Here is a 55837-nt window from a genome sequence, read left to right on the forward strand (position 1 = left end):
TATTTTTCTTTCGCCTTTATCTTGTCTATAGATGTGTCGTGAATCGTCGCGTACACACGCACTTCTTTGCATGTTTTGTTTTTTCAAGGCAGCAACGGCCAAAGGGTAAGGAGTCCGTCTCGTGGGCCCGGAGATGTGTAAAAGGGACAGCCCTGACAGTTTCCTGCGGCCGCCACCGCAGGAAGAGAAAGAAGAAGATCAAAAGCAAAGACAACAGCAACAGCAACAGCCGCGCGCTGTGGGTTGGGGTCGGATCCGTTTTCCGAAGGAAAACGGATCCGACCCCTTCTTGTTTTCCGATACACCTCATCCACGCATAGCGTGGAAAACCCACCGTCACACGGAAACTGTCGGGGGGGGGCGGCGTGTCCTGCCAGCCCACACCGCCCCGCCAAACCAGCAGAAATCCAGAGCCGCTTTTGAAGTTGTTGTTGCCGTTGCTTGAAGAAAGCAGTGCAGCCGCAGGCTGCAAAACAACCCTCAATCCTGATCGTGCGCGCGTGCGGCCTCCGCCTGGGTCTCCTCCTGCGCGGCCATCTCGCGTGCGATCCAGGCATCGATCATGTGCCGCTGGCGCTGCGCCTGCCGCCGCTCGCGGGTGTACTCCTGGTCCAGCACCCGGTACAGCGAGACCATCACCAGCACCATCAGCAGCGCAAACGGCAACGCCGCAATCGTGATCATGCCCTGCAGCGCATCCAATCCGCCGGCCAGCAGCAGCGCACCGGCAATCAGCGCCACGCCCACGCCCCAGGCCAGCTTGCGTTTGGGTGGCGGATCGCCGGCCTCATCGGTGGACATGCTGGCCAGCACCAGCACCGCCGAGTCGGCCGAGGTTACGAAGAAGATCATCAGCAGCACCAGTGCGATGCACGACAGCAGCAACGGCAGCGGCATGCTGTCGAACATCGTGAACAGCACCGTCTCATAGCCATTGCCCAGCGCCTGCAGCAGGTCGGCCTGGCCGAAGATCTGCATCCAGATCGCGGTGCCGCCGAATACCGAGAACCAGAAGAAGCCCAGCAGCGTCGGCGCCAATACCACGCCGATCACGAACTCGCGCACGCTGCGGCCACGCGAGATGCGCGCGATGAACGAACCCACGAACGGTGCCCAGGAGATCCACCAGGCCCAGTAGAAGATCGTCCAGTCGGCCACCCACGTGCTGGACGAGAACGGCGACATGCGCAGGCTCATGGTCACCAGCTGGTTGAGGTAGGAACCCAGCGTGGTGGTGAACGTGTTGAAGATCGCGCCGGTCGGGCCAAGCACGAGGACCAGCAGCAACAGCACGGCGGCCAACGCCAGATTGAAATTGGACAGCCATTTGACGCCGCGGTCGACGCCGCTGAGCGTGGAGGCCATGTACAGCACGAACGCCACCGCAATGATTACCAGCTGCAGCGGAGGGCCTGCGTGCAGGCCGAACACGCGCTCCATGCCAGCGGCAATCTGGATGGTGCCGAAGCCCAGCGTGGTGGCAACACCGATTGCCGTCGCAACGACTGCGGCAATATTGACCACGCGCCCGATCCAGCCACGATGGTGGCGGCCGATGATCGGCTGCAGCATGTCGCTGACCAAGCCACGGCCATTGCGGTTGAACTGGAACCAGGCCATGGCCAGACCGATCAGCGCATAGATGGCCCAGGGGTGCAGGCCCCAATGGAAGAACACGTAGCGCATGGCAGCACGCGCAGCGTCCATGCTTTCAGGTGCCAGCCCTTCCGGTGGTTTGCTGAAATGCGAAATGGGCTCGGCAGCGCCCCAGAACACCAGGCCGATACCCATGCCGGCGGCGAACAGCATCGACATCCAGCTGGCCCGCGAGAACTCCGGTTCGGCGTCTTCGCCACCGATGCGCAGGTTGCCGAAGCGGCCAAAGGCCAGATACATCAGGAACACGAGCGCCAGGAACACGACCAGCAGGTACAGCCAGCCGATGCCGCGGATGAGTTCGCCGAGGATGCTCTGCACCACGGTATTGAAGGGGCCGGGTGCAACACCGGCGAGCAGCACCAGCAGCAGAACCAGTGCAATGGAAACGCGAAACACCATGAAGGGGCTTCTCCGATCAAGGGATTGAGGGGAGCGAGCAGAGCTTGCTGCGAGGGGCCGGCGACATGCAGCACAGACCGGGCAGGGGCCGCGAAGGCGGCGAGAAAAAATCGGCCGCAGCGGCACGATGCGCGTGCACGTTACTGAATGCGATGTCACGGTTCTGTTAATACAGAAACAGCGGATCCACGTCGTGCGTGGCTGGAACAGCCAGGAGCTGCAGTGCGTTCTATGCTCTAATGCACACCAAGAAGCGGGGGTACCGCGGCCATGTGGCCACGGTTGAGACAGTCCCTTGGAACCTGATCCGGCTCATACCGGCGTAGGGAAGCTTTGCAGTGCAGCCATGCCCGGACTCCGCCCAAGGACCGTCCGGGCGCGGCAGCAGTGCGCCGCCGCTTCGTCCCTGACCTTCCTGGACGATGCCCGATGAACGCACAGCTCTCCGCCCTGCAGCAACAGGCCCAGCAACTCTCCGAATCCGTGACCCGGCCCATTCCCGGCTCGCGCAAGATCCACCTGCCCGGTTCACGCCCGGATCTGCAGGTACCGATGCGCGAGATCGCGCTGACCCGCACGCCGACCTTGTTCGGTGGTGAAGAGAATGCACCGGTGACCGTTTACGACACGTCGGGCCCGTACACCGATCCTGAGGTGCGCATCGATCTATCCGCCGGTTTGCCGGCACTGCGTCGCGGCTGGGTGGAAGAGCGCGGTGATACCGAGCAGCTCGAAGGACTGAGTTCTTCGTTCGGCCGCGATCGCGAGCATGACCCGAAGCTCGATGCGGTGCGCTTCCCCGCGCGCAGCCTGCCACGCCGTGCGCGTGCAGGTGCCAACGTCACCCAGATGCACTACGCGCGCCGCGGCATCATCACGCCGGAAATGGAATTCGTCGCCATCCGCGAAAACCAGCGGCTGGACGCGATCCGCGATGCCGGCCTGCTGCAGCAGCACCCGGGCGAGGCGTTCGGCGCGTCGATCCAGAACATCATCACCCCGGAGTTCGTGCGCGACGAAATCGCCCGTGGCCGTGCGGTGCTGCCCAACAACATCAACCACCCGGAAAGCGAGCCGATGATCATCGGCCGCAACTTCCTGACCAAGATCAACGCCAACATCGGCAACAGCGCCGTCTCTTCGGGCATTGCCGAGGAAGTGGAGAAGCTGGTGTGGGCGATCCGCTGGGGCGGTGACACGGTGATGGACCTGTCCACCGGCAAGCACATCCACGAAACCCGCGAGTGGATCATCCGCAACTCGCCGGTGGCGATCGGTACCGTGCCGATCTACCAGGCGCTGGAAAAGGTCGACGGCCGTGCCGAGGCGCTCACCTGGGAGATCTTCCGCGACACGCTGATCGAACAGGCCGAGCAGGGCGTGGACTACTTCACCATCCACGCCGGGGTGCTGCTGCGCTATGTGCCGCTCACTGCCAAGCGTGTTACCGGCATCGTCAGCCGTGGTGGCTCGATCATGGCCAAGTGGTGCCTGGCGCACCACAAGGAGAATTTCCTCTACACGCATTTCGAAGACATCTGCGAGATCATGAAGGCCTACGACGTGACCTTCTCGCTGGGTGACGGCCTGCGCCCGGGCTGCATCGCCGATGCCAACGATGCCGCGCAGTTCGGTGAGCTGGAGACGCTGGGCGAACTGACGAAGATCGCCTGGAAGCACGATGTGCAGACCATGATCGAAGGTCCCGGCCATGTGCCGATGCAGCTGATCAAGGAGAACATGGACAAGCAGCTGCGCGAGTGCGGTGAAGCGCCGTTCTATACGTTGGGCCCGCTGACCACCGACATCGCGCCGGGCTACGACCACATCACCAGCGCGATCGGTGCGGCAATGATCGGCTGGTTTGGTACCGCCATGCTCTGCTACGTGACGCCGAAGGAGCACCTCGGCCTGCCCAACCGCCAGGACGTGCGCGACGGCATCATGGCCTATCGCATCGCCGCGCATGCAGCCGACCTGGCCAAGGGCCATCCGGGCGCACAGGTGCGCGACAACGCGTTGAGCAAGGCGCGCTTCGAGTTTCGCTGGGAAGACCAGTTCCACCTCGGCCTGGATCCGGAGAAGGCCAAGGAATTCCATGACGAGACGCTGCCGAAGGATGCGCACAAGCTGGCACACTTCTGCTCGATGTGCGGCCCGCACTTCTGTTCGATGAAGATCACCCAGGACGTGCGCGACTACGCCGAGGCCGGCATGAAGGAGAAGTCGGAAGAGTTCCGCGCCGCGGGTGCCGAGGTCTACCACCAGGGGTGATGCGCAGGCGGTAGTGCCGGCCAGCGGCCGGCACTACCGCTCATCACGCCGCTCCCGGCTATCCTCCGCCCATCACCCTGGGGAAAGGACGCCATGCCCGTTGCCATCACTACCCGCTGGCTGGCCATTGCCCGCCGTCATCCTTCTGCCTGGCTGCTGGGTGCACAGTTGATCGCGGTGCTGCTGTATCCCGCACTTGATGACACCGCCGGTGGCCGAGCGGCGCTGGGCATGTTCGGCATTGCGGTACTCGGCCTGGCGCTGTGGGTGGTCCAGCGCAGCCCGCTGGGCACCTGGCTGGCGCTGCTGCTGGCCATTCCTTCGGTGGTGTTCTCGCTGGCCGGTGCACTGCTGGATCGCAGTGCGCTGCTGACCACCGCGCAGCTGCTGGAAAGCCTGCTGTACTTCTATACGGCCGGTGCGCTCATCGCCTACATGCTCCAGGATCACAAAGTCACCCGCGATGAACTGTTCGCGGCAGGTGCGACATTCACGTTGCTGGCCTGGGCCTTCGCGTTTGCTTTCGCCGTCTGCCAGCAATGGTATCCGGGCAGTTTCCAGGGCACCGGGGGTGGCGCGCAGCGCACCTGGATGGAACTGCTTTATCTGAGCTTCAGTTTGCTCTCGGGTGTTGGCTTGAGCGACGTTGTGCCACTGCATCCACAGGCGCGCGCCTTGGTCATGCTGGAGCAGTTTTCAGGCGTGATGTACGTGGCTTTGGTGGTTTCGCGACTGGTCGGGTTGACCATGCTGCGGCGCATGTGAAAATGAACGCCAGATAAAAATTTCGCGCCCCGCAGGGCGCGAATGGTGCAGCAAATTATGTGAATGCGTCGGCGAGAGAGAGCCTGGATGTCGACCACGCGATAGGCGAGGTAACCCGCATAGGCTAGTATTCGCCCGCTTCATTGTTTTTGCGGTATGCGCCGATGCTTTGTGCGGAGTCTGGCTTTTTGCTGTTCCCAGGACGGGAGGTATCGAAGGCAAACGCTGCCCCGGATCTGTCTCTACTGTGTAGCGGAAAATGAACAGCAGTGAAAACCAGCCCCCCGGATTCGATCGGATCCGGATAGGAGAGTGCACCGTCACTCTGTCCTCGCGAGAAGTCGAGGTCGTCGGTGCGCGTCGCCCGCGTCGGCTGACGCCGAAGGCGCTGGGCGTGCTGCGTGTACTGCTGCGCCAGCCGGGGCGTGTTGTCACCCGCGACGAACTGTTCGCGGAAGTCTGGCCGGACACGCTGCCGACCAATGATGTGCTGACCCAGGCCGTCACCCAGCTGCGCAAGGCGTTCAGCAACGACGACGACAACGGCCAGGCCTATATCGAGACCATCGCCAAGACCGGCTATCGCCTGCTGGTGCCGGTGCAGGTGCTGGACGATGTCGAGCCGGCGCCGTCCGCGGGAGCCGATGACGAAATCGTGGACATGCAACCGGCGATGGCCATCGCCGAGGTGATGCCGGCACGCGTGCAGGCGTCGCGTCGCCGCTGGCGCCACCTCCGGCGGCGCGTGCTGCTGGTGTTGGGCGTGCTGATGCTGGCCACGGTGGTGGTGCTGACTGCGCTGCTGCTGCGGCGTGCACCGGCGAGCAGTTCCGCGGTGGACGCGGCCGTGGAGAATGGCACGCGCGTGATCGGCAGCCCGCAGCGTCCCTATCGGTTGATCACCGCGACCAGCGGCTTTGAAACCTATCCCACGCTTTCACCCGATGGTTCGCTGGTGGCCTATGAGGGCGCCAACGAAGACGGGCAGGGGGGTGGGGCGATCAAGGTGCAGACCTCCGGCAACGCGCCGGCGCGACAGCTGCTCGCTCCGCCGGCCGGCTCGGTTGACCGCTTCCCGAGCTGGTCGCCGGATGGACGCGAGATCGCCTTCGCGCGGTTCAGCAGCAACGGCGGCTGCCAGGTGCTGATTGCCAGCGCGACCGGCGGTGCCCTGCGCCAGGCCACGCGGTGCGATGGCACCGAGCTGCTCAGTTTCGACTGGACGCCGGACGGCCGTGGCCTGGTGTTCGGCAGCATGGTGGGGCGCTATGCCCATCGCGGCATCCGCAAGCTTGATCTGGCCAGTGGCCAATGGGAGGCGCTGGACTACGGCGTCGCCGAGGATGACTTCGACTATGCGCCGCGCTACTCGCCTGATGGCCAGTGGCTGGTATTCGTGCGCAATCCGCAGCTGGGCGACCTGTGGCGCATGCCGGCCGCGGGTGGCACGCCCGAGCAGCTGACCAACGAGGCCGCTGAACTGCGTGGCTGGGCCTGGTTGCGTGATGGCCGGACGATCGTGTTTGGGCGCCGTGTCGACAGTGAAGTGCGCCTGTACTACCTGGACGTAGAGAGCCGCACGCTGCGCGATGCCGGGCTCGACGACGCGCAGTGGCCGGCCACCGCGCGCCGCGCGGGCATGCTGGCCTTCGTCCACCGCCGCGCGCAGTTCGGCATCTTCAAGGTGCCGATGGAAGGCGGCTCGCCGCCCCAGCGCCTGTTTGCGTCCAGTGGCCGGGATGGGCAGCCGATGGCGGCGCCGGATGGACGACAACTGGTATTCACGTCCGATCGTTCAGGCAGCTTCGCGCTGTGGTGGGCGGACATGGAGCGCCCCGATTCGCTGCGGCCTATCGAAGGATTGCGACCCGAGGCACGCCAGGCACCGGACTGGTCGGCCGACAGCCGGCGGTTGCTGGTGGTGGGGCGCGACGAGCACGGGCGCACGGTGGTCTATGAGATCGCCCCACGTGACGAACGCGTCCAGCCGTTGCCTGTTCCGTCGGAGCAGCCGCTGCAGGCCCTGTACGGGGCAAACCCGGACCAGCTGCTGGTGGTCGAGCGCGATGACCAGCAACAGACCCGATTGAGCCTGTTTGATCGAAGCGTGCAGCCCTGGCGCCGCCTGGCCAGCATCGACGGTGTTTCGCAGGCGCGGTTCGATCGCAGCAGCGGACGCGTGCTGTTCACCCGCCTGGCGGCCGGAGGCCTGTGGTCGGTGGATGCGGCGCTGGCGCCGGGCAGCGTGCAGCAGATCAGCGATGACCAGCCCAGCCGGTGGCGGTACCGGGCCTGGACCGTGGCCGGCAACAGCGCGATTGGCTACCTCGGTACGTCCACCCGTTGTGGCACGACACTGGTGCTGATCCAGGCCGGGCGCGAGGAACCGGAACGCTGCCTGGATGCGGAACGCCTCAGTGCCGGCAACGGGCTGAGTGCCGGCGCCGATGGGCGCACCCTGTTCGTGGCAATGGCGGTCAGCGACGGTGCCGACATCGGCGTGATGCGTTTGCCCGAGCGCTCGCCGACGCTGCTTCCGGCGTTCTCCAAGTTGTTGTTGTTCAACGGAAATGGGCCTTCGTAATTTCTTCGTGGCGACCTCGCCGCGAATTCGTGGCGATCTCGTCTGACTTTCCTGACGTCGTGCCGCCTGATTTGGCAAAACGGAGGCCTGTACTAGGCAAATCCGTGGTGCCCCCATGCGTCAACTCTCGCTGGCCGATCGCGGCCAAACCGTTTCTCTGGACCGGTCGCTCGACGATGCCGCGCCGACCTGCCTGGGCGTGGCCCGGCTCGGCGGCCTGCAGACCGCAGGCAGCAGCTTCACTGTGTGGATACAGGTGCGCGGCAGCTCCTGGGTGGAAGCCAAGGAAGGACGCTTCCGCTTGCGCCAGGGCGAGTGGATCGCCTTCGAGAAGGAGTCGCGGCCGCTGGTCCAGGCTGGTCGCAACGGCCTGTGCGTTGGCCTGAACCTGACGGTCGAAGCGCTGCGTGTGCTGGCCGAGATGGCCGACTGCGGTCTGTACGCCGGGCGTGGCCGCATGAACCGTGGCGATGCCCGCGTTGCGCTGCGCCTGTGGCGCGATGCGCTGGCCAGTGGCCAGCCGGCACAGGCACTGCGCCCGCTGCTGCTGCACCTGGCGGGCCTGCAGCGTGGGCTGGCCGATAACGTGCAGCGTTGCCCGGGGCGCTCGCGCAGCCGCAAGCGCCAGGTGTTCGGCCGCATGCAGCGCGCCCGCCTGTACCTGGAAGGCAACAGCCACCGCGTGGTGCGCATCGGTGAACTGGCCGAACTGACCAACTTCTCCAGCTGGTATCTCTCCAAGACCTTCCAGAGCCTCTACGAGGAAAGTCCGCAGTCCCTTTCGGCGCGCCTGCGCCTTGAGCGCGCTGCCGACCTGCTGCGTGACACCGACATGATGGTCGGCGAGGTCGCCGCGGCCAGTGGTTTCGACAACTGCTGCAGCTTCGCGCGTGCGTTCCGCGCCCGCTACGGCCAGTCAGCATCGCGCTTCAGGGAGAACGGCGGCTTGCTGCCGCCACAATCTGCAAAGTCTCCGGTTGGTTCGCGCAAATACAGCGCTGCAACGCAATCGTAACGTGCTGGGGTGTTTTAACACGCTGCTAACACGTACCTTGGAGAGATAGATGAACGTTCGTAATCCCGCAGTGCGGTTCGGCTTGCTGCCGGCCGGCATCGCGCTGGCGCTGGCGCCGGCCTTTGCTTCGGCTCAGGAAGCAAAGGGCACCACCGACCTGGACCGCATTTCGGTCACCGGCTCGCGCATCCGCGGCGCTGCAGTCGAAACCCAGCAGCCGGTCGTTACCCTCAGCCGTGAGAACCTGGAGAAGCAGGGCTACACCTCGGTTGCTGACGTCCTGCAGAACCTGACCTCGGCCGGTTCCCCGGCCATCTCACGCTCGGAATCGCTGGCTTCCGGCGAAAACGTCGGCGGCTACTACGTCGACATCCGCAACCTGGGCGCCCAGCGCACCCTGGTGCTGATGAATGGTAAGCGCCTGGGCGCTACCACGTCGGGTTACCAGGATCTGAGTCAGATCCCGATGTCGGCCATCGAGCGCATCGAAATCCTGAAGGATGGCGCCTCCGCCATCTACGGTTCGGACGCGATCGCCGCCGTGGTCAACGTGATCACCCGCAAGCGCTTTGACGGTGCTGAAGCCAGTGTCTATGTCGGTCAGTACGGCAAGGGCGACGGCGACACCACCACCTACTCGTTCACCCTCGGCAGCGAAGGTGAGCGTGGTGGCGTGACGCTGGCCGCCGAGTACTCCAAGCAGGATCCGGTGTGGGCCAAGGACCGCTGGTTCAGCCGTGACGGCAATGCCGGCCCGAACTACCCGGGTTCGGGTGCCAGCCCGATCAACCAGAAGGGTGGCTTCTGCGACCCGTGCGTGACCCCCGACCTGAAGAAGGGTGAGCCCGGCTACATCGGTCCGAACGACCAGCGCTGGTACACCCTGCGTGATGGTGGCGACCCGACCAAGCGTGGCGACTACCGTCTGGAAACCAGTGCTGACGCCGTCAATGCCAACGAGCAGATGATGGTGCAGACCGGCATCGAGCGTAAGTCGCTGTACGTCAACGGCAACTACGACTTCACCGACTCGATCGCGTTCAATGCGGACGTGATCTACAACGAGCGCACCACCAACCAGCAGATCGCCGGTTACCCGTACCAGTCGGCCTCGTTCGATACCCCGCTGTCGAAGGACAGCGCGTTCAACCCGACCGATCAGGACCTGACCTTCCGCCGCCGTCTGTGGGAAATGCCGCGTACCACCGAAAGCAAGCTGAAGACCCTGCGCTTCGCGCCGAGCGTCAGTGGCTTCTTCGAGTTCGCTGGCAGGACCTTCGACTGGGACGTCGGTGCGCTGTGGAACCGCAACGAATCGACCAAGACCGGTCACGGCGACATGAGCCTGATCGCCTCGCGCAAGGCGCTGGGTGCTTCGTTCGTTGGTGCGGACGGCGTGGCCCGTTGCGGCACCAGCATGGCTGACCCGCTGGCCACCAGCAACTGCCGTCCGTGGAACCCGCTGCTGCCGTACGGCGTTGCAGGCAATGGCTCGCTGTCCGACCCGGCTGCCCAGGCCTTCCTGTTCCCGTACTTCACCGATACCGGTCTGACCAAGACCACCAGCTTCACCGCCAACCTGTCTGGTTCGATCGTGACCCTGCCGGCCGGTGATCTGGGCTTCGCCGTGGGCGTGGAGCACCGCAAGGAAGAAGGCCGCTTCTCGCCGGACGCCTTCGCACAGTCGGGTGAGTCCACGGGTCTGGGCAAGCAGACCACCCAGGGTGACTACTCGCTGGATGAAGTCTATCTGGAGCTGAACGTGCCGGTCCTCGCCGACATGCCGTTCGCCAAGGAGCTGACCCTGAATGCTGCGACCCGTTACTCGGATTACAGCAACTTCGGCAACACCCTGAACTCCAAGTTCGGCTTCACCTGGCGTCCGCTGGACGAGCTGCTGGTCCGTGGCACCTGGGCTGAAGGCTTCCGTGCCCCGACCATCGACGATCTGTACGGTGGCCTGAGCAGCAGCTTCGAGTCCTACACCGATCCTTGCGGCGTCACCGCTCCGGGCTCGGTCAATGGCAACGGTGCCTGCTCCTCGCGTGGCGTGCCGGTGGGTTACACGCAGCTGGGCCAGGGCCTTGTTCCCTGCACTTCGACCCCGTGCGCTACCCCGGACCAGTTCATTTCCGGTTCCAACTCCGCGCTGAAGCCGGAAACCTCCAAGAGCACCACCGTGGGTGTGGTGTGGAGCCCGCGCTGGGTGCAGGGCCTGGATATCTCGCTGGACTGGTACAAGTACGAAATCAGCGACATGATCATCGCTGACAGCGTCGATCGTATCCTGCGCGACTGCTACGTGCTGGGTGATTCGGCCCGTTGCGCCGGTCACACGCGTGCTGGCGATGGCCACATCTCCGCGATGACCTACGGTCTGGCCAACCTGGGCCAGATGGAGACCCAGGGCTACGATCTGGGTATCAAGTACCGCCTGCCGGAACTGGCGATCGGTCAGTTCAACATCGATTGGCAGACCAGCTACCTGTCCAAGTACGACGAGCAGGGCCAGAATGCTGATGGCAACAGCATCACCATCGGCCGTGTCGGCGAAGCCGGCCTGTTCCGTCTGCGCTCGAACGTGGGTGTTACCTGGTCGAAGGGTGACTTCGGTGTGTCCTACATGGCGCGTTACTACTCGGGCATGAACGAAGCCTGCGTGGCCAACCGTCCCTGCGACGTCGCCGACCGTTATCAGAACGGCGAGAAGTCCCCGCTGCGCAAGACGGGCTCGAACACCTTCCACGACCTGCAGGTCAGCTGGAAGGCGCCGTGGGATGCCACGATCGCCCTGGGTGCCAACAACGTGTTCGACCACAAGGGTCCGATCATGTTCACCCAGCCGAACTCGAGCTTCGCCTACTACGGTGGCTTCGACGTGGGTCGCTTCCTGTACATGAAGTACACCCAGCGCTTCTGATAGTTCGAAGTGCGATAGCAGTACCGGGAGGGCGGACCACAAGGTCCGCCCTCTTTTTTTGTAGGGGAATTCCGAAATATCTTGGAAGGTGAGCGGAGTCACGTTCCTGTCGTGTCGCAATCAACACAGTTGCTGGGTCCACTTGCGGACACTTGCACATGGAGAGAGCGATGAAGAGCACGCTGTTGCACAAACTGTCTGCTGCTGCACTGATCTATGCAACATTGGTGGGTGCGGTATTTGCCCAGACCGGTGGCGTCTGTGGGGGCGGGCTGTACTGCGAGGAGCTGCGTCAGGAATGTCTGGCTGCAGGCAAGTCGAAGGTCCTGTGTGATCTGCAGTATCGCCACTGCGTGCAGGATGCCTGCGGCGCGCGCTGATGCAAAAAAAGGCGCGCCCTTGGGCGCGCCTTCGAGGTTCTTCCTGCGTTGACAGCTCAGATCTCGCTGGGTACCAGTCCCATCAGCGCATTGGCATGCTCGCGCCACTGCGGCAGCCTGTTGAGTACACCCGCGCGTTGCAGGTAGTCCTCGTCCACCGGATCGCCATTGACCAGTGCCAGTGCCACGTGCACCGCGCCGGTCACCCAGAAGCTGCGCGTATTGGCACGCTGCGGCTGCAGGTGGAAGGCAACCGCTTCGATGATCGGCATCGGCAGGCCCCACAGGCCAAGCAGGTAGGCCCCGGCTTCGGCATGGCCCGGGCGGGTGTCACCGGCCAGCGACGGTTCGCTGCGCTCGTTGCGTACGCCCGGCAGCAGCAGGCCGATGTCGGCCAGCAGGGCGGCGGTCGCGCCCAGTTCGGCACTGGATTCGGGCAGCAGGCGTGCCGCCAGGCGCGAGGCAAGCAGGGCGCGCTGCTGTAGTGAATTGCGCTCGGCCGTGGACAGCGTCGGTGCCGAGAACACCTCGCTGGCCAGTACCAGATCGCGCAACGTCGACAGGCCGAGGCGGGTCACGGCGGTGCGCAGGTCGGCGATGGTGCGGCCCTGGCTGAAGAACGCCGAGTTCGACAACTGCAGCACCTTGGCCGCGATCGCCGGATCAGCGGCCACCAGCTTGGCAACGTCGGCGCTGTCGGCGTCGTCGTCATGTTCCAGTGCCTGGGTCAGGCTCAGGTACAGGTGCGGCGGCGAGGGCAGCTTCTCGATACGGCCGATGGCATCGCGCAGGCGCGGGCTGTCCAGTACTTCGCGCAGCTCTTCCAGGCTGGTCAGCGCTTCCAGCAGCACTTCCGGCGCCAATGGCAGCGGCAGGAAGCGGTGGGCCACGCCGATCAGGCGTGCCGGCGGCGGTCGGTTGCCGTGCTGGGCGTCCACCAGCGCAATGCGGATGGTTTCCGGGCGCAAGGTCCGGATCTGGCCGAGCAGCGTGGTGGCATTGAGATCCGGCAGCTGCGGGCAGACGATCACCGCATCCACGCCCTGCGTGGCCACCGCAGTCATCGCGGTCTGGCCATCGGTGGCGGTCAGCGGCTGCCAGTCTTCCCCAAGATCGGCAATGAATTCGGTCAGCTCAGCCGGCAGGCTGGCTGCATCCCCAACAAGCAGAATACGCACGACACATTCCCCTGGCTGTCTCGACGATGGATGTCGACGACGTGTGAAGTGACGCAATTTACCTAATACGGCGACAAGAGTGATGTGCCGTCGTCATGAAACGTGACCCGCATCGCTCCGGCGGGGTGCCGCCGGAGCGATCCGGTTCAGGCTCAGGCCTTGCTGTCGAGATGGCGCTGGTGAGCCTCGATCAGGATCTGCTTGGCCTCGGCGGCGCCGCCCCAACCGTCGAGCTTGACCCACTTGCCCTTTTCCAGGTCCTTGTAGTGCTCGAAGAAGTGGCCGATGCGCTCCAGCCAGTGGCTGGACACCTGGGCGATGTCTTCGACGTGGGCGTAGCCACTGAAGATCTTCGACACCGGCACGGCCAGGATCTTCTCGTCGCTGCCCGCCTCATCGCTCATCTTCAGCACGCCGACCGGACGGCAGCGCACCACCGAGCCCGGCACCAGCGGCAGCGGCAGCACCACCAGCACGTCGGCCGGATCGCCGTCGCCGCACAGGGTGCTCGGCACGTAGCCGTAGTTGCAGGGGTAGCGCATCGGGGTGGACAGGATGCGGTCGACGAAGATCGCGCCGGTTTCCTTGTCCACTTCGTACTTCACCGGCTCCGAGTCCTTCGGGATCTCGATGATGACGTTGATTTCTTCCGGCGGGTTCTTGCCGGGCGAGACGAGTTCCAGACCCATGGTGTGCTCCAGGTGGGGGATATAGACGGATAGCCCCCCATTTTATGCCTTTGCCGGGCGCTGTGCAGAGGGAGGGGCTGACGGCTGCGTGGGGCAGGGACCCACGCGGCAGGCCGGGGTTGGCTGATGGGGCCGGCCAGTGCGGGGGCGCAGGCTGGACCGACCTTCCCAAGGAGTCCGCCGATGAAAGTGTCTGCCCTGCCGTTCGGCCTGTTCTGCATGCTGCTGGTTGCGCCGTTGGCCCAGGCCTCCCCTTACGTCGACCTGATCGACTACCCGCGGCAGGAAGCCAACTGGGACCGCTTCTTTGCCCTGGAGGGACGTCTGCAGTATGGGTTCGACGCGATCTGCGGCGATACCTTCTGCGAAGGCGAGTACAGCGATATCCGCGCCCTGCGCCTGCGCTGCTCGGTGGATGCGGTGCGTGGCACCGTCCACGAGTGCCTGTGGGCATTTGCCGCCAGTGACCTGGAGGTCTCCCGCAACGATGGCGCGATCACGGCACGGCAGCCGACCTGGTTGTGCCGCCTGCCGCTGGTGGCGGGTACCCCGGTGGAGGCCTTCCATGCGGCGCTCGCCGCCCGCAATCCACTGCATGACCCGCTGCCGGGGACCTCGCAGAGCGTCTATGACGGGCTGACCGGGTGCATCCATTGATGCGAACGTGACTGATTCTCATTAACGGAGTAGCATGCGCGGCGCCTTCCGTCTGTCGTCCCGGTTCCGCGCATGTCCTCCAATGCCGCCTCCCTCACCGAACTGCTGATCCGCGAGCGGCCTGCGCTGCTACGCCGGGTGCAGCGCATCCTGGGGGGCGACAACGGCGCAGAGGACGTGATCCAGGCGGTGTGGTTCAAGGCGCGTGGCGTCGATGACAGCCAGGCCATCGAAAATCCGCGGGCCTATCTGTACCGGCTGGCCGCCAACCTGGCCACCGACCACGGCCGCGAGTCGACCCGGCGCAACCGCCTGCTGGCCGACCACTACCTGTGGGGACCGGACGAAGTCATCTCGACCGAGGAACAGGCCATGGCACAGGACGAGCTGCAGCGTGTGCTGGATGCGGCCGGACACCTGCCGGAGCCGACCCGCACCATCTTCCGGCTCAACCGCCTGCAGGGGCTGACCCAGGCCGAGATCGCCCGCCGCCTCGGGGTGTCGGTGACCACCGTCGAGAACCATGTGCGCACGGCGCTGCAACGCCTGGCCTGGGCTCGCAGCGGCCGATGATCGCCCCGGCTTGGGGCTGGCCCTCGCTGAAACGTCTTGATCACTGGACCGCAGATGCGGTCTAGTTCCCCCGCCCGCGCTTGAATGCGCCTGTCCGCCAGCCGATGAGCCCGCCGAACACGCTGCCCGCCGCCAATGACGATGCCCTGGCCGAACAGGCCCGGGGCTGGATTGCGTGGCTGGCCTCGGGTGACATCGGCGAGGGGCGCATGCACGAGTTCGAGCGCTGGCTGGCAGAGCCGGGGCACCGCCGGGCCTTCGAGCACGAGCGCACGCTGTGGCGCAGTGTCGGGCCACGCCCGCAGGCCCGGCCCGCCGAACGCCGCCGCCCGCATCGAATGCGCTGGGCAATGGCCGCTGCAGCTGCGCTGGCGATGCTGGTGGCATGGCCGGAGGCCTGGTTGCGGCTGCAGGCGGACCATCGCAGCACGCACGTCGTGCAGAACCTAACGCTGCCTGATGGCAGCCGTGCGGTGCTGGACGCCGACAGTGCGATTGCCGTGCGCTTCGACGCGAATGCCCGCGAGGTCGAACTGCTGCGCGGGCGCGCCTGGTTCGAGGTCAGCCCGGATGCGCAGCGACGTTTCAGCGTGCGTGCCGGCAATGGCGTGGTCGAGGACATCTCCACCGCGTTCACCGTCGCGCGTGGCGATGACCGCGTGGAAACCCAGGTCGGGCAGGGCAGGGTGCGTGTGGCCAGCCCGGCCGACGGTGGCTGGACCTACCTGCAGGTGGGCCAGCGTGCCGTCTATGGCGAGCGCAGCGGCGTGACGCGTCTGCAGGATGTGGCGGCCGACAGCGTGGGTGCATGGCGCCAGGGCGAGCTGCTGCTGGAGCAGGCCAGCGTCGCCGACGCTGTGCAATGGGTGGGGCGCTATCGTGCCGGCCCGACGTTCGTGCGCGGTGATCTGTCGCGACTGCCTGCAGTGAGTGCCGCATTGCGCATCGATCGCCCCGAGCAGGCGCTGGATGCGCTGGCGGCAACAGCAGGTCTGCAGGTCACCCGCCTGCCGCTCGGCGTCGCCATCATCCATCAGTAGATCCACGCCATGCGTGGATGATGTTCCCAATGTGCCGGCCAACGGTCGGCACCCTCCGCGACCGCAAATCGCTCTTGGGGTTGCCGCGCGCCCAACCGTCTTACCCCGCGAACGTACCCGCCGCCGCCACGTACGTCGCCGTGTCCGCCTGTGTTGCGGATGACGCCGCGCCTGCGGCACCGATTACCTGACAGGTTCCCCATGTTCGACTCCCACCGCCCGGGCCGCGCGCTGCGCCCGTCCCGCCTGTGCATTGCATTGCTGGCTGCCGGCCTGGCCAGTGCCACGCCATCCGTGCTGGCACAGAACGCCCGTGGCGATCACGCCGCCGTACAGCGCTTCGACATTCCGGCGCAGCCCCTGGACGAGGCGCTGCGCAGCTACATGCGCCAGTCCGGCGTACAGGTCGTGTATCCGGCCACCCTGGCCCACGGGGTGAGCTCGCGTGCGGTCAATGGCAGCCTGCCGGCCAACGAGGCGCTGCAGCAGCTGCTGCAGGGCAGTGGCCTGGCGGTGCGCCGGGTCAGCGCAGATGCAGTCACGCTGGAAGCGGCGACGCCGGCGCAGGCCGACAGCGGAGTAATTGTTACCGACACGCTGAGCGTGGCCGGCGACCGCGTTGACAGTGGCGCGACCAGCGACGAGGCGCGCCTGCTCGACAGCTATCGCAGCGTCGGTTCCACCACCACGCTCAACCGCACGCACCTGGAGCGTTTCCGCGGTACGTCCAACGGCGACATCGTCAAGGGCGTGGCCGGCGTCACTGCCGGTGACCCACGCGTCGGCAATGGTTTCGACGTCAACATCCGCGGCATCCAGGGCCAGGGCCGCGTGCCGGTGATCATCGACGGTGGCCAGTCCAGCATGGATACCTACCGCGGCTACGCCGGTCAATCGCAGCGTACTTACCTCGACCCGGACCTGATCTCCAGCCTGACCATCACCAAGGGCCCAAGCCTGCAGGCCAACGCCTCCGGTGGCATCGGCGGCGTGGTCGAGATGGAGACGCTGAAGATCGGCGACGTGCTGCGCGAAGGGCGCGACTTCGGCGTGCGCGTGCGTGGCGGCCTGGCCAACGCCAGTGCCAACAATCTGCCGTCCTACAGCGCCGCGCCGCGTTCCGACCGCAGCGCCACCGGCAGCCAGTTCTTCAACGTGGCCGCAGCCGGTCACTGGGACCGCTTCGATCTGGTCGCCGCCTATGCGTACCGCGACAACGGCAACTATTTCTCCGGCAAGCACGGTTACGACGACTTCCCGCAGACCCGGCGCACGCTGGCACCGCTGAACCCGCCGCGTACCGAGGTCTTCAATACCTCGGCGCGCTCGAAGTCGGCGCTGCTCAAGGGCACCTGGCGCATCGACGACGCGCAGACGCTGGAGGCCGGTTACCGCCGCTATGAAGGCACCGCCGGCGAGATCATGGCCTCGCAGATCATCCGCGTCGAACGGGACCGCATTCCGCAATGGGATCCGGGCCACGTCGACATGGACAGCTACACCCTGCGCTATCGCTTCAATCCGGACAGCGAGCTGATCGACCTGCGCGTCAACGCCGCGTACACCGACACCGACAGCGTGATGTACAACAGCCTGACCGGCATCACCCCCTGGTACTTCGATCGCCGCACCGAGTGGTACGACGCGCCCAGCTTCAGTGGCGACCCCGGCTACAAGGATGCCTACCGCAATCCGCTGCGACAGAAGCGCTTCGGACTGGATGCCAGCAACACCTCGAAGTTCGACACACGTGCTGGCGCGTTCACCCTCGACTACGGCCTGTCCTACAGCGACGAAGACATCGCGCCAGGCAGTTCGGGGCCGGTCATGCACGACGATCTGGTCAACAACCGTTTCCTGCGCAACGCCGAGCGCAAGGAATACAGTGCCGTGGCCTCGCTGAAGTGGCAGCCCGATGAGCATTGGGAACTGCTGGCCGGCGGCCGCTGGAACCGCGTGGATGTGCATGACCGCAACCGCCTGGCCACGCCCGATGCCTATGAAGTGCAGGGCCAGTACCGCTACACCGAACTGCTCAATGGCAATCCGGCGCTGCCGTCGTGGCGGGCCAAGCGCATCGCGCTGCTGAACTGGTATCCGGATGCCAACGGCAACTTCACCCAGGAATCGCTGCTGGCCTCACCGTACAAGAAGGGCACGGTGGGCGACATCGGTGGCTGGAACTTCTACGACGCCGGCAAGGCGCAGGACCTGGAAGTGCCGGTCAGCTGGACCTGGTCGCAGCCGATCCGCCGTCGTGACAGCGCGTTCTCGCCGACTGCCAGCGTGGCCTACCGCTTCAGCGAAGACACCATGGTCTACGTGAAGTATGTCGAAGGCACCAAGCTGCCGAGCCTGTTCGAAACCACGCTGGGCCTGTTCACCGCCGCCAAACCGGTGGGCGAGCTGAAGCCGGAGCGCGCGCGCAGCTGGGAAATCGGTGCAAGCACCATCCGCTATGACCTGTTTACCGCCGGCGACCGCCTGGCGCTGAAGCTGGCGTACTTCGATACCCGCATCGACGACCTGATCACCCGTGACTACCGCACGCTGTCGGCCGGCCTGATCCGCAACGTCGACCAGTTCAAGGTCTCGGGCATGGAGTTCCAGTCCAGCTATGACAGCGGCAAGGTATTTGCCGATCTGTCCGCGCACTATTACTTCAAGGCCAAGACCTGCGCGCCGGACATCGCCGCCGAGCGCCGCGCCTATGGGGCGCAGCGCAGGAACGGCGAGCTGGCCAACACGCCCGACTGCGTGGACGGCGGCTTCGAGGGTTCGTACACCAACACCCAGAACCCGCCGCGCTACATGGTCAACCTGACCCTGGGCTCGCGCCTGTTCGACGAGCGCCTGATCTTCGGCACCCGCGTGGTCCACAACGCCGGCCCGATCAGCAAGCTGGACAAGGACTGGAACGTGGGCCTGTCGGCGATCCAGCAGCTGTACCGGCCAACCACGCTGGTGGACCTGTTTGCCAGCTGGAGCTTCAACGACCAGCTGTCGGTGGAAGCCGGCGTGGACAACCTGACCGACCGCTACTACCTGGACCCGCTTGCCTTGGGTGTGATGCCGGCCCCGGGCCGCACCGCGCGCCTGGCGTTGACCTGGAAGTACTGATCGCCAGCGCAGAGCGCCTTTGGTGGGTGCGGACCTTGGTCCGCACCGCTTCTGCCGTGCAATCGCCAGCGCCGGGCCATGCCCGGCGCCCCCATCAGGGTGCTTACAGCCCGGTCGAAGCCTTCACCGCATCTTCGTGCAGCGACTCGTTCAGCTCGTCCACCACGGTGCTCCATGCTGCATCGGCCTGCAGCGATTCAGACAGGAACTGGCGCTGGGCATCGTTCCAGTAGGGTGCCTCGGCCACTTCGACATCGGTGGCCAGCTGGTGCTCGCGGATGAAGCGGGCGATGCCCTCGGCGCTGGCATCCAGGCCCAGCTGCAGGAACAGATTGGTCATGCGCGGTTCGGTGGTGATCATCGTCGGTTCCGGGTGGAAAAAGGGGATGGCCCATTATCGGTGCACACGGGCTTGGGGAAAGCCCCGCAGCGAACGTCTACAGCAGGACGACCCTCCTGGCATTCCCCCATGAACGCACACATCGCTCCTGAAGACAGCCGCAGCCTGCGGCTCAAGGCCGCCACCCGCGACAGCCACGGTGCCCTGGACAAGCGCATCATGGCCGGCGACATCTTCGCCGACCGCAACAACTTCGCTCGCTTCCTGCGCGTGCAGTATCGCTTCCACCGCAGCATCGATGCGCTGTATGCCAACCCTGCGCTGGACGCACTGCTGCCCGATCTCGATGAGCGCCGTCGCCTGGCACAGATCGCACGCGACCTGCAGGACCTGGAGCAGACCCTGCCAGGTGCGGACATCGACGCGCTGCCCTCGGACCTCGCGCTGCCGGCTGCGTTGGGTTGGCTGTACGTGGCCGAAGGCTCCAACCTCGGCGGCACCATTCTGTACAAGATGGCCGCCAAGCTCGGCCTGGATCGTGATTTCGGCGCCCGTCACCTGGCCGCGCATCCCGATGGCGCAGCGCGCCACTGGCGTGAATTCACCGCTGCGCTGGACGCGGTACCGCTGAGTGCCGAGCAGGAGCAGCAGGTGATCGATGCAGCCGACGCCGCGTTCCGCAGCGTGCACGGCCACGTCGAAGTGGAATTCGCCTGATGCACGGCGCGCGCCCACAGGTGCAGCGCTGATGCGCTGGCTATGGTTCGCGCTGGGCTGGCTGATGGTCGGCCTGGGTGTGATCGGCGCATTGCTGCCGGTGATGCCGACCACCATCTTCCTGATCCTGGCCGTGGGCTGCTTCGCGCGCAGCTCGCCGAAGTTCGAGCAGCGCCTGCTGGCGCATCCGCGCTACGGCCCGTCACTGCGGCTGTGGCGCGAGCAGGGCGCGGTGTCGCGCAAGGGCAAGGCGTTTGCCAGTGCCGGCATGGCGGTGGGCTTCGCGTTGTTCTGCTGGGGCGCACACCCGTCGTGGCGCTTGTTGTTGGGCGTGGGCCTGTTCTTCGCGGTCAGCGCCGGCTACGTGCTGAGCCGACCGGCACCGCGGCTGGAGCCCAATCCGGTCGTGGAAGTGGACGACGCCAATGATCCGCGCGCGGCCCGTCGTCGCGCAGCGACCCCTGATGCTGATGGAAACCGAGACGATGCTGCCTGCTGACCTGGCCCCCGTGGCCGCCCCCGCATTGACCCCGTGGGGCATGTACCTGGCCGCCGACGTGGTGGTGAAGGCCGTGATGATCGCGCTGGCACTGGCGTCGCTGGCCACCTGGACCGTGCTGCTGGCCAAGGGCTGGGAGCTGGCCCGCCAGGCGCGGCAGCTGCGCGCGGCGCGCGCGCTGTTGCTGCAGGTGCCGAGCCTGCCCGGCGAGCGCGCCGATGCCAGTGTGCAGCAGGGCATCGCACGGGCGATGCTGGACGCCGCCCGCACTGAACTGCGCCTGTCGCAGGATCTGGATAGTCGCGACGGCATCAAGGAACGCGTCGCTTCACGCCTGGACCGCATCGAGCTGGAGACCGCGCGCGTGCAGCGGCGCGGCATCGGTGTGCTCGCCAGCATCGGCGCGGTGGCGCCCTTCGTCGGCCTGTTCGGTACGGTGTGGGGCATCATGAACAGTTTCATCGGCATCGCGCACAGCAACACCACCAACCTGGCGGTGGTTGCGCCCGGCATCGCCGAGGCCCTGCTGGCGACTGCGCTCGGCCTGGTCGCGGCGATTCCTGCGGTGCTGGTCTACAACCACTTCAGCCGCGTGCTGGCCGGCCTGCGTGGGCTGCTCGGCGATCTGTCGGCGGCCGTGCAGCAGCTGGTCTCGCGCGATCTTGATCGTGCCGTGCCGCGTACCGCAGCGGCACCGCTGCGTGCGGTGCACTGAGGCACGACGATGGCGATCAGGACCGCGTCCGACCGCGACGACACGCCGGAAGAAGCGCACGAGATCAACGTCACGCCCTTCATCGACGTGATGCTGGTGCTGCTGATCATCTTCATGGTGGCCGCTCCGCTGGCCACCGTATCAGTGCCGGTGCAGCTGCCGGCCAGCAGCGCTGGCGCCACGCCGCCGGAACAGGCGCCGGTGTATGTGACCGTGCAGGCCGATCTGTCGCTGCGCGTGGGCGAACAGGCGGTGGCGCGCGACGGGCTGGCCGCTGCATTGCAGGTGGCCACCCATAGTGACACCGCGCAGCGCATCTTCCTGCGCGCCGACACCCGTGTGCCCTACGGCGAACTGATGGCCACGCTGGATGCGCTGCGCGCGGCGGGCTATCTGAAGGTGGCGCTGGTCGGCATGGAGCAGGGAGCGCGATGAGTGGACTGCGGCGCTGGGCGACCAGCCTGGCGATCGTGCTGCTGGTGCACGCGCTGCTGATCGGCGCGGCCTGCTGGTGGGCGACGCGCGCACCGGTGCTGGCTGCGACGGCGCCGCCCGCCGCGCTGATGCTGGAACTGGCACCGATGGCGCAGGCACCGCCGGTGCCGCCGCGCGAGGTCGCCACCGGTCCACTGCAGCAGCAACAGCAGCGGCAGGCGCCGAAGCCGGCCCTGCGCGAGCAACCGAAGGCGCCGGTGCAGCCGCAGGGTGACCTGCCACCGCCGCGTACGCCGGAGCCGACGCCCTCGCCGGAAACCGCTGACGCCAACGTCGCGCAGACCAGCGCGCCGCCGCAGGTGGCGGCCGATGCGGCCGCGCGCTATACCGCGCCGCAGACCACGGCCGGCGAACGCAGTCGCGCCGAGGCGACCTGGGAAGGACGCCTGCTCGGGCATCTGCAGAAGCACCGCCGCTATCCGCGCCAGGCCGAGCGGCTGCGCCAGCAGGGCGTGGTCTACGTGCGCTTTGCCGTGGCCCGCGACGGCGCGGTCTCAGGGTTGAAACTGGGCCGCAGCAGCGGCTTCGCGCTGCTCGACCAGGAGACGCTGGACACCGTGCAGCGGGCCAGCCCGGTCCCGGCGCCGCCGGTCGAAGTGGCCGGCGACCCGGTGGAAGTGATGGTGCCGGTGTCGTTCTTCCTGCGCGGGCGGTGACCGGGCCATGGGGCCCGTCATCCACGCATGGCGTGGATCTACAACAGCGGCACCAGTAGCAGCGCCACGATGTTGATGATCTTGATCAGCGGATTGATCGCCGGGCCGGCGGTGTCCTTGTACGGGTCACCGACGGTATCGCCGGTCACCGCGGCCTTGTGCGCCTCGCTGCCCTTGCCGCCGAAGTGGCCGTCCTCGATGTACTTCTTGGCGTTGTCCCAGGCGCCGCCGCCGGTGGTCATCGAAATGGCCACGAACAGGCCGGTCACGATGGTGCCGATCAACAGTCCGCCGAGCGCGCGTGGCCCCAGCAGCAGACCGACCACCACCGGCACGGCGACCGGCAGCAGCGAAGGCACGATCATTTCGCGGATCGCCGAGCGGGTCAGCATGTCCACCGCCTTGTCGTACTGCGGCTTGCCGGTGCCCTGCATGATGCCGGGGATCTCGCGGAACTGGCGCCGCACCTCTTCCACCACTGCACCCGCCGCGCGGCCGACCGCTTCCATCGCCATCGCACCGAACAGGTAGGGGATCAGGCCGCCGATCAGCAGGCCGATGATCACCGTGTGGTCGCTGAGGTCGAAGCGGAACTCCTGGCCGGGATTGGCCGCCTGCAGGTTGTGGGTGTAGTCGGCGAACAGCACCAGTGCCGCCAGCGCCGCCGAGCCGATCGCATAGCCCTTGGTCACTGCCTTGGTGGTGTTGCCCACCGCATCCAGTGGATCGGTGATGTCGCGGATCTCCGAGGGCAGCTCGGCCATTTCGGCGATGCCACCGGCGTTGTCGGTGATTGGGCCGTAGGCATCGAGGGCGACGATCATGCCAGCCATCGACAGCATCGCGGTGGCGGCGATGGCGATGCCGTACAGGCCCCCCAGCGCGAACGCGCCCCAGATCGCCGCACACACCGCCACCACCGGCAGTGCGGTGGACTTCATCGAGATGCCGAGGCCGGCGATGATGTTGGTGCCGTGGCCGGTGGTCGACGCCTGCGCCACGTGCTGCACCGGCTTGTACTGGGTGCCGGTGTAGTACTCGGTGATCCACACGATCAGCCCGGTCAGGACCAGGCCGATCAACGCGCAGCCATACAGCGCCATCGGCCCGTGCACGTTGTCGGACATCAACCCGGTGGTGATCGGGTAGAAGGCGATGGCGGCCAGCACGCCGGAGACGATCACGCCCTTGTACAGCGCGCCCATGATCGAGCCGCCTGGCTTCACCTTGACGAACAGCGCACCGATGATCGAGGCGATGATCGATACGCCGCCCAGCACCAGCGGGTAGAGCACCGCGTTGGCACCTGCCTCGGCCAGCATCAGGCTGCCCAGCAGCATGGTGGCGATGACGGTGACCGCATAGGTCTCGAACAGGTCGGCGGCCATGCCGGCGCAGTCGCCGACGTTGTCACCGACGTTGTCGGCGATCACCGCCGGGTTGCGCGGATCGTCTTCGGGAATGCCGGCTTCGACCTTGCCGACCAGATCGGCGCCGACGTCGGCACCCTTGGTGAAGATGCCGCCGCCCAACCGCGCGAAGATCGAGATCAGCGAGGAGCCGAAGGCCAGGCCGACCAGCGCGTGTAGCGCCTGTTCCATCGGCAGGCCCATCCGCAGCAGCAACGCGTAGTAGCCGGCCACACCCAGCAGGCCCAGGCCGACCACCAGCATGCCGGTGATGGCACCGCCGCGGAAGGCGACGTCCATTGCGGCGCTGATGCCGTGGCGTGCAGCTTCGGCAGTGCGTACGTTGGCGCGTACCGACACGTTCATGCCGATGTAGCCGGCCGCGCCGGACAGCACCGCACCGACCGCGAAACCGATCGCGGTGTACCAGCTGAGGAAGATGCCGACCAGCACGAACAGCACCACACCGGCCACGCCGATGGTCAGGTACTGGCGGTTGAGATAGGCACGCGCACCTTCCTGGATCGCGGTGGCGATCGCGATCATGCGTTCATTGCCGGTGGGTTGGCGCAGGATCCAGCGCGCCGAGACGATTCCGAACAGGATCGCGAGAATGGCGCAGCCCAGCGCCAGTGACAGCCCGTGACGTTCCAGCATTAGACCCCTCCGCAGAATGGATGTAGGCATCCAGTGGCGATGAACGGCACCACGAGGGGGACGACGGGCTGCAGCCTGGAACCAACCCGTACCGACCTTGGCGGTCGTCCGACGTATGGCGGTGTTCAGCATTCCCTGGTACCCGCAGTATGCGTTCGGCGCACTGTAGAGTCGAGCCGTGCTCGACTGGCTCCTGCGAGCCGCGGCGCATGCCGCCAGTCCAAGGGCATGATTCGAGAGCCGCAGGCCTTTGCACCCCGTTAAGCCAGCCTCTGCAAGCCTGCGCACAGTCCCGTAGGAGATCCCCCATGCGCCTGTCCCTGTTGATGCTTGCCGCCCTGGTCCCGGTCGTACCGGCACTCGCCGCGGAAACGCCGGAGCTGCAGCGCGCCGTGGGTGCCCCCCAGGCAGTGGGCGCGGTGCACACTCTGCGCCAGATTCCCGAGGCCTGCGCGCGCCTGGAAGGTGCATTCACCGGGCAGGCGGCCGAGCCGTATCGCTTCGCACCGGTGCGGACCAGCGAGCAGTGCCAGCCGCGCGCGCGCTTTGTCGACTATGCCAAGGCGCAGCCAAGTGCCGACAAGGGCTGGAAGCTCAATGATGTGATCCGCGTGCCCAACGCAGCATGCCCGGCACAGCAGGCCGTGGTGCGCGTGTGGCGCCTGCCGTCGACCAACAAGGTCGAGCTGGACGGTCAGGGCCAGTCGCGCATCTATCTGGAGGAAGCGAAGAAGCAGGCCGCTGCCGGCCAGATTCCGCAGGTGACGATGTTCGCCGCGCAGCTGCAGATGGAAGGCAAGGCCTGCAATTGAAATTGCGTGGGCGGTGTACCCAAGCGGTCATCCACGGGTAGTGCCGGCCGCTGGCCGGCAACCCTGCAATCATCACTCCGCCAGCGTCGCCCCGCGCGCCACCAGAAGCTCTCGCAGGGCCCTGCGATGGCAATGCGCTTCATCCTCGCAGTAGCACCCCACGCTGATGTCGCTGTGCTGTGACATCGCGGCCAGCAGGTCCAGCGCGTGGGCCGCATCTGGCGCCTTCATCTCGGCCTTGTAGTGGCGGAAGAATGCATTCCAGTCGGCGGCCGTCTTCGCCTCATGCGCCTGCTTCACCAGTTCCGCACTGGGTGACAGGGTCGGAAACCAGACGTCGTACCAGTCCTGCCGGGCGAACTCGCTGCGCGGCACGCCGCGTGGCGGGCGCCGCACGGTACCGATGCGCAGCCCCTCGCTGGGAGCGCGCGGTGTACCCAGTCGAACAACACGCAGTGCCATGGTGTGCCTCCACTAAAAGGGGACGGAGGGGATTAAGTCGTATCCGACCCACTGCTGACGCTGTTGGAGATGACGGAGGGGCAGATGCGACTTAATCCCCTCCGTCCCCTTTTTTGGCTCAGCCTTCGAAGGCCGGCAGCTTCTGCTTCACCGCCACGTTCTTCAGGGTGACGTACTTGGGCAGGCCATCGGTGCCATACGGCAGCGGGGCTTCGCCCTTGATCAGCGGTGACAGGTAGGCCCGCGCCTTGGCGGTGATGCCGAAGCCGTCGCGGCGGATGAAGCCGGCCGGCATCTTCTTTTCATGGTTGGCGATCTTCGACAGTGGCGCCGCTTCGATCTTCCAGCGGTAGGGCGCATCGCTGCCGCGCACGATCACCGGCATCACACCGTTCTGGCCCTTCAGCGCCAGCTGCACGGCAGCCTTGCCGACCGCCTGCGCCTGCTCCCAGTCGGTCTTGCTGGCCAGGTGACGAGCCGAGCGCTGAAGGTAATCGGGCAGCGCCCAATGGACCTTCAGGCCCAGCTGGTTCTTGACCCGGCCGGCCAGGTGCGCAGCCACGCCGCCCAGCTGCGAGTGACCGAACGAGTCCTTGCCGCCGCCTGCGTCGGCAACGAAGCGGCCATCGGCGGTAGCGATGCCTTCCGAGGCCACCACCACGCAGTAGCCGACGCGGTCGACCACGGCCTTCACCTTGGCCAGGAACGCCGCCTCGTCATAGGCGCGTTCGGGCAGCAGGATGATGTGGGGTGCTTCGTCATCGCCGTTGCCGGCAAGGCCGGCGGCCGCAGCCAGCCAGCCGGCGTGGCGGCCCATGGCCTCGTAGATGAAGACGCGGGTGGAGGTCTCGGCCATCGCCGCGACGTCCAGCGCCGCTTCGCGCACCGAGACCGCGGTGTACTTGGCCGCCGAGCCGAAGCCGGGGCAGGTGTCGGTCACCGCCAGGTCGTTGTCGATGGTCTTGGGCACGCCGATGCAGGTCAGGTCGTAGCCGGAGGCCTTGGCCAGCTGCGAGACCTTCAGCGCGGTGTCTGCCGAGTCGTTGCCGCCGTTGTAGAGGAACCAGCGCACGTCATGCGCGCGCAGCACTTCCAGCAGGCGGTCGTAGCGGGCGCGGTCGGCGTCCAGCGATTTCAGCTTGACCCGGCACGAGCCGAAGGCACCGCCCGGGGTATGGGCCAGGGCGCGGATCGCGGCGGCACTCTCCTTGCTGGTGTCGATCAGCTCCTCGCGCAGGGCGCCGAGGATGCCGTTGCGGGCGGCCAGGACCTTGATGCCTTTGGCTCGCGCCTGCTCGATCACCGCTGCGGCCGTGGCATTGATGACCGCGGTGACACCGCCGGACTGGGCGTAGAGGAGAGTACCGTTGCGCATGCTTCTACCTGCTCGGGGGAGGGGACATTGCAGGGACATTACCCGGATGCGGTAAAGTGGCGCTATTGCGGTGCAGCGATACCGGTCCGTCCGGGACGCGAACCTTCTTTGTTTTCAACACGTTGGAGTCAGGTCAATGCGATTGGTTCTGTTGGGACCGCCCGGTTCGGGCAAGGGGACACAGGCGACGCGCCTGAAGGAAAAGCTGGGGATCGCCCACATTTCGACCGGTGACATGCTGCGCGCGGAAATCGCCGCCGGCACGGAGCTGGGCAAGCAGGCCAAGACGGTGATGGATGCCGGCAACCTGGTGTCGGACGACATCCTGCTGGGCATGCTCGAGTCGCGCCTGACCCAGGCCGATGTCGCCAAGGGCTTCATCCTCGATGGCTACCCGCGCAATGTGGCCCAGGCCAATGCGATGGACGGCCTGCTGGCCAAGATCGGCCAGCCGCTGGATGCCGTGGTGCAGCTGGACGTGGCCACCGAGCTGCTGGTCGAGCGCATCGCCGGTCGTGCCAAGGAGCAGGGCCGCGCCGACGACACGCCGGAAGCGGTGCGCCAGCGCCTGCAGGTCTACAACGACCAGACTGCCCCGGTGGTCGACTTCTACGCCGGCCGCGGCACCCTGGCCCGCGTCGACGGCGTCGGCGAGCTGGACGAGATCGAAGCCCGCATCCTGGCGGCGATCAAGGGTTGATCCTGCAGGGCCGGTGCACTGCCGGCCCTTCGGGCGCAAAAAACACAGGCCTGGTCCGCGAGGACCAGGCCTGTGTCGTTTGATAGGCGCCAGCAGAGGGCTTGCTCAGGGCCCCGCAGCATGAGCTCCCTTGGGGATGGCCTCTTGGGGAGTAGGACCGGTTCGGGTACTGCGGCTGGCAGTTCGAATTGTGTCCGGGTTCACAGAACATCGCTATCGGGATTTCCCTGACAGATGATTGGAGTTTTCTCACATCCTGTGTAGGACTTGTCTTACCCCGGATCGGACATTGGCCCTATACAGCCGTCATCGGTCACAATCCTCGGTCATGAGCAGCGTACATATCCTTGCAATCGCCGGCACCTTCATGGGCGGCGTGGCCGCCCTGGCGCGGGAACTGGGCCATACGGTCAGCGGCAGCGACCAGGCCATCTACCCGCCGATGTCGACCCAGCTCGAGCAGCTGGGCATCACCCTGGACCAGGGCTACCGCGCCGACAGCGTGCCAGCCGGCACCGACGACGTGGTGATCGGCAACGCACTCTCGCGCGGCAATGCCGCCGTTGAGGCCGTGCTCGACGCCGGCCAGCGCTACATTTCCGGTGCCCAGTGGCTGTCCGAACAGGTGCTGCCGGGCCGCGACACGCTGGCCGTGGCCGGTACCCACGGCAAGACCACCACCACCACCATCCTCACCTGGCTGCTGGAAAGCGCCGGTCGTTCGCCCGGTTTCCTGATCGGCGGCGTCGCCGAGGATTTCGGCGTCTCCGCCCGCCTGGGCCAGGGCCGCGAGTTCGTGGTCGAGGCCGACGAGTACGACACCGCGTTCTTCGACAAGCGCAGCAAGTTCGTGCACTACCGGCCGCTGGTGGCCATCCTCAACAACCTTGAATACGACCACGCCGACATCTTCCCCGACGTGGCCGCGATCCAGCGCCAGTTCCACCATCTGGTGCGCACGGTGCCGGCGCGTGGCCGGCTGATCGTCAACGGCGAGGATCAGCATCTGGCCGAGGTGCTGGCGATGGGCTGCTGGACCCCGGTCGAGCGCTTTGGATTCGATCCGTCGCTGGAATGGCATGCCGAGCTGCTGGCCGCCGATGGCAGCGCCTTCCGCGTGCATCACCGCGGGCAGGCAATGGGCGACGTGCAGTGGTCGTTGCTGGGCCGCCACAACGTGCTCAACGGCCTGGCCGCACTGGCCGCCGCACATGCGGTGGGTGTGGCACCGGCCGATGTGATTCCTGCGCTGGCGCGCTTCCGCAGCGTCAAGCGCCGCATGGAAGTGATCGGCCGCCATGACGACATCACCATCTACGACGATTTCGCCCATCACCCGACTGCGATCGCCACCACGCTGGAAGGGCTGCGCGCCAAGGTGGGCGATGCGCGCATCGTGGTCGCGATGGAGCCGCGCAGCAATTCGATGCGGCTGGGCGCACACGCGCAGGCGCTGGCACCCTCGCTGGCGCTGGCCGATGAAGTGGTATTCCTGCATCGTCCGGAACTGGCCTGGGATGCTGCGGCGGTGATCGCCGCGGTGCGTGGCGAAGCGCACGCGGTGCCCGATACCGACGCATTGCTGGCGCAATTGCAGGCCAGCGCGCGCAGTGGCGACCACGTGGTGTTCATGTCCAACGGTGGCTTCGACGGCGCACCGCGCCGCTTCCTTGCCGCGCTGCAGGCCCGATGAGCGTCGACGGTTCGCTGCCGCTGTTTCCGCTGCACACCACACTGGTGCCGGGTGCGGCGGTGGGCCTGCGCGTGTTCGAGCGCCGCTATCTGGATCTGGTCCGCGACAGCGGCCGCAGTGGCGAGGGCTTTGGTGTCTGCCTGATCCTCGACGGCCAGGAAGTGGGAGCCCCGGCGACACCGGCAGCGTATGGCGTGCAGGTGCGCATCGAAGACTTCGATGTCGGCGCCGACGGCGTGCTGCAGCTGCGCCTGCGCGGCACCCGCCGCTTCCATGTCGAGCGCACCCGCGTACGCGACAACGGCCTGGTGGTGGCGGACGTGCGATGGTGCGATGAAGACCCGGACGATGAGCTACGGCCGCAGCATGCGCTGCTGGCCACGGTGCTGGGGCACATCATCGAACAGGCCGGCGAGGCCTATGCGCCGGCCAACCCGGCGCTGCTGGACCAGGCCAGCTGGGTCGGCTGGCGGTTGGCCGAGTTGTTGCCGCTGAGCGAGCAGCAGCGCCTGCAGCTGCTGCAGATGGATGACCCGCACCAGCGACTGCAGCAGTTGCTGGGCTGGATGCCGTAGCCGCCTGCCTCGGGTGGGTGTGCACCTTGGTGCACACGCTGGTGCATGCGGGGAATGTCATCCACGCATGGCGTGGATCTACTCCGCCGGACATGGTTCGGCGCTACCTGTCCGTGTTCCGGCAGCGCCGGGTCATGCCCGGCGGCCTCCTCAGGGCGTGGTGGTCTTCAACCGCAGCACCGGCAGCCCGGTTTCGCTGTGCACGTCCTCACGTTGCGGCAGGTCCTGCACGGCGTCCTTCACCGCGTTCAACGCCGGGTCGACGCCACGCAGCGGGTGCCACATGCCGATCCATTCGAAGTGGCGCTCGTAACGCAGGGTCTGTGCACTGCCCAGCCACAGCGGCGTGTTGCCCGGCTGCAGCTGCGCGGGTGCCGGCCACAGGCGCAGCACGTAGCGCTCATCCGGCTTTGCACCCTGGCGCACCATCAGCAGTGCTTCCACGCGGGTGTCCAACGTTGCCGGCAGCACCGGCAGTTCGTCGGCGCCGGTGTTCTTGTCCAGCATCAGCAGCGCCTGCTGCCAGCCGGCCTGTTCCTGCCGCTTCCAGCCGCGTGCTTCCAGCTGTGCCTGCAGTGGCGCCAGCGGCCCGGCCACCTGCACGTCCAGCGGCCAGCGCTGGTCGTCGTCGAACTCGTTGCGGCGTGCCGGCAGCGTCACCCAGTCGTGCTGCCACCAGGTCTGCATGTCCATCGCCTGCGGGGCCGGCAGGGTCGGTTCGAAGCGTTCCAGCTTCACCGGGATGTTACGCGGCGCATAGCACATGGCCGCCACCGCGAAGACGCCGTAGAACAGCCAGGCCACCGGCTTCACCCAGAACGAGCGGTTGAAGCGGCGGCGGTAGGCGATGCCCAGCACCAGCAGCCAGAACGTGCCGAACAGCATGCCGCCGATCACGTCGCTCAGCCAATGCGCGCCCAGGTACAGGCGCGAGAAGCCGATCAGGCTGACCACGATGCCCGACACCAGATAGGGCCAGACGCGGGTGCGGCCGGGCATCTCGCGGGCAATCAGTACCGCGAAGAAGCCGAAGGTGATGGTGGCCATGGTCACCGACACCGAGGGGAAGCCGAAGCCGCTGCTGGCGTCGACCGGGCGCACCACATCCACGGTGGCACCGAGCAGCATGGTCAGGGCCAGGCCGAAGGCAAGCGCGGCCAGCCAGTGCGCGGCCGCCATCCAGCGCCGGCGCCAGATCAGGTAGCCCATCGCCGCCGCGGTGGCCGGCAGCAGTACCTGCCAGGCGCCCAGTGATGCCAGCGCCGCCATCGGGTAATCGGCCAGCGGATTGCGCAGCGCCAGCATGGCCTGGTGCACCAGCAGGTCGATCGCCAGCGGCTCGCCGTGTGCGACCACCACGGTCAGCAACGCGAACCAGCCCCAGCCCAGTACCAGCAGCATCAACGCCAGCATTGCCAACGGCACCGATTCACGGCGCTTGGGATCGAGCACGCCGACGGTATAGCGGCCCAGCGTCGGGTGGCGGTTGGACCAGTCCAGCAGGCGTGCCAGCCAGTTGTCCATGCGCGCGGCCGACCAGCGGTAGCCGTACAGCACGATGGCCCAGACCAGGCCAAGGATCACCGCCAGCAGGCCGACCACCACCACCAGTCGCCCGGCCACGGCGGCCACCGCGTCATACGCCTCACCGAGAATCCAGCCGGGGGCCAGGAACAGTACGGCCCAGGAGATGCTGGCGATGCCGCTGGCCTGCACGTAGCGGCTGGCCGGCATCTTCATCATGCCGGCGATGGCCGGCACGAACGGGCGGATCGCGCCGACATAGCGTGCGATCAGGATGCTTTTGAAGGCGTTGCGGCGGAACAGGTTCTCGCCGCGGTCGAGCAGCTGCGGGTAGCGGCTGAACGGCCACACGCCACGCAGGCGGTCGCCCCAGCGGCGGCCGATCCAGTAACTGATGCCGTCACCGGCGAACGCGCCCAGGGCCGCTGCCGCCACCGCATATGGCCCGGAGATCTGGCCCAGGCCGATGAACACGCCCACCGCAAACAGCAACGGCAGCGCCGGCACGATGGCGCCAAGAATGATCACCGCATCGCAGAAGGCGATGAGGAAGATAACGGCGCCCGCCAACACGGGGTGAGCGGCAATCCACGCGAGCGTGGCGTCGATCCATGAAGAGTCCATTGCTCGATTATAGGGGCGTGAAGGTGACTGGTTCCCAGCCGCTTCGTGACCGTTTGCAACCAGTGCCATCGCCTAGAATGGGTCCATGCCGCATACGCCTGATGCTCCACCGCATGCCTTGAAGGCCGACAGCTTCGGCCGGATCCTCCTTGTGAAAGGGCCCGATGGTCCTTTTGTGCGCCGTGATCTGGGCGCCACGCCGCTGTGGTTGCGGCTGCCTGCGTGGTGGCTGGCCCGCCGCGAAGCCCGCGCGCTGCAGCACATCCATGGCATGGCCGATGTGCCGCAGCTGCTGGCCTGGAATGGCCATCACCTGGACCGCAGCTTCATGGCCGGCGACGCCATGTACCAGCGCCCACCGCGTGGCGACCTGGCCTGGTTCCGCGCCGCGCGCCGGCTGCTGCAGCAGCTGCATCGGAACGGCGTGGCTCACAACGATCTGGCCAAGGAAGCCAACTGGCTGGTCACCGAAGATGGGCGACCGGCGCTGATCGACTTCCAGCTGGCGGTGATCGGCAACCCGCGCTCGCGCTGGATGCGCCTGCTGGCCCGCGAGGACCTGCGCCATCTGCTCAAGCACAAGCGCATGTACTGCCGTGAATCGCTTACGCCGGTGGAGAAGCGGTTGCTCAAGCGCACCTCGTGGGTGCGCGAACTGTGGTTCGCCACCGGCAAGCCGGTCTACCGCTTCGTCACCCGCCGCATCCTGCATTGGGAAGACAACGAAGGGCAGGGGCCGAAGCCGTGAGCCGTACGCAGGTGGTGAGCGGCCCGCCGAGCGTGGGTAGCGTCCTGCGCCCAGAGCTGGCTGGCGCCGACTTCGTGCACGCCTGCCAGGCGACGACCCGTCGCGATGGGCGCTCGGCCCTGCAGGCCTATCGCGATATGGCGGCGACCATTCCCGGCTGGCTCGATGGGCTGATGGCGCTGCGCAACCACGGCATGCGCCTACTCGGCATGAAGCACCTGGGCTCGTTGCGGGCGGTGCAGATTGTTGAAGATCCTCAACCCGGCCAGCGGCTGGGCATCTTCACCCTGCAGTCGCTGGATGACGATGCCATCGTGCTGGAAGACGACGACCGCCACCTGCGTGTGCAGCTGGCCCTGCAGTGGCAGGGTGATGTGCTGGAAGTGGCGACGGTGGTGCATACGCATAACGCGTTCGGGCGCGCGTACATGCTGCCGGTTGCACCCGTGCATCGGTTGATCGTGCCGCATCTGTTGAAAAAGCAGGTGCAGGCGTACCGGTAGATCCACGCCATGCGTGGATGCTGTTCGCAATTCAATGATTGCGCATTGACGCCAGATAATTGGCGCTGAGAACATCTTTCGTCTGCTCGTGATACTCACCTAGAATCGAGAGCGAGAGAGTCGCATGGAAGCGTCGTCGCGCCGCCCTGGCGCGGGTTCGCATGCGGACGCGAGGGGAATGCTGTGAGTCGATTTTCTACTTGGCAGTGCCGCGCAGTTGCGATACTGGTGCTGTGTGTGGGTGCGGGAACGGTCTCGGCGGTCCAGCCGTATCAGGAGTATCGCAAGCTCATCGAGTCCGCACAGAATCTGACCGCGCTGAAGGACGATCTCTTTGGTGAGAGTGTCAGCCTCTACAACGGCAAGACCGAATTTGCCGTGACCGATGTCAGCCTTCCCGGCAACAACGCACTGCCTGTGCAGATGCGGCGTCGCTTCAGCGTCGAGATGGATCTGGTGGGGGCTGGAAGCTTCAACGCCAACATCGAGGGAGTTGGTGGTTGGGAGGTGGACGTTCCCTACATTGTGGCGATGCTGCCGGGAGCCAATTCATGGGCCAATGACCGCTGTAGTGTAAATATGGTTCCGCGCGGTCCCATTACCTTCCGCCTCAACGAAGTCTGGCAAGGAAACGTCGTGCACGTGCCTGAGGGCGGCGATCGGACGATGCTGGGAATCTGGCAGAACCAGCCAGTGCCGAGTGATGGCATTGCCCGGAAGTGGACCACGTCGCAACGGGACGCGATCGATTGCATACCGATGAAGTCAGGTCTGGCTGGTGAAGGATACCGGGTCAAGACCACTGCAGGGGTGAGCTATTTCTTCGATGCTGCGTTCAGTCGTTACGGTGGGACGCTGGTGAAATCCGGCGGTCTGGGTGACCGCAGCCAGATCGCACGCATGCGGATGTATCTGATGGCAAGCCGCGTGGAGGATCGTTCCGGTAACTGGGTGCAGTACCAGTACAACGGCAATGGGCATCCTGTACGTATCTGGTCCAGCGATGGGCGCGAGATATCACTTTCCTATAATGGCTCGCTGTTGGCCTCTGTGACGGCAGCGGGGCGCACGTGGACTTATGCCTATGGGCAGGTTGAAGGGCAGAACCGCCTCAATCATGTCGCGCTGCCGGATGGAAGTGCATGGCGCTACTCGTATTCGAGTGCGTTGAAGGCGTTCGATGATATCGCATGGGACGGCAACAGCCGCCCCGATTGCCTCGAACAGCCGCCGCCGCGCGATGGCCGGCTGATCATGACCATCCAGCATCCCTCTGGTGCGACAGGGGAGTTCAGCTTCTCCAATGGGCGCCAGTACCGAAGCGGTCTGCACGCAAGCGAGTGTGTCCGGCGAATCTCCAACTCGCAGTACTACTACGAAGTCGCTATGCCCTACTTCTTCGATGTTGTCTCGCTTTACTCGAAGAAGATCTGGGGGCCAGGGCTGTCGAAAACCCTCCATTGGCAATATGGCTATGGGGATGGATTCGAGGCGCTCTGGGGCGGGGCCGGAGGGCCGGCAATCTATCCGTGCACGAACTGCAAGCAGGAAAAGCAGGTTGCTGTAGTTAATCCTGACGGAACCCGCACGCTCTATCGCTATGGCTCGCAGTACGCACTCAATGAGGGCCGCCTGCTGGGCAGCAGCGTAGTTGATGCGACCGGAAGAACACTCAGAACATCGACATCGGTTTACATGTCGAGCGATGAAGCCAAGAGTCAACCGTTTGTTCCGCTGTATGGAATCATCTACAGCGGTGACGAGCCCAGTACAGCCCAAGTGCGTCCAGTGGTGGCCGAAGCCATTCAGCAGGACGGCGTCCACTATCAGACCAGCATATTGTCCTTCGACGACCTGGCTCGCCCGTTGCGTGTCAACAGTTCCAGTCCTTTGGGAAACAGGACCGACGCGACCCAGTACGCGGACGACCGCAACAGGTGGATACTGGGGGCGACGGCGAAGATCACCAACGAGAACACTGGCGTGGTGGTTGAACAAACGGCGTTTGATGGTCTGATGCGGCCGGCCGAAGTGCGCTCCTATGGGGCTCTGAAGCAGATACTGACCTACAACGCGGACGGAACTATTGCCACGGTTGCCGATGGTCGCGGCAACCGCACCACGCTTTCCGGCTGGAAGCGCGGCACGCCACAGCAGATCCAGTTTGCCGATGGCGCTACACAGTCGGCGGTGGTGGACGATAACGGCTGGGTCGCCAGCGTCACCGATGAAAATGGTGCGGCTACCCAGTACAGCTACGATGCAATGGGGCGCGTCGCAGCCATTGATTGGCCAGCAGGTGATAGCGTTGCCTGGGCGCGTACGACGCAGCAGTTTGCTCCCATCAATGGTGATGAGTACGGTATTGCAGCAGGTCACTGGAGACAGGTCGTTGCGACCGGGAACTCGCGCCGCAATGTCTTCTTCGACGCCTTCTGGCGACCGCTGCTGACGGAGGAATATGACGATTCCGCCCGTAGCACCACCCAGCGCTATCAGCGGTTCGCCTATGACGAAGCGGGAAGGCAGGTGTTCGCTTCGCACGTTGGTGGATCCGCGTCACTGAGCACGGGTACCTGGACGGGCTACGATGCGCTGGGGAGGCAAACCTCGGTTTCGGTAGACGGTGAGACAGGGATTCTGACCTCCCTGACCAGCTATCTGAACGGTGGTGGTTTGAAGGTGGTTGACCCGAAGGGCAACGCCACGGTGACCACATTCCAGGCCTTCGGTGCACCCTCGACAGAGGCTCCGGTATCGATCACCCACCCTACAGGCACCTTTACCGAAATCGGGCGCGACATCTTCGGCAAGCCGCGCTCGATCGCGCGCCGCAGCCAGGACAGCAGCACCAAAATTGTCCGCAGCTACGTGTATGACGGTAATCAGCAGCTGTGCAAGAGCATTGAGCCGGAAACCGGTGCGACGGTCATGGGTTATGACGCAGCAGGCAATCTCGCGTGGAGTGCGGCAGGCCTGGATCTACCCAGTACCACTGCTTGCGATTCCGGGGCGGCGAGCGTGGCGGCGCGTAAGGTCGTGCGTGGGTATGATGCTCGCAATCGGCTGTCGACGTTGGGTTTCCCTGACAAGAATGGCAACCAGAGCTGGATCTATACCAAGGACGGAAGACCCGCGACCGTGACCACCATCAACGATGGTGGGGCCACTCAGTCGATCAACACCTTTACGTATAACAAGCGTGGTCTGTTGACGGCGGAAACATCCAGTGACAGCACGCTTGGCATACAGGCGCTCGGGTATGCCTACGACACCAATGGTGCCTTGTCCGCACTTACCTATCCGAGCGGTCGCTTCGTTGACTATGCACCCAACGCATTTGGCCAGCCCACCAAGGCGGGTAGCTTTGCATCCAGCGTCACCTACTATCCCAATGGCGGCATGAAGCAGTTCACCTATGGCAATGGCATCGTCCACACGATGGCTCAGAACCAGCGGCAGCTGCCCACCCGCGTCACCGACAGCAAGGGAGCCCTCGATAGCACATACGAGTATGACGCGAACGGCAATGTCGCTCGTATTGTCGACAATCTGGACGCCAAGCGGACCCGGACCATGGCATACGATGGCCTGGACCGATTGATCCAGGTTACGTCGCCGTCCTTCGGGGGCGACGGTGTCTATCGCTACACCTACGATGCTGTGGATAATCTGCGCTCGGCCAAGTTGGCTGGCGTCAAGGACCATGTCTACTGGTATGACGCCAAGAATCGATTGACCAATGTACAGAATAGTGGAGGTGCAACCACACTTGGCCTGAGCTACGACGTGCAAGGCAATCTGTCCAATCGTAGCGGCGTAGCCTACAGCTTCGACTTCGGCAATCGTCTGCGAACCGTGGCCAGTGCCGAGCGCTATCGCTACGACGCTCACGGTCGACGCATTCTATCCACGGGGCTTGGTGAAAACTCGAACATCCGTTCGTTGTATGGCAATGATGGCGTGTTGCGTCGCCAGGAGAATGCCAGGGAAGGCCGCAATACCGAGTACATTCACCTCAACGGCAGCTTGATTGCTCAGGCTATCCAGATTGTGGCGCCGACTACACCGGTGCTGACCGCACCCGTCTTCAGCAGCAATGGTACCTATGCATTGCAATGGACAGCGGTATCCTATGCTACGCGCTATGAACTGCGTGAACAGGGCGGTTCGGGGGCTTGGGCTACTGCCTACACCGGTGTGGACCGCAGTTGGAATGTATCGGCGAAAGCAGAGGGGACCTTTGGCTACGCCGTTAGGGCCTGTCAGCAGAACAGTTGCAGTGGCTGGTCTGCTACGGCCAGCGTGGTGGTGCAGCGTGCTCCCACGGGAAAGGCCGTGGCCTCGGTGCCGGCAACTGCCTTCAACGGGAGCTATGTGGTGAGTTGGACGGAGGTGGCCGGCGCCGCCACCTATCGCTTGCAGGAGCGCGTTGGTTCGGGGGCTTGGCAGAGTGTGCAGGAAAGCGCTGTACGTAACCGTGCAGTTTCAGGTAAGGCGGCCGGCAGTTATGGTTACCGCGTCTATGGTTGCAATCCGGCTGGATGCGGTCCTGAATCAGCCATCGCTTCGACCACGGTGATCTATCCACCCGCTGCGGCTACATCAATCACTGTTCCGGCACAAAGCCTCAATGGCAGCTACACGATTTCATGGGGCAGCGTTGCAGGCGCAGCCCGCTATTCGCTTGAGGAGAACGTCAATGGCAGCGCATGGAAAGCCGTGGCTTCGGTCAGCAGTACAAGCCAGGCGTTCAGTGGCAAGGGGACCGGAAGCTATGGATATCGGGTTCGCGCGGGCAACGATGCTGGCTGGGGCGTCTACTCGGCTTCCGCTGTCGTTTCTGTAATCCGACCGCCGGCCTCTCCCGTGATCAGCGCGCCAGCAGCGACGGCATCAGGTACTGCCGTGGTGAGTTGGAGTGCTGTTTCCATGGCAATCAACTACATGCTTGAAGAGCGTATCAACAGTGGCGCTTGGTCACTGGTCCAGAACGATGGATCGACACAGTCGAATCGCAGCGGTCTTGGCTATGGGGTCTACGGCTACAGGGTCAAGGCCTGCAATGTCTCGGGTTGCAGCGGGTACTCTGCGGTTGCCAGCATCAACTCCACACCGCCGCCGGCGACCCCGAAGATTACCCACTCGCTGCAGACCACGTGGCGACTCAAGCGTCTACGACAACAGCGTTGTGAGGTTACATGGACCGCCAGCGCGGGCGCAGCCAGCTATCAGTTGCAAGTGCCTGGCGGTATGAAGCAGTACGACGGTCCCGCGACCGAAGTGTCGTCCAACGTCTCCTCATCAGCCTATTGCGCGCCTTCGCATGTCGTGCGGGCCTGCAACGCGAGTGGATGTTCTGCGTGGTCTGACCCGCCGTACGCACAGCCCATCTACGACCTGGGCGATCTGGATGAAGACGGCGGCGGGGTGCCGCGGTGATGAGGCGCAATGGAATGAAGATATTTGCTTCGTGTTTTATGTGGCTTGGCCTGATCCTGAGCGGACAAGTCGCTGCGCAGGAAATCATCCAGTACGTGCATACCGATGCGCTGGGCTCCCCAGTTGCCATTTCCGATGCGAGCGGCGCGATCATCGAGCGCACTGTGTACGAGCCCTATGGTGCGGTCGTAGGTGACGCGAAGGGAGACCTTCCGGGGTTCACAGGGCATGTGTCGGACTCGGCGACAGGGCTGACGTACATGCAGCAGCGGTACTATGATCCGTTGATCGGGATATTCCTATCGACAGATCCGGTCGACGTGGGCTTGAACAACGGGGCGCTGTTTAACCGATACATGTATTCGGCGTTGAATCCCTATACTTTCTTTGATCCAGATGGTCGCTGTACTGGGTCTTGAATCACGAATAGCGATGGTACATGTAAGAGTACAGGTGGGAGTACGACGGTCACTGGGCCTGCATCATCTGAATCGCCGATTCCGAGGGCGCCATCCTCAGGTTCATCTCCGGGCGTAGCATCTGGAGGAGAATCAAATTCCAGCTGGCAGGAGATGAAATCGCGTCTTGGCTTGTCGGGAGATCTGACAAAGAATGGAAACATCTTTGATATCGGCGCCCTCTTCCATGATATCGCGATACCTGCAATGTACTCGCGAGGTGGTGGAGGGCTGGCTTCTGCTCCTGTTGCAATTCCAATGCTTGCTCGATTCAACTTTGCGGTACGAACAGGGCATGTATTTAGAAGCGTCACGGGACATGTAAACCCCGGCACACTGTGCTTCACAGATGAGATTTGTTGGCCTTTTTCAGCGTGTTAGCTCAAACCCAGCGAACCTAAGGGTGGATGCCGTTGTCGCGCGGCTAATGACGCAAGTTGCAGCCTCGGTCGGCGTCAGTACGTACACTCAGACGATGAGAGGAGGGGCGCAGGTTTGGGTTCATGTGCGGAACGGTGAGATAGTCAATGCAGGCGTTAATGTCGCCGGAAAGGTGAGATGATGATTGATTCTGATGAATTGGCTGATGTGGCGAAAACTATTGCTTGGTATAAGAGCAATTTCTTCGAAGGTTGTGAAGAGGGCTTTGTTGCAGACTTTATGGTTTTTTGTTGGCAGGCGGTTGATCCCGGTCGCGTCGCTTTCCTGGATTTGGATGACGAAACTGTAGATGCATGCGCCAATATGCTCTCTGAGCTGAAGCTCTTTGTTGATGAGAAACGCGGGAAATGGGGGGTTTCTGCTTTCTGGAGGCGCTACATCGATTGGGCGGATTACGCCATAGATTTTCCGCTTGATGAGTGCAGGCGATTCATGCGAGAGACTGTTGGTTATCTTGAGCCCTCATTTTTCGTATTTACGGCCACCGGTGGTGCCGAGATGAGGTCCGAGGCAATGGCGATTTTTGCCGAGTACTCACAGTCCGGCAAGGCGCGGGCTACCTATGTTAGATCGGTAATTGAAAGCCGGTTGGCGACTGAATCATTCTATCGACGATCCCTTTGATTCTCTCCGTCGCGAAATACGAGGCACTGCCGCTCTGGTCGTCGTTCGGCTTTTGGTCAGGGGAAAGCCAATATCCATGGTCCGCTCGGTCGATGTCGCCGGGCATGGCCCGGCGACCACAGCATCGCGACGCTCAACGCCTTACGGCGTCGCCGGCACCACCTGCTGGCCAATGAAGTTGCGCTTGGCGTCGAAGTCGTAGGCGATCTGCAACTGCCCCACATCCGGGCAGGCGTGGCAGTCGCGCAGCGGTGTGCGGTACAGCAGGCGGATGCCGCCGTTCTCCAACGGCGAGGCGCCGGCCGACTGCGCCGGTGCGAACGGCGTGGCTTGCGGGTTGGCCTTCAGCAGCTCCTGCACAGTGGGGTCGGCACGCAGGGTGTCGTCCAACTGCACGGCATCCACATCGATGCGCTTGCCGCTGGCATCGACCAGGCGGGTGCCCTCATTGGTGTTGGCGCGGAACGGATACTCGACCGTGGCAATGCCCAGTCCTTCGTTCTCGTGCCATGCGGTCACATAGGCCAGCTCGCCGCCGGTGGACAACTGCTCGGCGGCAGTGATGGCCTCGGCACTGGCGCCGCCGGCGCGCATCGCGTCGCGAAGGCAATCCCGGGTGGCCGCATTCTCCCCCTGGCGGCAGGCGTTGAGGTCGCCATCCCAGACCACCGCCTCGCTCCAGCGCATCTTGCCGTCGGCGGCGGCCTTCTCCGCACTGGGCGCGTCACCGGCGGGCGGCTCCTTTCCGGGTTCCGGCGAACGGCCCTGGCAGGCGGTCAGCAGGACAAGCCCCAGGGCAGGCAGCAACAGGCGGGAACGGCGCATGGCGTGGACCTCGTGCGTTGTCTGGAGGCCCGAGTATCGTCAAGGGCGGGTGAACTCCGCGTCGGCGCGGCATACTAGCGGCTCATTGCATACGCTGGAGTGTGGAACGTGGGCAGTCTGCAGGGCAAAACCCTTTTCATCACCGGTGCCTCGCGTGGCATCGGCCTGGCCATCGCACTGCGCGCTGCGCGCGACGGCGCCAATGTGGCCATTGCGGCCAAGTCGTCGGTGCCGAATCCGAAGCTGCCGGGCACCATCCATACCGCAGCCGAAGCGGTAACAGCCGCGGGCGGCCAGGGCCTGGCCCTGAAGTGCGACATCCGCGAGGAAGAGCAGGTGCAGGCGGCGGTGGCGGCCACGGTCGATACCTTCGGTGGCATCGACATCCTGATCAACAACGCCAGCGCGATCTGGTTGCGCGGCACGCTGGATACGCCGATGAAGCGTTTCGACCTGATGCAGCAGGTCAATTCGCGCGGCAGCTTCCTGTGCGCGCAGGCCTGCCTGCCGTACCTGCTGCAGGCGCCGAACCCGCACATCCTGACCCTGGCGCCGCCGCCGAGCCTGGAGCCGAAGTGGTGGGCACCGCACACCGGCTACACGCTGGCGAAGATGGGCATGAGCTTCGTCACCCTGGGCCTGGCTGCGGAATTCGGTCCGCAGGGCGTAGCAGTGAATGCGCTGTGGCCGCGTACGGTCATCGCCACCGATGCGATCAACATGATTCCGGGCGTGGATGCGGCCGGCTGCCGCACGCCGCAGATCATGGCCGATGCCGCGCATGCGGTGCTGGTGCGCGAAGCGGCAGGCTTCCACGGCCAGTTCCTGATCGACGATGAAGTGCTGGCGCAGGCCGGTATCACCGATCTTTCGGGCTACGCGGTGGATCCGTCGCGTCCGTTGTTGCCGGATCTGTTCCTGGATTGATCGCGCGTCGCCGGAAGAGGCCGAGGGCTGCGACCCTCGGCCTGCTGCGCTAGAATGCGCGGCTGTAATCGTTTTCAACAGGGATGTGAACTCATGTCACGCACTCTTTCCGTGGCGGCGTTGGCCGCTTCGCTGTCGTTGATCCTGACCGCCTGCGGTGGCAAGGCACCCGCCGCTGCGGGCGACGCCGCTGCCTCCGGCACGCCGGACGCCAGCGCGGCGCCGTCCGACACACAGCAGCAGTTGACCGCCAAGCTCAACGCCTACATCGGCTGCTTCAACGCGCTGGATTCGAAAACCCACGGCAGCATCCAGTCCTACACGCGCTGGATCAAGGATGTCGACGCCGGTCCGAGCGGGCGCGAGACGCACGTGTACGGACCGTTCGAGATCAGCAACTACGACATGAAGCAGTGCGACGCCCCAGTGACCGAGGCGATCGCTGCCAAGCCGGCGCTGGCCGATCTCGATGCTGCTGCAGGCCACTACCAGCAGGCGCTGAAGGCGCTGGTGCCGGTCAGCAAGGACGCGCACGACTACTACGATCGCCAGGACTACGAGGACGATCAGTTTGCCAAGGGCAAGCAGCTGCACGCGCCCTTGATGGCCGCCTTCAAGGATTTCGTGGCTGCCAGCGAAACGTTCAATGCCGAGCTGGAGCGCCAGAACGACGCTGCCCAGCGCGAGCAGCTCAAGGCGCTGGAACAGGCCGAGGGGCGCACGCGCGAGTACTACCGTCTGGCGATGATGCTGGAAGCCAAGGCCATCATGGATCTGATGAGCGAGGACGATTTCGATCAGGCCAAGGCCCGCGAACGCCTGGATGCCTTCAACCGCATTTCCGATGAAGCGCACGCCAAGGTTGCCGACCAGGAACCGGGCAAGTCGGACTGGGAAGGCTTCGAACGTGGGGCCGAGAATTTCCGGCGCGAAGGCAAGGAGCGGCTGCAGCGCGTCAGCGAGAAAAAGCCCTACACCGATTTCGAACGACGCATGCTTGATTCGCCCTCGATGGCGCCGCGCGGTTCGGCCAGCAAGCTGATGCAGGAATACAACACGCTCGTTTTCCAGAGCAACCGCCAGTGACCGGCGTGCCAGCACCCATGCGAGAGATCATGACGACGTCCTGTCTGCGTATCGCGCCGCTGCTGCTGATCGGCGCTGTGGCTGGCCTGAGCGGCTGCAGCAAATCGGCAGGGCTATCGGTGGCCGACCCCAGCCTGGAGAAGGTGAACGCCTACATCGAGTGCTACAACGGCGTTGAACAGCCCATCCACGAGGGCTTCCAGGCCTACACCGGCTGGATGAAGGACCCCGAAGCCGGCCCGACCGGCAAGGAAGCGCAGCCGCGTTCGCCTGGAAAGGTGCTGTCGCACCGCGTCGAGTACTGCGGCCAGCCACTGACCGACGCGCTGGCGAAGACCCCGGCACTGCCGATGGATGGCCCCGCGCGTGACTATCAGCAGGCCTTCCAGGCATTGAACACCCTGGTCGAGCGCGCCGATGGTTACTTCACCCGCGAGGACTATCGTCGTGATGGCGGTGACGGGATGCGCAGCCAGCATGCCCCGCTGATGCAGGCCTATGCTGATTTCTTCAAGGCCAGCGAAGCGATGGATGAGGCGCTGGAAAAGAACGAGAACGATCGCCGTGCCGCGCAGCTGAAGCAGATCGAGGAGAGCGAAGGGCGCTCGCTGGCCTACTACCACCTTCGCCTGCTGGGCGATGGCAAGCAACTGGCCACGGCGTTCCAGGACGACGCGCCGGACGTTGCGGCGCTGCGCGTGCAGCTGGCTGACTATCAGGCACTGGTGACGGAAATCCAGAACGGCGGTGTCGGCAAGGGCGACCCGATGTGGGGCCACGTGCAGCGTTCGGCGGACAAGCTGGTGCGTACCGCGGGACGCGGCGTCGAGCGCCTGGAGCAGCACAAGCCGATCACCGCCGAGGCGCTGGCGGCAGAGCGGAAGGCGTCGGGCAGTTGGCTCACCACCGACCCGGAAGGGGCGCAGTCTACGATCCTCGCCGCGTACAACGATCTGGTGACCACCAGCAACCGCATGCGGTGAGCAACGGCACACGCATCCATGCGTAACCGCAGAGGGGTAGTGCCGGCCACTGGCCGGCATGAGCCTCAATGGTTGAACGCATCCGGCAGCTTGCCACCGCACTTGCGGCAGTGCAGTGCATCCGGTTCATGGCCTTCCAGCCCACAGTCCGGGCAGCCACGCGCATCGCGGCGTGCGGCCTGCTCGGCTTCACGCATGGTGCTGGCCAGTTCGGCGGTGTAGATGCCGGTGGGCACGGCGATGATGCTGTAGCCGATCAGGATCAGCACCGACGTGACGAAGCGGCCGAGCACGGTCTGCGGCACGATGTCACCGAAGCCGACCGTGGCCATGGTCACCACCGCCCAGTACATGCTGGCCGGGATATTGGTGAAGCCGTGTTCGGGGCCCTCGATCACGTACATCAGCGCACCGGCGATGATGGTGATGGTGATCACCGTGAACAGGAACACCAGCACCTTGCGCCGGCTGCGCCACAGTGACGTCATCAGGACGCCGCTTTCCTCGATGTAGCGGGTCAGCTTGAGGATGCGGAATACGCGCAGGATGCGCAGCGCGCGCACCACCAGCAGGCTCTGCGCGCCGGGGATGAACATCGACAGGTAGGCGGGCAGGATCGACAGCAGGTCGATGATGCCCCAGATACTCACCGCGTAACGCAGGGGGCGCTTGACCACCGCCAGCCGCAGCAGGTACTCGGCGGTGAAGATGATCGTGAAGCCCCATTCCAGGATGTACAGGCCGGTGGACCATTCGGCATGCAGGTGCTGCACGCTGTCGATCATCACCACCAGGATGCTGGCGACGATCGCCACCACCAGGATCAGGTCGAAATTGCGCGAAGGCCGGGTGTCATGGCGGTAGATGATGTCGAACCACCGACGGCGCCAGCCGGTCTCGGTGGCGGGGTTCAGCTGGGGGGCGGAAAACGGTCGCATGGGCGCATTGTGCCGCAGGGGTTCCGGCGCGAGAATGGGGATTCCTGAACCCTGCCGACTGCCATGACCGCCGCTACCGATCCGCTGATCTCCCTTTCGCACTATTACCTGCCGGTCTACAAGCCCCGCCAGGTGGTACTGGAACGAGGCCAGGGCGCCCGCGTGTGGGACAGCCAGGGCCGTGAGTTCATCGACCTGGCCGCCGGCATCGCCGTGTGCGGCCTGGGCCACAACGACCCGGACCTGGTCGCCGCGCTGGTCGAACAGGCCGGCAAGCTCTGGCACACCAGCAACGTGTTCTACAGCGCACCGCCGCTGCACCTGGCCGAGGAACTGGTGAAGGCCAGTCGCTTCGCCGAGCGCGTGTTCCTGTGCAACTCCGGCGCCGAAGCCAACGAAGTGGCGATCAAGATGGTCCGCAAGTGGGCCTCCAGCCAGGGCCGCCCGGCCGACAAGCGGGTGATCATCACCTTCCGTGGCAGCTTCCACGGTCGCACCATGGGCGCGGTGACCGCTACCGCCCAGCCGAAGTACCAGGAAGGCTACGAGCCGCTGCCGGGGGGCTTCCGCTACATCGATTTCAACGACGAAGTGCAACTGGAAACCGCGATGGCCGCCGGTGACGTGGCGGCGGTGATGCTCGAGCCGATCCAGGGCGAGGGCGGCGTGATGCCGGCCAAGTCCGGTTTCCTCAAGCGCGTGCGCGAACTGTGCGACCAGCACAACGCACTGCTGGTGCTGGACGAGATCCAGGCCGGCATGGGCCGCACCGGCACGCTGTTCGCGCACTGGCAGGACGACGTGGTGCCGGACATGGTCACCCTGGCCAAAGCACTTGGTGGCGGCTTCCCGATCGGCGCGATGCTGGCTGGCCCGAAGGTGGCCGAAACCATGCAGTTCGGTGCGCACGGCACCACCTTCGGTGGCAACCCGCTGGCGGCTGCGGTGGCCCGCGTGGCACTGCGCAAGCTGGCCTCGGCGGAGATCGCCGCCAATGTCAGCCGCCAGTCGAAGGCGCTGCGTGATGGCTTCGCCCGCATCAACGACGAGTTTGGTGTGTTCAGCGACGTGCGTGGTCGTGGCCTGATGTTGGGCGCGGTGTTGAGCAAGGACTTCGCCGGCCAGGCCGGTGCGATCCTCGACCACGCCGCCGGGCAGGGCCTGCTGACCCTGCAGGCCGGCCCGGACGTGCTGCGCTTCGTGCCGTCGCTGAACATCACTGACGAAGAAGTGGCCGAAGGCCTGAAGCGCCTGCGCGCAGCGATTGCTGCGTTCATCGCAGCGCGCTGACGCCATGGTGCTGGGGTCGGATCCCTCTCCCGCGGAGAGGGCTCTGACCCCGATCAGCTCACCGCGTAACGCTTCAACACCTTGCCCAATCCCCGGCCATCGCGCACGGTTTCCGCGTGCAGGCCGGCGGCGCGTGCGCCGCGCACATTGGCAAACAGGTCATCGACGAACAACGTTCGCGCAGGCGCCACGCCCAGCGCTTCCAGCGTGCGCAGGAAGACTTCCGGCACCGGCTTGCGCAGGCCGAAATCCGCGCTGCAGAACACGCGCTCCCGCAGGGCCGGGAACAGTTCCGGCAGCAGGTTGGGCAAGGCCTGCTGCATCAGCGCGCCGTTGTTGGTCAGCACTGCCATCGGTAACTGCAGGGCCTGCAGTCGCTGCAACACCGCAGCCTGCGGATGGCTGGCGGCCCGCCGCGCCGCGGTCCAAGTAGCCACATCGACAGTCGTGCCCAGAAGCTCCCCCAGCTGCGCCAGGTAGGCCGGGCCATCCAGCGTGCCATTGTCATGCGCCGCTTCCAGTCCGCTGTCATACAGCGCGGCCTGTACGGCCTGCGTCGGAACCTGCAGTGCCTGGGCCAGGTGCAGCACGCGCTGCGCGCGCTGGTACTGCACCAGCACGCCATCCACATCCAGCAGCAACAGATCGATCCGCATCGGCCGAGCATGCCATTGCAGTGAACTCTCGGGAAACCCTGGAGCAGCCATGCGACAGACGGTCGCAGACGCGGCCACAGGGGGCTGCCTAGAATGGCGCTTGAATCCGCAGGAGATGCAACGATGAAGGCTTGGATGGTGGCAGTGGGACTGGGCGCGCTGATGCTGGCGCCGTCGGCGATGGCGCGGGTCTGTGCGGTGAGCATCGACAGCACCGACCAGATGAGCTTCAGCAGCCGCGAGATCAAGGTTGCCGCCGACTGCACCGCCGTGGACCTGACCCTGCGCCACACCGGCAAGCTGGCCACTACCGCGATGGGCCACAATTGGGTGCTGACCCGCACCGCCGACTACCAGCCGGTGGCGATGGCGGGCATGCGCATGACCCTGGCCGACAGCTACCTGCCGAAGGCCGACAAGCGCGTGCTGGCGCACACCAAGGTGATCGGCGGCGGCGAGACCACGCGAGTGCGCTTCTCCACCCAGGGCCTGCAGAAGGGCGGTGACTACACCTTCTTCTGCTCGTTCCCCGGCCACTTCGCGATGATGAAGGGCAAGTTCGTCTTCGGGTGAGTGCAGCCACGCATGGCGTGGCTCTACCAGTAGATCCACGCCATGCGTGGATGGGCCGCGGCAGTAGATCCACGCCATGCGTGGATACGGTGCAAGGCAGTGCCAACCAAGGTTGGCACCCACCATGAGCAGGCCTCAGCCCTTGGCGGCCTTGAACGCCACGCGTGCAGCTGCCAGCGTCGCCTCGATCACGGCATCGTTGTGCGCGCTGGACAGGAAGCCGGCCTCGTACGCCGACGGTGCCAGGAACACGCCCTGGTCCAGCATTGCGTGGAAGAAACGGTTGAACGCCGGAATGTCACAGGCGGTGGCCTGCGCATAGGTCTCCACCTTCTCACTGGTGAAGAACAGCCCGAACATCGCACCCACGCAGGTGGTGGTCACGGCCACGCCGGCTTCGGAGGCGGCCGCTTCCAGGCCGGCACACAGGCGCGCGGTGCGCTCGGCGAGGTCGGCATGGAAACCTGGCTGCTGGATCAGTTCCAGCATCGCCAGGCCGGCGGCCATTGCCACCGGATTGCCACTCAGCGTGCCGGCCTGGTAGATCGGGCCGGCCGGTGCGATCTGCTGCATCAGCTCGCGGCGACCACCGTAGGCACCCACCGGCATGCCACCGCCGATGATCTTGCCGAAGGTGGTCAGGTCCGGGGTGATGCCGTAGTGCGCCTGCGCACCGCCGAGGGCAACGCGGAAGCCGGTCATCACTTCGTCGAAGATCAGCAGCGCGCCGTGCTTCGTGCACAGTTCGCGCAGGTGCTGCAGGTAACCCTCGCGCGGCGGGATGCAGTTGGCGTTGCCGACCACCGGTTCGATGATCAGGCCGGCGATGTCGTCACCCTGTTCCTCGAACAGCGCAGTGGCGGCCTCGAAGTCGTTGTAGGGCAGGGTCAGGGTCAGTTCGCTCAGCCCGGCCGGGACACCCGGCGAAGTCGGCACGCCCAGGGTCAGCATGCCGCTGCCGGCCTTGACCAGGAACGAGTCGCCGTGGCCGTGGTAGCAGCCTTCGAACTTCACGATGCGGTTGCGGCCGGTGGCGCCACGCGCCAGGCGGATCGCCGACAGCGTAGCTTCGGTACCGGAGTTGACCATGCGCACCATCTCGCACGATGGCACCAGGCGGGTAATGGTCTCGGCCATGGTCACTTCGGCCGCGCACGGCGCGCCGAACGACAGGCCGTTGTCGATGGCCTTCTTCACCGCCTGGCGCACGGCCGTGTGGTTGTGGCCGACGATCATCGGGCCCCAGGAACCGACATAGTCGATGTAGCGGTTGCCGTCGACGTCGTACAGGTAGGCGCCGTCGGCGCGTTCGACGAAGAACGGCTCGCCGCCGACCGACTTGAACGCGCGCACCGGCGAATTGACGCCGCCCGGCAGCAGCTGCTGGGCGCGGGAGAACAGGGCGTGGGACTGGTCGTGGTTCATGCGGATTTCCTGGGCATTACGCGAACTGGGCGAGGTAGGCGCGCTGGGTCGCGACCGGGTCTTCGGCGGCGAACACGCTGCTGACCACGGCGACCAGATCGGCGCCGGCGTCGATGATGGGACCGACATTGTCCGGCGTCAGGCCGCCGATCGCCACCCGCGGCACGCCCAGTGCGGCGCTTTGCCGCAGCAGGTCGGTATGGGCGCGGCTGCTGGTGATCTTGGTGGTGGTCGGGAAGAACGCACCGAAGGCCACATAGCTGGCGCCGGCCGCCACGGCCTTCTCGGCATTGGCCAGCTGGTCGTAGCAGGAGGCGCCGATGATGGCCTCGGCACCGAGCAGGGCGCGCGCGCTGGGGATGTCCCCGTCGGTGCCGCCCAGATGCACGCCGGCCGCGCCCACGGCCTTGGCCAGTGCCGGGTCGTCGTTGACGATCAGCGGCACGCCGTGTTCTGCACACAGTGCCCGCAGGGCGGTGGCCTGCTCGCGCCGCAGCGCGTCGCTGGCGGTCTTGTTGCGGTACTGCAGCCAAGTGGCGCCGGCGGCCAGTAGCGGCGCGGTACGGGCCAGCAGGCGCGCGGTATCGGGCTCGTCCGGGGTGATCAGGTAGACGCCGCGGGGCGCCGGGGAAGCAGAAGTCATCGATGGCTACCGGTGAGTGGACCGCGATGGGACAATGGCGGCCCGTGAATCCAGCCCTGATTATCCGATGAGCGATGCCACCCCCACCACCTTGCGCACCTGGATGTGCGTGGTCTGCGGCTTCCTTTACAGCGAAGCGGAAGGCTTGCCGGAGGAGGGCATCGCGCCGGGGACGCGCTGGGAAGACATTCCCGAGACCTGGACCTGCCCGGACTGCGGGGTGACCAAGGCCGATTTCGAGATGGTCGAGGTCGATTGACTGGTGGGGCCTGCAGGCCCTCCTGTGGGTGCGGACCGTTGGGGTGGGTGTGGACCGTTGGTCCACACACCGACGCCCTCAATGCAGCCGCGGCACCGGCCCGCCGAGGTCGATCAGCTTCTCGCGCAGCCACTGCGCATCGCTGGCCTCGGGATTGCGCTTCAGGTACTGCCCCAGGTCATGGCGGGCACCGGCCAGATACTCCAGCTGCAGGTAGGCCAGGCCGCGGTCGCGCAGCGCGTCGTCCTGCTCCGGGGCCAGCTTCAGCAGGCGGTCGGCACTGCGTGCGGCGCGGTCCCACTCGCCGGCTTCGGCGTAGACACCATGCAGGTTGCGCAGCATGCGCATCAGGATCGCGCGTGCCGGCGCCGGGTCGAGGATCTGCGCCAGCACCTGGTCGTCGGGCATCTGCCCGCCAAGATGTGACTTGGCCCGCTCGCGCAGTTCGTCCACATCCAGCGGGCGGCCGCCATTGAACGGATCCATCACCAGCACGCCGTCGTCCACCGGCAGGCGCACCAGGAAGTGGCCGGGGAAGGACACGCCATCGAGCGGAATGCCCAGCCGGCGCGCGACTTCCATCTGCACCAGCGCCAGCGAGATCGGGTTGCCCAGGCGGCGCTCGAACACCTGGTTGAGGTAGCTGTTGCGCGGGTCGTAGTACTCGTCGTGGTCGCCGCTGTAGCCCAGCTCATCGAACAGGTGGCGGTTGATCGCCGCCATCTTCAAGGGGCTGTTGTCGATGCTGTCCACTTCCGAGCGGAGGTGGTCGACATGGCTCTGGATCAACGCGTCGTAGGTGGACGGCTGCAGGTCGGGGTATTCATCGCGCGCGATCAGCAGCGCGGTCGGCAACAGTGGCAGCGCCTCGTCTTCGAGGTCGGCCAGTGCATCCCAGTCGGGGAGAGAGATCCGGTCCTGCATGACCACAGACTGGCGTCATTCGCAGGCGGTTTCAAGCGCTGTGGCGTGAAAAAGTCGTGTTCGGTGTAGATCTGCTTCAGGTGGGTGTGCACCTTGGTCCACACCCTGGCCTGATCGACCGGAGAGGGCCTGTGCCGACCAAGGTCGGCACCTACCTCCCCATCCACGCATGGCGTGGATCTACTCGATGCCCGGGCCGAAGGTCAGCTGCGTGCCGTCCTTCAACTGCAGCTTCTCGGCCTGGCCGGCGTTGAGTTCCAGCACATAGCGCGCCGGGCCACCGCTGGGGTAGGGCGGGCACATGTCGCCGGCCGAGCACGGCGGCACATCGCGCTGCTGGCTGACCAGCTTGCGCTGGTTGTCGAAGTACAGGATGTCCAGTGCAAGCTTGGTGTTCTTCATCCAGTACGCCTGCATTTCCTCGCGGTCGTGGATGAACAGCATGCCGTGGTCGGCGGCCATCTGGTCGCGGAACATCAACCCGCGCGCGCGGGTTTCATCGTTGGTGGCCAGCTCCACCTGGTAGCGGGCGCCATCCAGCTCGACCCAATGGCGGGCCGCGTCGGTGGCACAGCCGGCCAGGGCCAGCAGCGGAAGCATCAGCAGCGAACGCAACAGCGACATCGTCAGGATCCTTCGAAAGGGTCAGAGCACGACCGGCGGCTCGCCACCGATGATCACCACATCGGCGCGGCGGCGCGCGAACAGGCCGACGCAGACCACGCCCGGGAGCTGGTTGAGCTCGCGCTCCAGCTTTTCCGGATCGGTGATCTGCAGGTTGTGGATGTCCAGGATCTGGTTGCCGTTGTCGGTGACCACGCCTTCACGCCAGGTCGGCTGGCCGCCGGTCATGTCGCGGATCTGGCGGGCGATCAGGCTGCGCGCCATCGGGATCACTTCCACCGGCAGCGGGAACTTGCCCAGCACCGGCACCTGCTTGCTCGGGTCGACGATGCAGATGAAGCGCTCGCTGGCCTCGGCGATGATCTTCTCGCGGGTCAGCGCGGCGCCGCCGCCCTTGATCAGGCACTTGTTGGCGTCGCACTCATCGGCGCCGTCCACGTACAGCGACAGGTTGCCGCTGTGGTTCAGCTCGATCACCTCGATGCCGTGCTGCTTCAGGCGCGCGGTGCTCTGCTCGGAGCTGGACACGGCGCCCTTGATGCGATGCTGGATGCGGGCCAGGGCATCGATGAAATAGGCCACGGTGGAACCGGTGCCGACACCGACGATCATGCCGTCTTCTACGTACTCGATGGCTTTCTCGGCGGCCAGGCGCTTGGCTTCGGACATGGGAGAACTCTCAGGCAGGGAATCAGGATTTCTTTTCCAGCGACAGCAGCAGCTTCCACTGCGCGGCCGTCACCGGGAACACCGACAGGCGGTTGCCCTTGGCAACCAGCGGGAAGCCTTCACCGAGCGCTTCGGCATGCAGCTTGATCTCGTCCAGCGCGATCACCTGCTTGAGCTTGCGGTCGAAGCCCACGTCCACCAGCATCCAGCGCGGGTTCTCGCGCGTGCTCTTGGGGTCGTGGTAGTCGGATGTCGGGTCGAACTGGGTGTCGTCCGGGTAGGCCGTGCTGGCCACCGTGGCCAGGCCGACGATGCCCGGCACCTTGGTATTGGAGTGGTAGAACAGGATGCCGTCGCCGACCTGCATGCCATCGCGCATGAAGTTGCGCGCCTGGTAGTTGCGCACCCCGTTCCAGGGTTCGACCTTGACCTTGGCGAGGTCATCGATGGAGAAGGCGTCCGGTTCGGACTTCATCAGCCAGTAGCGCTTGCGGGCAGTCATGCGTTCACGGGGGCAGCGGAGGGGAACAGGGTGCCGTCTTCGGTGCAGATCGCATCCACCGGCACGTCCCACGACGCCACCGGCAAGGACTCGACCTGCTGCACCGCGAACGCAGCACCGACCAGCCAGGGCGGCGCCGGCCGATCATGGCGGAAGGCGAAGCTGCGATCATACCAGCCGCCCCCCATGCCCAGCCGCCGGCACTGCGTGTCGAAACCCACCAGCGGGGTCACCACCAGCGCCATCTGCGCCGGTTCCAGCGTGTCTTCCACCGCCACGTCCGGCTCGGGAATGCCGTAGCGGTTGCTGGTCAGCGGCTGCCCGGGCCGCCACGGTGCGAAGCGCAGCACGTCGCCGGCCAGCACCGGAAGGCAGTAGGTGAGTCCTGCGGGCAGCTGCAGCTGCCAGCGGTGCAGGGCGATTTCGCCATCCAGCGCCCAGTAGCCGGCCACGGCGCCTTCGCGCGGGGCGAACGGCAGGGCCAGCAGGGCATCGGCGAGGGATTCGGCGGCGGCGATGCGCTCAGCGGCGGAAAGGTCGCGGCGGCGTTGCCGCAGGTCGTGGCGCAGGGCCTGGCGCGGGTCGGTCATGGCAGCGTGCGGCAAGGATCAGCCGTCATTGTGCCGGAAAGAACAAGGGCGACGCCCGAAGACGCCGCCCTTGCTGGAATATTGCATTCTCCGCAATGTCGATGCATGCGAAACGACCTTGAACCCGGGGGCTCAAGTGGGAACGCTGGAGAACCATCGGGCTTCCCGCTACAAGGCGGACCTGCACTCCCGGCGCTGTCGCGCTCCCGGTGTCGTTCTTAAGGGACAAGGCGAATGTTTGCACATGCCGTCGAGTACCGCAGAGAACGCGTGGCCATTATAGCCAGCACGCCGGATCTGGATAGGCCGTTCGTCGGCAACAGTCCGTGCCAATTCAGATATGAGAAGACGCGTTTTGCACGATCTTCAGGCGCCGCCGTCGATGGCACGGTCCAAGCGCCGGTTCAGGTCGGCCAGGGTCTGCTGCAGGGCCACCGCCTGGCGGGCGTTTTCGTCGCGCAGCAGCTGCAGTTCGTGGGCCAGGTTCAACGCGGCCAGCACGGCGACGCGGTCGACCGCGGCCATGCGGTTGCTGCCGCGGATCTCGCGCATGCGCGCATCCAGCAGGCGCGCGGCGGCCATCAGGCTGTCGCGTTCATCGCCGCCGACGCCGACGGTGTATTCACGATCGAGGATGCGGACACTGACCGGTTCGGCGCTCATGTGTGCTGCTCCAGGGATTTGAGCCGGCTGATCATTGCTTCCACCCGCGAACGTGCCTGCTCATTCTTGGCCAGCAGCGTCGAGCGCTCGGCCACCAGCTGTTCCTGCTGGTGGCGCAGGCTGCGGTTCTCCTCGGCCAGGCGCTGGTTGCGTTCAAGCAACGCTTCCACGCGGGCGGCGAAGTCCTGCAGCTGGGCAAGGGGATCAGCGGGTTCCATACGGGCACGATAGGCAAGCCGGGTAAGGGCGGTCAAGCGTTGTCGCAGCAAGGCTGGACGGCTGCGGAGAGGATGCCGTCGGGTTGCTACACTACGGGGTCTCACGGGCGCGCGCGTGCGCGCCCCGGGTTTCCTTTCCGAACGAGCCGCACGATGACCGAACTTCCCTCCGTCGACGACGTTACCCGCGCCAGCCAGGAACTGGGCCTGGGCGCCACCGCTGCCGAGCTGCACGGCGCGCTGTGTGGCTGGCTGGCCGCCGGCGGCGCCCCTGGCAACGACTGGCCGGCGCGCGTACTGGCCGACGACAACCTGCCGCCGGTGGCCGCCGACAGCGTGCTGGCGCAGCTGCTGCAGGTCACCATCAAGCAGCTGGAAGACCGTGACTTCGCCTTCGAACTGCTGCTGACCGACGGCGACGACGTGTCCGCGCAGGCCGATGCCATGTTCAGCTGGACCCGTTCCTTCCTGGGCGGCTTCGGCCTGGGCAGCGGCGGCCGCCGCCCGACCCTGTCCGAAGAGGGCGAAGAAGCGCTGACCGACATGGCCAGCCTGGCGCGTGCCTCCAGCGAGGATTTCGAGGCTGGTGGTGACGATGACGACGAAGCCCTGTCGGAGATCGAGGAATTCATCCGCGTGGCGGTACTGCTGCTGCACGGTGACGTGGTGCTGGCCTCGCGCCATCGGCAGCGCCTGAACTGATGGACATCAAGCAGCGCACCGGCATCGCGGCCGGCGAATACAAGCGTCGCCGCCGCCAGCTGATGGACATGGCCGGCGAAGACGCGATCCTGGTGCTTCCCGCCGCCGCCGAGAAGGTGCGCAGCCTCGATACCCATTACCCGTTCCGGCAGGATTCGGACTTCCAGTACCTGAGCGGCTTCCCGGAGCCGGAAGCGGTGCTGGTGCTGATCCCGGGCCGCCGCCACGGCGAGGCCATCCTGTTCTGCCGCGAGCGTGATGCCGAACGCGAGGCCTGGGACGGCAGCCGTGCCGGCCAGGAAGGTGCGGTAGCGCAGTTCGGCATGGACGATGCGTATCCGATCGATGATCTGGACGACATCCTGCCGGGCCTGCTGGAAGGCCGTTCGCGCGTCTACTACCACTTCGGCCGCGACGCCGACTTCGACCTGAAGCTGATCGGCTGGGTCAACCGCGTGCGTTCGCAGGTGCGCCACGGCGCGCAGCCGCCGCATGAGTTCCTGGAGTTGGGCCACCTGCTGCACGAGCAGCGCCTGTTCAAGTCCGGTGCCGAAGTGGCGTTGATGCACCACGCCGCGCAGATCAGCGTGCGTGCGCATCTGGCCGCGATGAAGGCGG

Annotated in this window: 52 protein-coding genes, 1 other RNA gene and 1 riboswitch (1 of these 54 cut by a window edge); of the genes, 32 read left to right on the forward strand and 21 right to left on the reverse strand. The window is 65.5% G+C overall.

All coding sequences use genetic code 11. From position 1 onward, the window contains the following. Positions 1-480: 480 nt before the first annotated feature. A complete protein-coding gene (locus EKL94_RS11230; protein WP_126929168.1) occupies positions 481-2058 on the reverse strand; it encodes a BCCT family transporter in 1578 nt (525 codons plus the stop codon). Between the two features lie 245 nt (positions 2059-2303). Next, positions 2304-2405, forward strand: a riboswitch (TPP riboswitch). A gap of 82 nt (positions 2406-2487) precedes the next feature. Between EKL94_RS11230 and thiC the strand changes: the two genes are divergently transcribed. From thiC to EKL94_RS11260, 6 genes are all read left to right on the forward strand, one after another. After that, the gene (gene thiC / locus EKL94_RS11235) at positions 2488-4332 is read left to right on the forward strand and encodes a phosphomethylpyrimidine synthase ThiC (RefSeq protein ID WP_126929169.1); all 1845 of its coding nucleotides are present in this window, start codon (positions 2488-2490) and stop codon (positions 4330-4332) included. Between the two features lie 93 nt (positions 4333-4425). Next, positions 4426-5097: an ion channel gene (locus tag EKL94_RS11240; protein ID WP_126929170.1), complete on the forward strand. Its 672-nt coding sequence runs from the start codon at positions 4426-4428 to the stop codon at positions 5095-5097. Positions 5098-5356: 259 nt separating this feature from the next. Then, the gene (locus EKL94_RS11245) at positions 5357-7681 is read left to right on the forward strand and encodes a winged helix-turn-helix domain-containing protein (RefSeq protein WP_126929171.1); all 2325 of its coding nucleotides are present in this window, start codon (positions 5357-5359) and stop codon (positions 7679-7681) included. Positions 7682-7796: 115 nt separating this feature from the next. Further along, entirely contained in the window at positions 7797-8696 is a 900-nt protein-coding gene (locus EKL94_RS11250; RefSeq protein ID WP_126929172.1) for a helix-turn-helix transcriptional regulator, read from the forward strand. A gap of 49 nt (positions 8697-8745) precedes the next feature. After that, entirely contained in the window at positions 8746-11616 is a 2871-nt protein-coding gene (locus tag EKL94_RS11255; protein ID WP_126929173.1) for a TonB-dependent receptor plug domain-containing protein, read from the forward strand. Positions 11617-11786: 170 nt separating this feature from the next. Then, positions 11787-11996 (forward strand): hypothetical protein, encoded by a 210-nt coding sequence (locus EKL94_RS11260; protein ID WP_010483987.1) that lies wholly within the window; start codon positions 11787-11789, stop codon positions 11994-11996. A gap of 56 nt (positions 11997-12052) precedes the next feature. Here EKL94_RS11260 and EKL94_RS11265 read toward each other — a convergent pair whose 3' ends face one another. Together EKL94_RS11265 and ppa are read right to left on the reverse strand one after the other, a co-directional pair. After that, entirely contained in the window at positions 12053-13174 is a 1122-nt protein-coding gene (locus EKL94_RS11265) for an HDOD domain-containing protein (protein WP_126929174.1), read from the reverse strand. A 152-nt stretch (positions 13175-13326) separates the two neighbouring features. Next, positions 13327-13863: an inorganic diphosphatase gene (ppa, locus tag EKL94_RS11270; RefSeq protein ID WP_005410935.1), complete on the reverse strand. Its 537-nt coding sequence runs from the start codon at positions 13861-13863 to the stop codon at positions 13327-13329. A gap of 183 nt (positions 13864-14046) precedes the next feature. On the opposite strand from ppa, the gene EKL94_RS11275 reads away from it, so the two are divergent. From EKL94_RS11275 to EKL94_RS11290, 4 genes are all read left to right on the forward strand, one after another. Next, a complete protein-coding gene (locus EKL94_RS11275) occupies positions 14047-14520 on the forward strand; it encodes a hypothetical protein (protein WP_126929175.1) in 474 nt (157 codons plus the stop codon). A 72-nt stretch (positions 14521-14592) separates the two neighbouring features. Next, positions 14593-15093 (forward strand): RNA polymerase sigma factor, encoded by a 501-nt coding sequence (locus tag EKL94_RS11280; protein ID WP_126929176.1) that lies wholly within the window; start codon positions 14593-14595, stop codon positions 15091-15093. A gap of 104 nt (positions 15094-15197) precedes the next feature. Continuing rightward, positions 15198-16133, forward strand: a complete 936-nt coding sequence (locus tag EKL94_RS11285) for a FecR family protein (protein ID WP_126929177.1) — start codon at positions 15198-15200, stop codon at positions 16131-16133. Between the two features lie 201 nt (positions 16134-16334). Continuing rightward, a complete protein-coding gene (locus EKL94_RS11290) occupies positions 16335-19253 on the forward strand; it encodes a TonB-dependent receptor (protein ID WP_126929178.1) in 2919 nt (972 codons plus the stop codon). 103 nt (positions 19254-19356) lie between these two features. Here EKL94_RS11290 and EKL94_RS11295 read toward each other — a convergent pair whose 3' ends face one another. Further along, positions 19357-19614: a DUF2789 domain-containing protein gene (locus EKL94_RS11295; protein ID WP_126929179.1), complete on the reverse strand. Its 258-nt coding sequence runs from the start codon at positions 19612-19614 to the stop codon at positions 19357-19359. A 108-nt stretch (positions 19615-19722) separates the two neighbouring features. Between EKL94_RS11295 and EKL94_RS11300 the strand changes: the two genes are divergently transcribed. Genes EKL94_RS11300 through EKL94_RS11320 form a run of 5 tightly spaced genes read left to right on the forward strand, consistent with a single transcriptional unit; the run spans position 19723 to position 22675 of the window. Further along, positions 19723-20310, forward strand: coding sequence for a biliverdin-producing heme oxygenase (locus tag EKL94_RS11300; protein WP_126929180.1), 588 nt, complete (start codon positions 19723-19725; stop codon positions 20308-20310). A gap of 31 nt (positions 20311-20341) precedes the next feature. Next, positions 20342-20809, forward strand: coding sequence for a YbaN family protein (locus EKL94_RS11305; protein WP_110713541.1), 468 nt, complete (start codon positions 20342-20344; stop codon positions 20807-20809). Continuing rightward, positions 20796-21524 (forward strand): tonB-system energizer ExbB, encoded by a 729-nt coding sequence (gene exbB, locus EKL94_RS11310; protein ID WP_126929181.1) that lies wholly within the window; start codon positions 20796-20798, stop codon positions 21522-21524. Before EKL94_RS11305 ends, exbB begins: the two co-directional genes overlap by 14 nt. Positions 21525-21533: 9 nt before the next feature. Further along, positions 21534-21959 (forward strand): TonB system transport protein ExbD, encoded by a 426-nt coding sequence (exbD, locus tag EKL94_RS11315; protein WP_126929182.1) that lies wholly within the window; start codon positions 21534-21536, stop codon positions 21957-21959. After that, positions 21956-22675: an energy transducer TonB gene (locus EKL94_RS11320; RefSeq protein ID WP_126929183.1), complete on the forward strand. Its 720-nt coding sequence runs from the start codon at positions 21956-21958 to the stop codon at positions 22673-22675. Before exbD ends, EKL94_RS11320 begins: the two co-directional genes overlap by 4 nt. A 38-nt stretch (positions 22676-22713) precedes the next feature. On the opposite strand, the gene EKL94_RS11325 is transcribed toward EKL94_RS11320, so the two are convergent. Continuing rightward, a complete protein-coding gene (locus tag EKL94_RS11325; protein ID WP_126929184.1) occupies positions 22714-24741 on the reverse strand; it encodes a sodium-translocating pyrophosphatase in 2028 nt (675 codons plus the stop codon). 308 nt (positions 24742-25049) lie between these two features. Here EKL94_RS11325 and EKL94_RS11330 point away from each other — a divergent pair, with 308 nt between their 5' ends. After that, positions 25050-25553 carry a hypothetical protein gene (locus EKL94_RS11330; protein WP_126929185.1) on the forward strand — a complete coding sequence of 168 codons (504 nt, stop codon included), beginning with the start codon at positions 25050-25052 and terminating at the stop codon, positions 25551-25553. Between the two features lie 72 nt (positions 25554-25625). Here the strand turns inward: EKL94_RS11330 and EKL94_RS11335 are convergent, their stop codons facing one another. Continuing rightward, positions 25626-26015 (reverse strand): DUF488 domain-containing protein, encoded by a 390-nt coding sequence (locus tag EKL94_RS11335; RefSeq protein ID WP_126929186.1) that lies wholly within the window; start codon positions 26013-26015, stop codon positions 25626-25628. 118 nt (positions 26016-26133) lie between these two features. Continuing rightward, positions 26134-27390: a 6-phosphofructokinase gene (locus EKL94_RS11340; protein WP_126929187.1), complete on the reverse strand. Its 1257-nt coding sequence runs from the start codon at positions 27388-27390 to the stop codon at positions 26134-26136. 136 nt (positions 27391-27526) lie between these two features. On the opposite strand from EKL94_RS11340, the gene EKL94_RS11345 reads away from it, so the two are divergent. From EKL94_RS11345 to EKL94_RS11355, 3 genes are all read left to right on the forward strand, one after another. Next, the gene (locus EKL94_RS11345) at positions 27527-28090 is read left to right on the forward strand and encodes an adenylate kinase (RefSeq protein WP_032128385.1); all 564 of its coding nucleotides are present in this window, start codon (positions 27527-27529) and stop codon (positions 28088-28090) included. A gap of 328 nt (positions 28091-28418) precedes the next feature. Beyond that, positions 28419-29783: a UDP-N-acetylmuramate:L-alanyl-gamma-D-glutamyl-meso-diaminopimelate ligase gene (gene mpl, locus EKL94_RS11350; RefSeq protein ID WP_126929188.1), complete on the forward strand. Its 1365-nt coding sequence runs from the start codon at positions 28419-28421 to the stop codon at positions 29781-29783. Then, positions 29780-30358 (forward strand): LON peptidase substrate-binding domain-containing protein, encoded by a 579-nt coding sequence (locus EKL94_RS11355; protein WP_010484006.1) that lies wholly within the window; start codon positions 29780-29782, stop codon positions 30356-30358. The genes mpl and EKL94_RS11355 overlap by 4 nt, the downstream gene beginning before the upstream one ends. A gap of 150 nt (positions 30359-30508) precedes the next feature. Here the strand turns inward: EKL94_RS11355 and EKL94_RS11360 are convergent, their stop codons facing one another. Further along, positions 30509-32506, reverse strand: coding sequence for a bifunctional DedA family/phosphatase PAP2 family protein (locus EKL94_RS11360; protein WP_126929189.1), 1998 nt, complete (start codon positions 32504-32506; stop codon positions 30509-30511). Between the two features lie 85 nt (positions 32507-32591). Here EKL94_RS11360 and EKL94_RS11365 point away from each other — a divergent pair, with 85 nt between their 5' ends. The 5 genes from EKL94_RS11365 (at position 32592) to EKL94_RS11385 (ending at position 40722) form a co-directional block, all read left to right on the forward strand. Then, positions 32592-33254 (forward strand): serine/threonine-protein kinase, encoded by a 663-nt coding sequence (locus tag EKL94_RS11365; RefSeq protein ID WP_126929190.1) that lies wholly within the window; start codon positions 32592-32594, stop codon positions 33252-33254. After that, positions 33251-33757: a DUF2867 domain-containing protein gene (locus tag EKL94_RS11370; RefSeq protein ID WP_126929191.1), complete on the forward strand. Its 507-nt coding sequence runs from the start codon at positions 33251-33253 to the stop codon at positions 33755-33757. The genes EKL94_RS11365 and EKL94_RS11370 overlap by 4 nt, the downstream gene beginning before the upstream one ends. Before the next feature lie 183 nt (positions 33758-33940). Next, positions 33941-39199, forward strand: coding sequence for an RHS repeat domain-containing protein (locus EKL94_RS11375; RefSeq protein WP_126929192.1), 5259 nt, complete (start codon positions 33941-33943; stop codon positions 39197-39199). A gap of 14 nt (positions 39200-39213) precedes the next feature. Then, on the forward strand, positions 39214-39618 hold the full coding sequence (locus EKL94_RS11380; RefSeq protein WP_260473418.1) for an RHS repeat domain-containing protein: 405 nt from the start codon (positions 39214-39216) through the stop codon (positions 39616-39618). A 597-nt stretch (positions 39619-40215) separates the two neighbouring features. Then, positions 40216-40722, forward strand: a complete 507-nt coding sequence (locus EKL94_RS11385; protein WP_126929194.1) for a hypothetical protein — start codon at positions 40216-40218, stop codon at positions 40720-40722. Positions 40723-40863: 141 nt separating this feature from the next. On the opposite strand, the gene EKL94_RS11390 is transcribed toward EKL94_RS11385, so the two are convergent. After that, a complete protein-coding gene (locus EKL94_RS11390) occupies positions 40864-41547 on the reverse strand; it encodes a hypothetical protein (RefSeq protein WP_126929195.1) in 684 nt (227 codons plus the stop codon). A gap of 108 nt (positions 41548-41655) precedes the next feature. On the opposite strand from EKL94_RS11390, the gene EKL94_RS11395 reads away from it, so the two are divergent. From EKL94_RS11395 to EKL94_RS11405, 3 genes are all read left to right on the forward strand, one after another. Further along, a complete protein-coding gene (locus EKL94_RS11395; protein WP_071228178.1) occupies positions 41656-42474 on the forward strand; it encodes an SDR family oxidoreductase in 819 nt (272 codons plus the stop codon). Between the two features lie 93 nt (positions 42475-42567). Further along, a complete protein-coding gene (locus EKL94_RS11400) occupies positions 42568-43560 on the forward strand; it encodes a YiiG family protein (protein WP_126929196.1) in 993 nt (330 codons plus the stop codon). 17 nt (positions 43561-43577) lie between these two features. Beyond that, positions 43578-44543 carry a YiiG family protein gene (locus tag EKL94_RS11405; RefSeq protein ID WP_126929197.1) on the forward strand — a complete coding sequence of 322 codons (966 nt, stop codon included), beginning with the start codon at positions 43578-43580 and terminating at the stop codon, positions 44541-44543. Positions 44544-44608: 65 nt separating this feature from the next. Here the strand turns inward: EKL94_RS11405 and EKL94_RS11410 are convergent, their stop codons facing one another. After that, a complete protein-coding gene (locus tag EKL94_RS11410) occupies positions 44609-45481 on the reverse strand; it encodes an ion transporter (protein WP_054172451.1) in 873 nt (290 codons plus the stop codon). Positions 45482-45544: 63 nt separating this feature from the next. On the opposite strand from EKL94_RS11410, the gene EKL94_RS11415 reads away from it, so the two are divergent. After that, positions 45545-46771: an acetylornithine transaminase gene (locus EKL94_RS11415; protein WP_126929198.1), complete on the forward strand. Its 1227-nt coding sequence runs from the start codon at positions 45545-45547 to the stop codon at positions 46769-46771. Positions 46772-46824: 53 nt separating this feature from the next. On the opposite strand, the gene EKL94_RS11420 is transcribed toward EKL94_RS11415, so the two are convergent. Then, complete coding sequence (locus EKL94_RS11420; protein WP_126929199.1) at positions 46825-47427, reverse strand: HAD-IA family hydrolase; 603 nt, start codon at positions 47425-47427, stop codon at positions 46825-46827. 123 nt (positions 47428-47550) lie between these two features. Between EKL94_RS11420 and azu the strand changes: the two genes are divergently transcribed. Next, positions 47551-48000: an azurin gene (azu, locus tag EKL94_RS11425; RefSeq protein WP_126929200.1), complete on the forward strand. Its 450-nt coding sequence runs from the start codon at positions 47551-47553 to the stop codon at positions 47998-48000. 135 nt (positions 48001-48135) lie between these two features. Here azu and hemL read toward each other — a convergent pair whose 3' ends face one another. Together hemL and thiE are read right to left on the reverse strand one after the other, a co-directional pair. Then, a complete protein-coding gene (gene hemL, locus EKL94_RS11430) occupies positions 48136-49425 on the reverse strand; it encodes a glutamate-1-semialdehyde 2,1-aminomutase (RefSeq protein WP_126929201.1) in 1290 nt (429 codons plus the stop codon). A 16-nt stretch (positions 49426-49441) separates the two neighbouring features. Next, positions 49442-50068 (reverse strand): thiamine phosphate synthase, encoded by a 627-nt coding sequence (gene thiE, locus EKL94_RS11435; protein ID WP_126929202.1) that lies wholly within the window; start codon positions 50066-50068, stop codon positions 49442-49444. Between the two features lie 34 nt (positions 50069-50102). Between thiE and EKL94_RS11440 the strand changes: the two genes are divergently transcribed. Next, the gene (locus EKL94_RS11440) at positions 50103-50327 is read left to right on the forward strand and encodes a rubredoxin (protein WP_014038358.1); all 225 of its coding nucleotides are present in this window, start codon (positions 50103-50105) and stop codon (positions 50325-50327) included. Positions 50328-50405: 78 nt separating this feature from the next. Here EKL94_RS11440 and EKL94_RS11445 read toward each other — a convergent pair whose 3' ends face one another. From EKL94_RS11445 to EKL94_RS11480, 8 genes are all read right to left on the reverse strand, one after another. Then, the gene (locus EKL94_RS11445) at positions 50406-51251 is read right to left on the reverse strand and encodes a SirB1 family protein (protein ID WP_010484022.1); all 846 of its coding nucleotides are present in this window, start codon (positions 51249-51251) and stop codon (positions 50406-50408) included. 180 nt (positions 51252-51431) lie between these two features. Beyond that, positions 51432-51875 carry a DUF192 domain-containing protein gene (locus EKL94_RS11450; protein ID WP_126929203.1) on the reverse strand — a complete coding sequence of 148 codons (444 nt, stop codon included), beginning with the start codon at positions 51873-51875 and terminating at the stop codon, positions 51432-51434. 21 nt (positions 51876-51896) lie between these two features. Beyond that, a complete protein-coding gene (rpiA, locus tag EKL94_RS11455; protein ID WP_126929204.1) occupies positions 51897-52544 on the reverse strand; it encodes a ribose-5-phosphate isomerase RpiA in 648 nt (215 codons plus the stop codon). 22 nt (positions 52545-52566) lie between these two features. Next, the gene (locus EKL94_RS11460) at positions 52567-53046 is read right to left on the reverse strand and encodes an EVE domain-containing protein (protein ID WP_126929205.1); all 480 of its coding nucleotides are present in this window, start codon (positions 53044-53046) and stop codon (positions 52567-52569) included. Next, entirely contained in the window at positions 53043-53636 is a 594-nt protein-coding gene (locus EKL94_RS11465; protein WP_126929206.1) for a 5-formyltetrahydrofolate cyclo-ligase, read from the reverse strand. The genes EKL94_RS11460 and EKL94_RS11465 overlap by 4 nt, the downstream gene beginning before the upstream one ends. Positions 53637-53719: 83 nt before the next feature. After that, positions 53720-53905, reverse strand: a non-coding RNA gene (ssrS, locus tag EKL94_RS11470) — 6S RNA. A 97-nt stretch (positions 53906-54002) separates the two neighbouring features. Continuing rightward, positions 54003-54299 (reverse strand): cell division protein ZapA, encoded by a 297-nt coding sequence (locus tag EKL94_RS11475; RefSeq protein ID WP_006467013.1) that lies wholly within the window; start codon positions 54297-54299, stop codon positions 54003-54005. Further along, positions 54296-54517: a TIGR02449 family protein gene (locus tag EKL94_RS11480; protein WP_005410898.1), complete on the reverse strand. Its 222-nt coding sequence runs from the start codon at positions 54515-54517 to the stop codon at positions 54296-54298. The genes EKL94_RS11475 and EKL94_RS11480 overlap by 4 nt, the downstream gene beginning before the upstream one ends. Before the next feature lie 153 nt (positions 54518-54670). On the opposite strand from EKL94_RS11480, the gene EKL94_RS11485 reads away from it, so the two are divergent. Further along, positions 54671-55219, forward strand: coding sequence for a YecA/YgfB family protein (locus EKL94_RS11485; RefSeq protein ID WP_126929207.1), 549 nt, complete (start codon positions 54671-54673; stop codon positions 55217-55219). A gap of 5 nt (positions 55220-55224) precedes the next feature. Further along, positions 55225-55837: the 5' end (the start) of an aminopeptidase P N-terminal domain-containing protein gene (locus EKL94_RS11490; protein WP_126929208.1), read on the forward strand. Its footprint extends 710 nt past the window's final position; 613 of the gene's 1323 nt are visible here — the first part of the coding sequence; the start codon lies at positions 55225-55227; its stop codon lies beyond the right edge, outside the window.

The organism is Stenotrophomonas maltophilia, assembly GCF_003970865.1.
Lineage (GTDB): Bacteria > Pseudomonadota > Gammaproteobacteria > Xanthomonadales > Xanthomonadaceae > Stenotrophomonas > Stenotrophomonas maltophilia_AR.

What these genes read in the sequence shown, in the direction of transcription:
- EKL94_RS11385 (WP_126929194.1), top strand. Translation starts at nt 40,216, where the DNA reads ATGATGATTGATTCTGATGAATTGGCTGATGTGGCGAAAACTATTGCT.
- EKL94_RS11300 (WP_126929180.1), top strand. Translation starts at nt 19,723, where the DNA reads ATGAACGCACACATCGCTCCTGAAGACAGCCGCAGCCTGCGGCTCAAG.
- thiE (WP_126929202.1), bottom strand. Translation starts at nt 50,068, where the DNA reads ATGACTTCTGCTTCCCCGGCGCCCCGCGGCGTCTACCTGATCACCCCG.
- azu (WP_126929200.1), top strand. Translation starts at nt 47,551, where the DNA reads ATGAAGGCTTGGATGGTGGCAGTGGGACTGGGCGCGCTGATGCTGGCG.
- exbB (WP_126929181.1), top strand. Translation starts at nt 20,796, where the DNA reads ATGCTGCCTGCTGACCTGGCCCCCGTGGCCGCCCCCGCATTGACCCCG.
- EKL94_RS11400 (WP_126929196.1), top strand. Translation starts at nt 42,568, where the DNA reads ATGTCACGCACTCTTTCCGTGGCGGCGTTGGCCGCTTCGCTGTCGTTG.
- EKL94_RS11335 (WP_126929186.1), bottom strand. Translation starts at nt 26,015, where the DNA reads ATGGCACTGCGTGTTGTTCGACTGGGTACACCGCGCGCTCCCAGCGAG.
- EKL94_RS11250 (WP_126929172.1), top strand. Translation starts at nt 7,797, where the DNA reads ATGCGTCAACTCTCGCTGGCCGATCGCGGCCAAACCGTTTCTCTGGAC.
- EKL94_RS11445 (WP_010484022.1), bottom strand. Translation starts at nt 51,251, where the DNA reads ATGCAGGACCGGATCTCTCTCCCCGACTGGGATGCACTGGCCGACCTC.
- EKL94_RS11480 (WP_005410898.1), bottom strand. Translation starts at nt 54,517, where the DNA reads ATGGAACCCGCTGATCCCCTTGCCCAGCTGCAGGACTTCGCCGCCCGC.
- EKL94_RS11295 (WP_126929179.1), bottom strand. Translation starts at nt 19,614, where the DNA reads ATGATCACCACCGAACCGCGCATGACCAATCTGTTCCTGCAGCTGGGC.
- EKL94_RS11380 (WP_260473418.1), top strand. Translation starts at nt 39,214, where the DNA reads ATGAAGATATTTGCTTCGTGTTTTATGTGGCTTGGCCTGATCCTGAGC.
- EKL94_RS11450 (WP_126929203.1), bottom strand. Translation starts at nt 51,875, where the DNA reads ATGTCGCTGTTGCGTTCGCTGCTGATGCTTCCGCTGCTGGCCCTGGCC.
- EKL94_RS11240 (WP_126929170.1), top strand. Translation starts at nt 4,426, where the DNA reads ATGCCCGTTGCCATCACTACCCGCTGGCTGGCCATTGCCCGCCGTCAT.
- EKL94_RS11320 (WP_126929183.1), top strand. Translation starts at nt 21,956, where the DNA reads ATGAGTGGACTGCGGCGCTGGGCGACCAGCCTGGCGATCGTGCTGCTG.
- EKL94_RS11360 (WP_126929189.1), bottom strand. Translation starts at nt 32,506, where the DNA reads ATGGACTCTTCATGGATCGACGCCACGCTCGCGTGGATTGCCGCTCAC.
- EKL94_RS11290 (WP_126929178.1), top strand. Translation starts at nt 16,335, where the DNA reads ATGTTCGACTCCCACCGCCCGGGCCGCGCGCTGCGCCCGTCCCGCCTG.
- EKL94_RS11365 (WP_126929190.1), top strand. Translation starts at nt 32,592, where the DNA reads ATGCCGCATACGCCTGATGCTCCACCGCATGCCTTGAAGGCCGACAGC.
- EKL94_RS11465 (WP_126929206.1), bottom strand. Translation starts at nt 53,636, where the DNA reads ATGACCGACCCGCGCCAGGCCCTGCGCCACGACCTGCGGCAACGCCGC.
- EKL94_RS11420 (WP_126929199.1), bottom strand. Translation starts at nt 47,427, where the DNA reads ATGCGGATCGATCTGTTGCTGCTGGATGTGGATGGCGTGCTGGTGCAG.
- thiC (WP_126929169.1), top strand. Translation starts at nt 2,488, where the DNA reads ATGAACGCACAGCTCTCCGCCCTGCAGCAACAGGCCCAGCAACTCTCC.
- EKL94_RS11405 (WP_126929197.1), top strand. Translation starts at nt 43,578, where the DNA reads ATGCGAGAGATCATGACGACGTCCTGTCTGCGTATCGCGCCGCTGCTG.
- EKL94_RS11275 (WP_126929175.1), top strand. Translation starts at nt 14,047, where the DNA reads ATGAAAGTGTCTGCCCTGCCGTTCGGCCTGTTCTGCATGCTGCTGGTT.
- EKL94_RS11475 (WP_006467013.1), bottom strand. Translation starts at nt 54,299, where the DNA reads ATGAGCGCCGAACCGGTCAGTGTCCGCATCCTCGATCGTGAATACACC.
- EKL94_RS11255 (WP_126929173.1), top strand. Translation starts at nt 8,746, where the DNA reads ATGAACGTTCGTAATCCCGCAGTGCGGTTCGGCTTGCTGCCGGCCGGC.
- EKL94_RS11415 (WP_126929198.1), top strand. Translation starts at nt 45,545, where the DNA reads ATGACCGCCGCTACCGATCCGCTGATCTCCCTTTCGCACTATTACCTG.
- EKL94_RS11485 (WP_126929207.1), top strand. Translation starts at nt 54,671, where the DNA reads ATGACCGAACTTCCCTCCGTCGACGACGTTACCCGCGCCAGCCAGGAA.
- EKL94_RS11390 (WP_126929195.1), bottom strand. Translation starts at nt 41,547, where the DNA reads ATGCGCCGTTCCCGCCTGTTGCTGCCTGCCCTGGGGCTTGTCCTGCTG.
- EKL94_RS11325 (WP_126929184.1), bottom strand. Translation starts at nt 24,741, where the DNA reads ATGCTGGAACGTCACGGGCTGTCACTGGCGCTGGGCTGCGCCATTCTC.
- EKL94_RS11245 (WP_126929171.1), top strand. Translation starts at nt 5,357, where the DNA reads ATGAACAGCAGTGAAAACCAGCCCCCCGGATTCGATCGGATCCGGATA.
- EKL94_RS11330 (WP_126929185.1), top strand. Translation starts at nt 25,050, where the DNA reads ATGCGCCTGTCCCTGTTGATGCTTGCCGCCCTGGTCCCGGTCGTACCG.
- EKL94_RS11280 (WP_126929176.1), top strand. Translation starts at nt 14,593, where the DNA reads ATGTCCTCCAATGCCGCCTCCCTCACCGAACTGCTGATCCGCGAGCGG.
- EKL94_RS11345 (WP_032128385.1), top strand. Translation starts at nt 27,527, where the DNA reads ATGCGATTGGTTCTGTTGGGACCGCCCGGTTCGGGCAAGGGGACACAG.
- mpl (WP_126929188.1), top strand. Translation starts at nt 28,419, where the DNA reads ATGAGCAGCGTACATATCCTTGCAATCGCCGGCACCTTCATGGGCGGC.
- EKL94_RS11460 (WP_126929205.1), bottom strand. Translation starts at nt 53,046, where the DNA reads ATGACTGCCCGCAAGCGCTACTGGCTGATGAAGTCCGAACCGGACGCC.
- EKL94_RS11230 (WP_126929168.1), bottom strand. Translation starts at nt 2,058, where the DNA reads ATGGTGTTTCGCGTTTCCATTGCACTGGTTCTGCTGCTGGTGCTGCTC.
- rpiA (WP_126929204.1), bottom strand. Translation starts at nt 52,544, where the DNA reads ATGTCCGAAGCCAAGCGCCTGGCCGCCGAGAAAGCCATCGAGTACGTA.
- EKL94_RS11305 (WP_110713541.1), top strand. Translation starts at nt 20,342, where the DNA reads ATGCGCTGGCTATGGTTCGCGCTGGGCTGGCTGATGGTCGGCCTGGGT.
- EKL94_RS11340 (WP_126929187.1), bottom strand. Translation starts at nt 27,390, where the DNA reads ATGCGCAACGGTACTCTCCTCTACGCCCAGTCCGGCGGTGTCACCGCG.
- ppa (WP_005410935.1), bottom strand. Translation starts at nt 13,863, where the DNA reads ATGGGTCTGGAACTCGTCTCGCCCGGCAAGAACCCGCCGGAAGAAATC.
- EKL94_RS11260 (WP_010483987.1), top strand. Translation starts at nt 11,787, where the DNA reads ATGAAGAGCACGCTGTTGCACAAACTGTCTGCTGCTGCACTGATCTAT.
- EKL94_RS11440 (WP_014038358.1), top strand. Translation starts at nt 50,103, where the DNA reads ATGGCGGCCCGTGAATCCAGCCCTGATTATCCGATGAGCGATGCCACC.
- hemL (WP_126929201.1), bottom strand. Translation starts at nt 49,425, where the DNA reads ATGAACCACGACCAGTCCCACGCCCTGTTCTCCCGCGCCCAGCAGCTG.
- EKL94_RS11355 (WP_010484006.1), top strand. Translation starts at nt 29,780, where the DNA reads ATGAGCGTCGACGGTTCGCTGCCGCTGTTTCCGCTGCACACCACACTG.
- EKL94_RS11285 (WP_126929177.1), top strand. Translation starts at nt 15,198, where the DNA reads ATGAGCCCGCCGAACACGCTGCCCGCCGCCAATGACGATGCCCTGGCC.
- EKL94_RS11410 (WP_054172451.1), bottom strand. Translation starts at nt 45,481, where the DNA reads ATGCGACCGTTTTCCGCCCCCCAGCTGAACCCCGCCACCGAGACCGGC.
- exbD (WP_126929182.1), top strand. Translation starts at nt 21,534, where the DNA reads ATGGCGATCAGGACCGCGTCCGACCGCGACGACACGCCGGAAGAAGCG.